Origin of the sequence: Halobacillus sp. SY10, assembly GCF_045401165.1 — a bacterium.
GTDB classification, from domain to species: domain Bacteria; phylum Bacillota; class Bacilli; order Bacillales; family Halobacillaceae; genus Halobacillus; species Halobacillus aidingensis.
In genome coordinates this window covers 4,242,121-4,299,791 of record NZ_CP174345.1, presented here as the reverse complement: position 1 = coordinate 4,299,791, position 57,671 = coordinate 4,242,121, and the positions used below count along the sequence as shown (strand labels likewise).

56 protein-coding genes and 2 tRNA genes (2 of these 58 only partly in view) are annotated in these 57,671 nt (G+C 44.4%); 39 read left to right on the top strand and 19 right to left on the bottom strand.

The features are described 5' to 3' along the window. Positions 1-417, bottom strand: partial view of a DUF3231 family protein gene (locus ACJA3J_RS21495; protein ID WP_406945231.1) — the 5' end (the start) only. The gene continues 570 nt to the left of window position 1, outside the view; the window shows 417 of its 987 coding nt (coding positions 1-417); the start codon lies at positions 415-417; its stop codon lies off the left edge, out of view. Further along, a complete protein-coding gene (locus ACJA3J_RS21490; RefSeq protein ID WP_115894089.1) occupies positions 389-619 on the bottom strand; it encodes a hypothetical protein in 231 nt (76 codons plus the stop codon). The genes ACJA3J_RS21495 and ACJA3J_RS21490 overlap by 29 nt, the downstream gene beginning before the upstream one ends. A 105-nt stretch (positions 620-724) precedes the next feature. Between ACJA3J_RS21490 and ACJA3J_RS21485 the strand changes: the two genes are divergently transcribed. Genes ACJA3J_RS21485 through ACJA3J_RS21475 form a run of 3 tightly spaced genes read left to right on the top strand, consistent with a single transcriptional unit; the run spans position 725 to position 4,417 of the window. After that, positions 725-2,236: a spore germination protein gene (locus ACJA3J_RS21485; RefSeq protein ID WP_406945230.1), complete on the top strand. Its 1,512-nt coding sequence runs from the start codon at positions 725-727 to the stop codon at positions 2,234-2,236. After that, positions 2,229-3,338, top strand: a complete 1,110-nt coding sequence (locus tag ACJA3J_RS21480; RefSeq protein ID WP_406945229.1) for a GerAB/ArcD/ProY family transporter — start codon at positions 2,229-2,231, stop codon at positions 3,336-3,338. Before ACJA3J_RS21485 ends, ACJA3J_RS21480 begins: the two co-directional genes overlap by 8 nt. Then, positions 3,335-4,417, top strand: coding sequence for a Ger(x)C family spore germination protein (locus ACJA3J_RS21475; RefSeq protein WP_406945228.1), 1,083 nt, complete (start codon positions 3,335-3,337; stop codon positions 4,415-4,417). The genes ACJA3J_RS21480 and ACJA3J_RS21475 overlap by 4 nt, the downstream gene beginning before the upstream one ends. A gap of 124 nt (positions 4,418-4,541) precedes the next feature. On the opposite strand, the gene ACJA3J_RS21470 is transcribed toward ACJA3J_RS21475, so the two are convergent. The 4 genes from ACJA3J_RS21470 to ACJA3J_RS21455 all read right to left on the bottom strand — a co-directional run bounded on the left by ACJA3J_RS21470 (position 4,542) and on the right by ACJA3J_RS21455 (position 6,984). After that, positions 4,542-5,045, bottom strand: coding sequence for a hypothetical protein (locus ACJA3J_RS21470; RefSeq protein ID WP_406945227.1), 504 nt, complete (start codon positions 5,043-5,045; stop codon positions 4,542-4,544). Next, positions 5,042-5,515, bottom strand: coding sequence for a hypothetical protein (locus ACJA3J_RS21465; RefSeq protein WP_406945226.1), 474 nt, complete (start codon positions 5,513-5,515; stop codon positions 5,042-5,044). The genes ACJA3J_RS21470 and ACJA3J_RS21465 overlap by 4 nt, the downstream gene beginning before the upstream one ends. Positions 5,516-5,701: 186 nt before the next feature. Then, positions 5,702-6,730: a spore photoproduct lyase gene (gene splB / locus ACJA3J_RS21460; RefSeq protein ID WP_406945225.1), complete on the bottom strand. Its 1,029-nt coding sequence runs from the start codon at positions 6,728-6,730 to the stop codon at positions 5,702-5,704. After that, on the bottom strand, positions 6,724-6,984 hold the full coding sequence (locus tag ACJA3J_RS21455; RefSeq protein WP_160916481.1) for a transcriptional regulator SplA domain-containing protein: 261 nt from the start codon (positions 6,982-6,984) through the stop codon (positions 6,724-6,726). The genes splB and ACJA3J_RS21455 overlap by 7 nt, the downstream gene beginning before the upstream one ends. 169 nt (positions 6,985-7,153) lie before the next feature. Between ACJA3J_RS21455 and ACJA3J_RS21450 the strand changes: the two genes are divergently transcribed. Next, positions 7,154-7,678: a GNAT family N-acetyltransferase gene (locus ACJA3J_RS21450; protein ID WP_406945224.1), complete on the top strand. Its 525-nt coding sequence runs from the start codon at positions 7,154-7,156 to the stop codon at positions 7,676-7,678. 60 nt (positions 7,679-7,738) lie between these two features. Here ACJA3J_RS21450 and ACJA3J_RS21445 read toward each other — a convergent pair whose 3' ends face one another. Next, the gene (locus tag ACJA3J_RS21445; protein WP_406945223.1) at positions 7,739-8,923 is read right to left on the bottom strand and encodes an MFS transporter; all 1,185 of its coding nucleotides are present in this window, start codon (positions 8,921-8,923) and stop codon (positions 7,739-7,741) included. A gap of 1,029 nt (positions 8,924-9,952) precedes the next feature. Here ACJA3J_RS21445 and noc point away from each other — a divergent pair. From noc to ACJA3J_RS21425, 4 genes are all read left to right on the top strand, one after another. After that, the gene (gene noc / locus ACJA3J_RS21440) at positions 9,953-10,819 is read left to right on the top strand and encodes a nucleoid occlusion protein (RefSeq protein WP_089650717.1); all 867 of its coding nucleotides are present in this window, start codon (positions 9,953-9,955) and stop codon (positions 10,817-10,819) included. A 116-nt stretch (positions 10,820-10,935) separates the two neighbouring features. Continuing rightward, positions 10,936-11,709, top strand: coding sequence for a ParA family protein (locus ACJA3J_RS21435; protein ID WP_089650716.1), 774 nt, complete (start codon positions 10,936-10,938; stop codon positions 11,707-11,709). Continuing rightward, on the top strand, positions 11,690-12,538 hold the full coding sequence (locus ACJA3J_RS21430; protein ID WP_406945222.1) for a ParB/RepB/Spo0J family partition protein: 849 nt from the start codon (positions 11,690-11,692) through the stop codon (positions 12,536-12,538). The genes ACJA3J_RS21435 and ACJA3J_RS21430 overlap by 20 nt, the downstream gene beginning before the upstream one ends. Positions 12,539-12,644: 106 nt before the next feature. Next, positions 12,645-13,349 carry a DUF554 domain-containing protein gene (locus ACJA3J_RS21425; protein WP_089650714.1) on the top strand — a complete coding sequence of 235 codons (705 nt, stop codon included), beginning with the start codon at positions 12,645-12,647 and terminating at the stop codon, positions 13,347-13,349. 3 nt (positions 13,350-13,352) lie between these two features. On the opposite strand, the gene yyaC is transcribed toward ACJA3J_RS21425, so the two are convergent. Next, positions 13,353-13,979, bottom strand: a complete 627-nt coding sequence (gene yyaC, locus ACJA3J_RS21420) for a spore protease YyaC (protein WP_406945221.1) — start codon at positions 13,977-13,979, stop codon at positions 13,353-13,355. A gap of 89 nt (positions 13,980-14,068) precedes the next feature. Between yyaC and ACJA3J_RS21415 the strand changes: the two genes are divergently transcribed. From ACJA3J_RS21415 to rpsR, 7 genes are all read left to right on the top strand, one after another. After that, the gene (locus ACJA3J_RS21415; protein WP_406945220.1) at positions 14,069-15,088 is read left to right on the top strand and encodes a hypothetical protein; all 1,020 of its coding nucleotides are present in this window, start codon (positions 14,069-14,071) and stop codon (positions 15,086-15,088) included. A gap of 52 nt (positions 15,089-15,140) precedes the next feature. Further along, positions 15,141-16,067 (top strand): mechanosensitive ion channel family protein, encoded by a 927-nt coding sequence (locus ACJA3J_RS21410; RefSeq protein ID WP_406945219.1) that lies wholly within the window; start codon positions 15,141-15,143, stop codon positions 16,065-16,067. Then, positions 16,067-16,261 (top strand): DUF951 domain-containing protein, encoded by a 195-nt coding sequence (locus tag ACJA3J_RS21405; protein WP_089650710.1) that lies wholly within the window; start codon positions 16,067-16,069, stop codon positions 16,259-16,261. The genes ACJA3J_RS21410 and ACJA3J_RS21405 overlap by 1 nt, the downstream gene beginning before the upstream one ends. Before the next feature lie 519 nt (positions 16,262-16,780). Further along, positions 16,781-17,878 carry a redox-regulated ATPase YchF gene (gene ychF / locus ACJA3J_RS21400; RefSeq protein ID WP_406945218.1) on the top strand — a complete coding sequence of 366 codons (1,098 nt, stop codon included), beginning with the start codon at positions 16,781-16,783 and terminating at the stop codon, positions 17,876-17,878. A gap of 138 nt (positions 17,879-18,016) precedes the next feature. Further along, entirely contained in the window at positions 18,017-18,310 is a 294-nt protein-coding gene (rpsF, locus tag ACJA3J_RS21395; RefSeq protein ID WP_089650708.1) for a 30S ribosomal protein S6, read from the top strand. 12 nt (positions 18,311-18,322) lie between these two features. After that, entirely contained in the window at positions 18,323-18,811 is a 489-nt protein-coding gene (gene ssb / locus ACJA3J_RS21390) for a single-stranded DNA-binding protein (RefSeq protein ID WP_115822995.1), read from the top strand. A 21-nt stretch (positions 18,812-18,832) separates the two neighbouring features. After that, positions 18,833-19,060: a 30S ribosomal protein S18 gene (gene rpsR, locus ACJA3J_RS21385; protein ID WP_089650706.1), complete on the top strand. Its 228-nt coding sequence runs from the start codon at positions 18,833-18,835 to the stop codon at positions 19,058-19,060. Between the two features lie 929 nt (positions 19,061-19,989). Here rpsR and ACJA3J_RS21380 read toward each other — a convergent pair. Continuing rightward, positions 19,990-20,427 (bottom strand): Rrf2 family transcriptional regulator, encoded by a 438-nt coding sequence (locus ACJA3J_RS21380; protein WP_089650705.1) that lies wholly within the window; start codon positions 20,425-20,427, stop codon positions 19,990-19,992. Between the two features lie 183 nt (positions 20,428-20,610). On the opposite strand from ACJA3J_RS21380, the gene hmpA reads away from it, so the two are divergent. Next, positions 20,611-21,831, top strand: coding sequence for an NO-inducible flavohemoprotein (hmpA, locus tag ACJA3J_RS21375; RefSeq protein ID WP_406945217.1), 1,221 nt, complete (start codon positions 20,611-20,613; stop codon positions 21,829-21,831). 178 nt (positions 21,832-22,009) lie between these two features. Here hmpA and ACJA3J_RS21370 read toward each other — a convergent pair whose 3' ends face one another. Then, complete coding sequence (locus ACJA3J_RS21370) at positions 22,010-22,639, bottom strand: YczE/YyaS/YitT family protein (RefSeq protein WP_406945216.1); 630 nt, start codon at positions 22,637-22,639, stop codon at positions 22,010-22,012. Positions 22,640-22,760: 121 nt separating this feature from the next. Beyond that, positions 22,761-24,434 carry a peptide ABC transporter substrate-binding protein gene (locus tag ACJA3J_RS21365; protein WP_406946344.1) on the bottom strand — a complete coding sequence of 558 codons (1,674 nt, stop codon included), beginning with the start codon at positions 24,432-24,434 and terminating at the stop codon, positions 22,761-22,763. 271 nt (positions 24,435-24,705) lie between these two features. Between ACJA3J_RS21365 and ACJA3J_RS21360 the strand changes: the two genes are divergently transcribed. From ACJA3J_RS21360 to ACJA3J_RS21350, 3 genes are all read left to right on the top strand, one after another. After that, the gene (locus ACJA3J_RS21360) at positions 24,706-25,866 is read left to right on the top strand and encodes an alanine--glyoxylate aminotransferase family protein (protein WP_115823000.1); all 1,161 of its coding nucleotides are present in this window, start codon (positions 24,706-24,708) and stop codon (positions 25,864-25,866) included. A gap of 2 nt (positions 25,867-25,868) precedes the next feature. Beyond that, positions 25,869-27,452 (top strand): phosphoglycerate dehydrogenase, encoded by a 1,584-nt coding sequence (gene serA, locus ACJA3J_RS21355; RefSeq protein ID WP_089650701.1) that lies wholly within the window; start codon positions 25,869-25,871, stop codon positions 27,450-27,452. Between the two features lie 211 nt (positions 27,453-27,663). Beyond that, positions 27,664-29,181, top strand: coding sequence for an AbgT family transporter (locus ACJA3J_RS21350; RefSeq protein ID WP_406945215.1), 1,518 nt, complete (start codon positions 27,664-27,666; stop codon positions 29,179-29,181). A 57-nt stretch (positions 29,182-29,238) separates the two neighbouring features. Here ACJA3J_RS21350 and ACJA3J_RS21345 read toward each other — a convergent pair whose 3' ends face one another. Together ACJA3J_RS21345 and ACJA3J_RS21340 are read right to left on the bottom strand one after the other, a co-directional pair. Next, positions 29,239-29,757 (bottom strand): NUDIX domain-containing protein, encoded by a 519-nt coding sequence (locus ACJA3J_RS21345; RefSeq protein ID WP_406945214.1) that lies wholly within the window; start codon positions 29,755-29,757, stop codon positions 29,239-29,241. Beyond that, entirely contained in the window at positions 29,750-30,565 is an 816-nt protein-coding gene (locus tag ACJA3J_RS21340) for a histidinol-phosphatase HisJ family protein (protein WP_406945213.1), read from the bottom strand. The genes ACJA3J_RS21345 and ACJA3J_RS21340 overlap by 8 nt, the downstream gene beginning before the upstream one ends. A 163-nt stretch (positions 30,566-30,728) precedes the next feature. On the opposite strand from ACJA3J_RS21340, the gene ACJA3J_RS21335 reads away from it, so the two are divergent. From ACJA3J_RS21335 to dnaB, 4 genes are all read left to right on the top strand, one after another. Beyond that, entirely contained in the window at positions 30,729-31,673 is a 945-nt protein-coding gene (locus tag ACJA3J_RS21335) for a YybS family protein (protein WP_406945212.1), read from the top strand. Positions 31,674-31,706: 33 nt separating this feature from the next. Next, entirely contained in the window at positions 31,707-33,680 is a 1,974-nt protein-coding gene (locus tag ACJA3J_RS21330; protein ID WP_089650696.1) for a DHH family phosphoesterase, read from the top strand. After that, positions 33,677-34,123 carry a 50S ribosomal protein L9 gene (rplI, locus tag ACJA3J_RS21325; RefSeq protein WP_406945211.1) on the top strand — a complete coding sequence of 149 codons (447 nt, stop codon included), beginning with the start codon at positions 33,677-33,679 and terminating at the stop codon, positions 34,121-34,123. Before ACJA3J_RS21330 ends, rplI begins: the two co-directional genes overlap by 4 nt. A 182-nt stretch (positions 34,124-34,305) precedes the next feature. Next, the gene (gene dnaB, locus ACJA3J_RS21320; RefSeq protein ID WP_089650694.1) at positions 34,306-35,667 is read left to right on the top strand and encodes a replicative DNA helicase; all 1,362 of its coding nucleotides are present in this window, start codon (positions 34,306-34,308) and stop codon (positions 35,665-35,667) included. Positions 35,668-35,789: 122 nt separating this feature from the next. Here the strand turns inward: dnaB and ACJA3J_RS21315 are convergent, their stop codons facing one another. Both ACJA3J_RS21315 and ACJA3J_RS21310 read right to left on the bottom strand, forming a co-directional pair. Then, on the bottom strand, positions 35,790-36,647 hold the full coding sequence (locus ACJA3J_RS21315; protein ID WP_406945210.1) for a Cof-type HAD-IIB family hydrolase: 858 nt from the start codon (positions 36,645-36,647) through the stop codon (positions 35,790-35,792). Continuing rightward, a complete protein-coding gene (locus ACJA3J_RS21310) occupies positions 36,638-37,420 on the bottom strand; it encodes a DeoR/GlpR family DNA-binding transcription regulator (RefSeq protein WP_089650692.1) in 783 nt (260 codons plus the stop codon). The genes ACJA3J_RS21315 and ACJA3J_RS21310 overlap by 10 nt, the downstream gene beginning before the upstream one ends. A 401-nt stretch (positions 37,421-37,821) precedes the next feature. On the opposite strand from ACJA3J_RS21310, the gene ACJA3J_RS21305 reads away from it, so the two are divergent. Both ACJA3J_RS21305 and ACJA3J_RS21300 read left to right on the top strand, forming a co-directional pair. Beyond that, the gene (locus tag ACJA3J_RS21305) at positions 37,822-39,111 is read left to right on the top strand and encodes an adenylosuccinate synthase (RefSeq protein WP_089650691.1); all 1,290 of its coding nucleotides are present in this window, start codon (positions 37,822-37,824) and stop codon (positions 39,109-39,111) included. 119 nt (positions 39,112-39,230) lie between these two features. Continuing rightward, positions 39,231-39,773, top strand: a complete 543-nt coding sequence (locus ACJA3J_RS21300) for a TIGR00730 family Rossman fold protein (RefSeq protein WP_089650690.1) — start codon at positions 39,231-39,233, stop codon at positions 39,771-39,773. A gap of 26 nt (positions 39,774-39,799) precedes the next feature. Here ACJA3J_RS21300 and ACJA3J_RS21295 read toward each other — a convergent pair whose 3' ends face one another. Continuing rightward, positions 39,800-40,282 (bottom strand): hypothetical protein, encoded by a 483-nt coding sequence (locus ACJA3J_RS21295; protein WP_089650689.1) that lies wholly within the window; start codon positions 40,280-40,282, stop codon positions 39,800-39,802. A gap of 125 nt (positions 40,283-40,407) precedes the next feature. On the opposite strand from ACJA3J_RS21295, the gene ACJA3J_RS21290 reads away from it, so the two are divergent. The 9 genes from ACJA3J_RS21290 to ACJA3J_RS21250 all read left to right on the top strand — a co-directional run bounded on the left by ACJA3J_RS21290 (position 40,408) and on the right by ACJA3J_RS21250 (position 49,853). Then, positions 40,408-40,484: transfer RNA gene (locus ACJA3J_RS21290), tRNA-Asp, on the top strand. 272 nt (positions 40,485-40,756) lie between these two features. Then, a tRNA-Phe gene (locus ACJA3J_RS21285) sits at positions 40,757-40,829 on the top strand. 502 nt (positions 40,830-41,331) lie between these two features. Continuing rightward, positions 41,332-42,615, top strand: a complete 1,284-nt coding sequence (locus ACJA3J_RS21280) for a peptidoglycan DD-metalloendopeptidase family protein (protein WP_406945209.1) — start codon at positions 41,332-41,334, stop codon at positions 42,613-42,615. Between the two features lie 273 nt (positions 42,616-42,888). After that, complete coding sequence (yycF, locus tag ACJA3J_RS21275; protein ID WP_089650686.1) at positions 42,889-43,593, top strand: response regulator YycF; 705 nt, start codon at positions 42,889-42,891, stop codon at positions 43,591-43,593. Positions 43,594-43,599: 6 nt separating this feature from the next. Continuing rightward, on the top strand, positions 43,600-45,438 hold the full coding sequence (walK, locus tag ACJA3J_RS21270) for a cell wall metabolism sensor histidine kinase WalK (protein ID WP_089650685.1): 1,839 nt from the start codon (positions 43,600-43,602) through the stop codon (positions 45,436-45,438). After that, positions 45,435-46,808, top strand: coding sequence for a YycH family regulatory protein (locus ACJA3J_RS21265; RefSeq protein WP_406945208.1), 1,374 nt, complete (start codon positions 45,435-45,437; stop codon positions 46,806-46,808). The genes walK and ACJA3J_RS21265 overlap by 4 nt, the downstream gene beginning before the upstream one ends. Before the next feature lie 14 nt (positions 46,809-46,822). Then, positions 46,823-47,737, top strand: a complete 915-nt coding sequence (gene yycI, locus ACJA3J_RS21260; RefSeq protein WP_089650683.1) for a two-component system regulatory protein YycI — start codon at positions 46,823-46,825, stop codon at positions 47,735-47,737. A gap of 14 nt (positions 47,738-47,751) precedes the next feature. After that, a complete protein-coding gene (locus ACJA3J_RS21255) occupies positions 47,752-48,546 on the top strand; it encodes an MBL fold metallo-hydrolase (RefSeq protein WP_089650682.1) in 795 nt (264 codons plus the stop codon). Between the two features lie 80 nt (positions 48,547-48,626). After that, positions 48,627-49,853 (top strand): S1C family serine protease, encoded by a 1,227-nt coding sequence (locus tag ACJA3J_RS21250; RefSeq protein ID WP_089650681.1) that lies wholly within the window; start codon positions 48,627-48,629, stop codon positions 49,851-49,853. Positions 49,854-50,261: 408 nt separating this feature from the next. Here ACJA3J_RS21250 and ACJA3J_RS21245 read toward each other — a convergent pair whose 3' ends face one another. Then, positions 50,262-50,963, bottom strand: coding sequence for a DUF2306 domain-containing protein (locus ACJA3J_RS21245; RefSeq protein ID WP_406945207.1), 702 nt, complete (start codon positions 50,961-50,963; stop codon positions 50,262-50,264). A 108-nt stretch (positions 50,964-51,071) separates the two neighbouring features. Next, positions 51,072-52,412: an alanine/glycine:cation symporter family protein gene (locus ACJA3J_RS21240; protein ID WP_406945206.1), complete on the bottom strand. Its 1,341-nt coding sequence runs from the start codon at positions 52,410-52,412 to the stop codon at positions 51,072-51,074. A gap of 268 nt (positions 52,413-52,680) precedes the next feature. Between ACJA3J_RS21240 and ltaE the strand changes: the two genes are divergently transcribed. Both ltaE and ACJA3J_RS21230 read left to right on the top strand, forming a co-directional pair. Further along, the gene (ltaE, locus tag ACJA3J_RS21235) at positions 52,681-53,703 is read left to right on the top strand and encodes a low-specificity L-threonine aldolase (RefSeq protein WP_406945205.1); all 1,023 of its coding nucleotides are present in this window, start codon (positions 52,681-52,683) and stop codon (positions 53,701-53,703) included. Positions 53,704-53,744: 41 nt separating this feature from the next. Next, positions 53,745-53,930 (top strand): hypothetical protein, encoded by a 186-nt coding sequence (locus ACJA3J_RS21230; protein WP_089650678.1) that lies wholly within the window; start codon positions 53,745-53,747, stop codon positions 53,928-53,930. A gap of 36 nt (positions 53,931-53,966) precedes the next feature. On the opposite strand, the gene ACJA3J_RS21225 is transcribed toward ACJA3J_RS21230, so the two are convergent. Continuing rightward, positions 53,967-55,328 carry an FAD-dependent oxidoreductase gene (locus ACJA3J_RS21225; RefSeq protein WP_406945204.1) on the bottom strand — a complete coding sequence of 454 codons (1,362 nt, stop codon included), beginning with the start codon at positions 55,326-55,328 and terminating at the stop codon, positions 53,967-53,969. A gap of 287 nt (positions 55,329-55,615) precedes the next feature. Between ACJA3J_RS21225 and ACJA3J_RS21220 the strand changes: the two genes are divergently transcribed. From ACJA3J_RS21220 to ACJA3J_RS21210, 3 genes are all read left to right on the top strand, one after another. Next, a complete protein-coding gene (locus ACJA3J_RS21220) occupies positions 55,616-56,725 on the top strand; it encodes an endonuclease (RefSeq protein ID WP_406946343.1) in 1,110 nt (369 codons plus the stop codon). A gap of 175 nt (positions 56,726-56,900) precedes the next feature. Beyond that, entirely contained in the window at positions 56,901-57,368 is a 468-nt protein-coding gene (locus ACJA3J_RS21215) for an NUDIX hydrolase (protein WP_406945203.1), read from the top strand. A gap of 65 nt (positions 57,369-57,433) precedes the next feature. Beyond that, a protein-coding gene (locus tag ACJA3J_RS21210) for a M48 family metallopeptidase (RefSeq protein ID WP_115893870.1) crosses the window boundary here: on the top strand, positions 57,434-57,671 show its beginning. It continues 1,037 nt past the right edge of the window; 238 of the gene's 1,275 nt are visible here — the first part of the coding sequence; it begins with the start codon at positions 57,434-57,436; its stop codon lies off the right edge, out of view.

Genomic DNA, 57,671 nt, shown 5'->3' with positions numbered 1-57,671 from the left:
GATGTTCACACAGCGGTTGTAAAGTTGATCTTGTTTGTTTATCCGTTCAGATAAAAATTCACGGACATCTTCTCTTGATGAGGCCCCTAAAGAGAACCCATCAGAAGTAAGACCTACCTTTCCCATGTGTCCCAGGAAGGTCAACATGAAGGCATCTGTAAACAGCTTTGGAGCATTGGGGTTCAAGTCATCCAAACTGTAACCGTTGGGAACAGGGAGACCCGCTTCCTCAAAGAAATTCCCGCATTCTTCGATCCCTCTATCTGCTAATTCTCTTGCCATCCCTATTAACGGTTGGATTTCTTCATCCCTATGCGTCAATTGGAAATGTTCCAATATGGGGACGGCCATACTGTTCTGCACATATTGTGTCCATAAAAGGCCGATTTCATTGGCTGTCAGTGTTTTTTTGGACATATTGGTTTCCCTCCTGTGATGATGGTGGCGGTTCTAACTTACTTTCTTTCACTTCATCCTTATACAACAAGTAACCAGGTAAACAGACCAGGTTTACAAGGAAAATGTAGATCAATAATTTAGCTAACCAGTCGATGACGAACATGGTAGAGATAAAAACTAATGCAACGATGATCAGTGGAGAAAGATAAGCGTAAATCATGGTTCGTCCTCCTTGTCTCTTTTATACTTTCCGTCCAGGTATAAATTATTACGAAAAGAGGATGATAGGAGAAAGAAGTCAGACTGTGGAATAAAGGAGTTCGTCATGTGGAAATGGAAGCGGAAAGAAAAACAGCAGCCAGAAAAGCAACAGCAGACAAAGAAGCAGAGCGGCTCTCTTTCTGAATTTATTCAAGCGATGCAGCAATCGGAGGATTTTGTCCATTACAAGTTAAGTGGCAGTACGAGGTGCACGATTTCTTATTTAAAAACGATGAGTGACTCGAAAATTTTGAATCGCAGTGTTTTATCGATATTAAATAGTGAATCCTTCCACACCTTACATGACATGCGGGAAAGAATTCCTGTGGAGAACATCCGAGTAACATCAAAACTGGAATTAATTCAAGAAAAAGTGATGTACGGTTACATTATGGTCCAGATTCATGAAAAGGATGAAGAAGTACTTCTGGTGCCTGCGGTCTCCTTAGAATCAAGAGACGTTGGTATTCCAGAAGTGGAATTTAGTGTTGTAGGGCCGAAAGAAGCGTTTGTGGAAACGTTGAATACGAATATCAACCTTATTCGAAAACGGCTGCCACTCCCACAGCTGACAGTCAAAGAAACAAATGTCGGCAAAGTGACAAAAACTCGTGTCGCTGTCGTTTATATTGAAGGGATAGTGAACAAGGATAATGTTGAAACGGTCGAACAGCGGTTGAAAGGGATAGAAATTGATCAACTGACGGATAGTTCCTTCGTCACACAAGTCATTGCTGATAATTCCAATTCCCCTTTCCCGCAGCTACTAGATACGGAAAGGCCCGACCGTGTGGTTTCGAACCTGGTTGAAGGGAAAGTAGCCATTCTCGTTGAAGGGTCTCCCCATGCATTGACATGCCCGACTACGGTCGTCGAATTCTTCGGGGCTTCTGATGACTATTTTCTCCCCTGGCACTTAGCGACCGCTTTTCGTTTAATACGGCTGTTTGCCGTTATCTTTTCCGTTTTAAGTACACCGTTATATGTGGCTGTTCTTACCTATCATCACGAAATGATTCCAGGAGCATTGATGGCAACCATCGTTTCCTCCCGTTCGGATATTCCATTTCCACCGATACTGGAAGTGATTGTCCTGGAATTGACGATTGAATTGTTACGTGAAGCTGGGGCAAGACTTCCGACGAAGATCGGCCAAACAATCGGTATCGTTGGAGGTATCGTCATAGGAACCGCAGCCGTAGACGCGGGACTTACGAGTAATGTGTTATTGATCATCGTAGCTCTTAGTGCCCTGGCTTCGTTTACGACACCTGTCTATCAAATCGGTAATACCATTCGCTTAATACGCTTCCCTTTCATTATCGGCGCACAACTTTGGGGACTTATAGGGGTTTCGATGTGTATGGTCTTTTTCATTGGTCATCTCATTAAATTACAATCGATCGGACGTCCTTTTTTCGAACCGCTTTATCCGCTTAGAATTAAAGATTTGAAGGACGCTTTTATTCGTCTGCCATTCAACAAGCAGACGGAACGACCTGTTCTTACGAGGTCAGAAGATACACAACGGATGAATCCATCACGTGTGAACGCAAAGAGGGATATCGATGAATAAATTGAACAACAGCCAGGGGTTGAATATCCCTGAGAATTACTTAGTGACACCTGCGTATGTCTTCTTTTTAATCCACAGCATGCAGGTGGGGGTCGGGATCCTCGGTTTTGAAAAATATTTAGTCGAGAAAGCCGGGTTTGATGCGTGGATTTCCATATTGATTGCGGGCGGTATTTTGCATGTGATCCTATGGATGATTTATCGTCTCCTTCAAAATGGGGGAGGCGATATTGTAGAAATTCATAAAAGTATCTTTGGCAAATATCTAGGGGGGTTCTTAAGCCTCCTCTTTTGTGCTTATTTTACTCTGCTTGCCTTTACCGTTGTGATTACGTTTATAGAGGTCATTAAAGTATGGGTGTTTCCGGGTATGCATGTATGGGTATTTGCCTTTGTCCTCCTGTTTCTCGTGTACTATCTGGTGAGTGGAGGATTCCGTGTCATTACGGGGATATGTCTGATCAGCGTCATTATCGGACTGCCCATTTTGCTGCTGAAATATTTTCCTGTAGAAGCGGGCCATACAATGAACATCTATCCAGCCGTCAGTCATAGTATTCCAGGTATATTAGGCGCCACCAAGCAAAGTATTCTCAGCTTTTTAGGGTTAGAATTCCTGTTGATTTACTATCCATTCATCAAAAATCCTCAAAAATCTAAGAAATGGGCCCATTACGGTGTGTTCTACACGACGATGGTTTATTTAATCAGTGTCCTGGTGACGTTCGTTTATTATAGTGAAGAGCAATTAAAGCAGGTCGTTTGGGGGACAATATCTGCTTGGAAAATTGTCGAATTTCCTTTTATTGAACGTTTTGAGTTTGTAGGGATCGCCATGTGGTTGTATGTCGTTCTTCCGAATATATGTTTAGGGTTATGGGGAGCGACAAGGATTCCGAAACGAGTGTTTAATGTAAAACAAAAATATATGGTTATCATTTTCTGTATCGCTATCTACTTCCCAACGGTTTTGATAGACGGCAGGCCGATGATTGATGCTGTAAATAACTTGTCAGGACAACTTGGTATGTATGTTTTGATGTATATTCCCGTTTTATTAGTGTTGAAGACGATCTCAGATAAAGTGAGGAAGCGGACATGAAAAAACATTGGAGTCTTCTTATAATGGTGTCTGTTGTCTTTTTGGCCGGATGTATGGCGGATAAAAGTGTCGAAGAGAACGCGATTGTTCAAATTGTCGGATATGATGTGGGAGAGGAAGAACGCATTCGGGGAACTGTATCTATTCCTCAATATGGGAAAAGCGAAGATAAACAGGCAGCATCGGAACTTTACTTGACGGTCGATGCCGATTCGACCAAAGATGTCGAAGTGGAAATTCAAAAACAATCCTCCAAGCCAATTTCCATTGGAAAGCTTGCCGTAACCTTATACAGCAAAGAACTTGCTGAAAAGGGTTTGGATGATATTGTTGATGTCCTTAGCCGAGACCCCCGGCTCAGCAGAAACATGTTTTTAGGTGTTGTTGACGGGTCTGCAAAAAATTTAATAGAGAGTGGATACACGCAGGATGAAACGACCTCGAAGCATCTTCAGGGGCTCATTGAAAATAATACGCTCCATAACTTCCCATCGACAAGCTTACACGATTTCTTATATGCGTATTATGCACAGGGAATGGATCCGTTCCTGCCTTTACTTAAAGAACGTGAGTCATTTGTCGAACTATCTGGTCTCGCTTTTTTTAAAAAAGGTCTGCTTGTCGCTGAAGTTCCGGATTCGAAAATATTTACATTTAAAATGTTAAAAGAGAATTTTATTAAAGGAATGCAGGATCTCCCGTTTGAAGGGGGGACCCTCATGTTGGAAAACATCGGGTCAAACGTCGATTATAGTCTAACAGGACCACTTGATGATCCTAAGTTCACAATCAAAGTGAAATTAAAAGCTGAAGTTAATGAAATGGCAGGCGTTGATCGCAAAGCAACTCCTAAATTAGCGAGAGAAATGGAAGAGAAATTCGTTGAATACTTTAATAAAGAAGCAGACGAACTCATTTCATTATTCAAAGAAAAAAAAGTCGACCCGCTCGGTCTTGGTAACTTTACAAAAACGCGTAAAGGCAATTTTGATCTTACTCAATGGCAGGACAATTACTCTGAACTAGACGTCGATGTTCAGTTTGATGTGAAAATTATCGAATACGGCATCTTCTCCTAGCATGTTAAGAACTTCATCAGGAAAAAGCGGAAGGTCACCCGTTTTAAGGGTGACCTTTTGCGCGCCAAAGGAATAGATAAACACGAGGGAAAGGGTCTGCATTCCATGGAGGTTATTTTTTGTTTTAGATTTTCTTCAGTACCCGGAAGCGTGATCGAATGATTTCAAAATAGAGAGCCGTAAACGTCTGCGTAATTAAGAAAACAGCAAAAGAATAAGAAATTTCATAGCCGTTTTGAAATTCAACAATCCCTAGTTTTGTAAACACCCACTGCATAATAACTCCAACGATGACCCATAAAAGGATATAAAAAATGAATGTTTTTTTACTGACGTTGAATGTGTCATAAAAGTATATGAAAAAGTAACTGAAGGGAGCGAAAATCAAGTAATAGCAAAAATCGAATAACTCATAATGGTCCGTATCATTAAGTTTAAAAAAGTCAAAAAGCCCCCCACCAATGGTGAAATCGAAGAAAACGCCAATGGTAAATCCGAGCAGCATGAATAGCCAAGTGATCTCCCGTTTGAATTTAAAAGGGAGGATGAAGAAGATGGTGTAGGCGATAGCGATGAGAATCATAATAGATATTTCATTTTTATCGAAGGTTTCCCATAGGAAGTTCACGGTTGTTTCACCTCAATGCGTGTGGATTTCCTAATCAGTTTAGACACCCCTATGCTGAAAAGGTGGAGGGACACATAGTAAATGGCATCAAAACCCAGATTCCAATCTTTGTAATCGGAAACATCAAGCACTCTGGATAAAATGGTTAGCAAAACTAAGCAAAGGACAGAAGCAATTAGAATGAGTGCTTTTTTTACCGGAGAGGATGAAGGGTTGTATAAATTCAGTTGAACCATTAAAAGAGTAGGGATGATGATACTTCGAAAAATTAAAAAGCCAGCATAATTAGAAGGATCCTCCGTAATTTTCACATACTTTAACTCTTCATTAATGATCCATGTCCAGTTGATGTTGATTACACTTGTGGTTAAGAATATGAATGTATTCTCTATGAGGGTTAAGCGCTTAGGGATTATGGTGAAGACGCTGATGATCAACCAGGCGCATACGAAAAATACGGTAAAAGCCATACGAATCCTCCTTATTATCTCCCTCTATTGTTTGTGGTCTGCATTGAAATTATTCCATTAGAAAATCACACTTTATCACAAGGTTTATTCAACTATACGGCGGGATTCCTATCGAAATTGAGTCTTCCACCATCGGGAGCTATTCTGGGATTTGGAAAACTCAGAGCGGGGCTCTGAGTTTTTGTTTCACGTGAAATATTCGAGACTGGCTTCAGGAAAGTATTGATTAATATAACCACCTAGTACGTTCTTCATTTCTTCTTGTTCGTCTTTTTGATAGACGTACTTTCCTATTCCATATTTGCCCCACTTATATTTACGCTTTTCTTCATCCATTTCCAGCTTTGTCATCGGATAATTCTTTTGAATAACGCGCTTGGCTGGCTTCGTGAAGCGGTGCTGGATCAATTCAAAGGTTAAATCCTTCGTTGCATAATCCGGCAATTTGTCCTGAAGTTTTTCAAAAAGGATGCGGTACCCTTCCTTCCAGTCTTCGTACAAATAGATCGGTGCAATAATGAATCCAAGTGGGTAGCCAGCTTTTGCGACTTTAGCGGCAGCCTCGATGCGGTCATCCAAACGGGAAGTGCCGGGTTCTAAGTATTTGATGACATAATCTGCGTTCATGCTGAAACGGAACCTTGTCCGTCCGTTGTGTTTGGCATCAAGCAGATGGTCCACGTGTGCGAATTTCGTAACAAAACGAAGTCTGCCGTGTTCAGATTCTCCGAAGTATTCAATGGCCCGTTTTAACGAGTGGGTCAAGTGGTCGATGCCGACGATATCAGACGTACAGGACGCTTCAAAACGGGTCTCTTCCGGAGCGCGCTCCTTCATATATTGTTCAGCCGCATCAAACACTTCTTCGACATTGACATACGTTCGGATGTAAGGCTTGCTTCCCATCGTCGTCTGCAAATAACAATAGTGGCAATGCCCCATACACCCTGTCGCAAGGGGGATGGCATATTCTGCAGAGGGCTTCGATGTATCGAATTTGAGTGTTTTTCTTACGCCGACGACAAGTGTAGATTTGGCGATCCGGTATTTTTGAAAATCATTTTCTCCTGGGAGATTACGGACTTGGTTGTGAGAGGTGGTTTCCCTGATCTCAATTCCCATCTTTTCGAATTTTTCCTTTAGTTCACGCCCCAACGGATATTCGAGGGCTCTTGGTTCAATATAGACAAGTTCTGGGACGAATGGTTTTACCACAGCTCACCCTCCGATTCTACTCCCCCGCCAAAGGCATCATGATAAGCACGTTCCGCTTCCCCTTCGGATGCATAAATCGCGATGTTTTCATCCAGCGGAAAATAGGTTTCATATAAAAATAAGGCCAATTCCCCTGGTTGTTCAGGATTGTTTACGACAGCAGCTTCTTGCACATTGGCAACATCATACGTGTGTGGATTCCTGTAAATCACGTAAACGATGTCTCCTGCTTTGTAGTTTTGTTGTAGATCCATCCAATCACCTGCTTCTCATATTTTTGGCTTCCACCTGTCAGTCCTATCTTTTATCTAATCGTGCTCATTTTTCCACAAATGTCGACTTTTATTACGACTTCGCTTGTAAAAAAGGATTATCCAGTATGGAACTAGAAGTAAAGTCAATATCACAGGAGGAGGGTGGAACATGAATCTGCATACAGAGAGACTTTGTTTGAGGCCGTACACGAATGATTTAGCGGAACGAGTGGTCGAATTAGCAGGAGATGAAGCCGTGGCGGCGACAACTTTCGTTCCCCATCCTTACACGTTTGAAGTGGCTGAGGATTGGATTGCCCTTCATAAGGATTGGATAGAAAAAGGGACCGCATATCCATTGGCAATGATATTAAAAGAGTCCAATGAGCTTGTCGGCACAATGACTTTAAGGGTCGATAAAAAACACCACAAAGGGGAACTCGCTTACTGGGTTGGGAAACCCTATTGGAACCTGGGGTATGCGACAGAAGCGGCGATTCGGGTCGTGGACTTCGGATTTGAAGAATTAGAGTTGAACCGGATCTGGTCGGCAGCAATCACTTCCAATCCAGGATCGACAAAAGTCATGCAAAAAGCCGGTCTGAGCTATGAGGGAACGTTAAAGCAGGACGTCTATCATTGGGGAGAATATAAAGATATTGATATGTATGGAAGAATTAAAAATGATGGATAGATTTCATGTGAAACAAATCCCGGCCGATTGTATCGGACGGGATTTTTATTTTTTCAAAAGTTATGTCGAAGCTTGACGAACAGGAATCAGTGTTCCTATCAATGCGATCCCTGCACAAACAAGGAACATAGGCATGAAACCGAAGGGTGCAATTCCGCTGACGGTTGTAAAAATCACCAAGTCAAACACAGAATCCAGGATGGAAAGCAAAGAAATGGTCGTTGCTCTCACATTCGAAGGGATAATGTCGTTGGCCAGCTGTGAATAAACGGGATAGCGAATGGCACTCACAAGTTTCAAAAGGATGATAGCTAAAAGAACAGTCCAGAGATGAGTGTGTAGTAAAGCAGCTGCTGTAAGGGATAGGACGGCAAGGATCCCTGTGATGAACAGGAGCTGTACTCGTGTCACCCGTTTTGTCATCCAACCAATCGATCGTGCCGCAACAAAACCAATGAGAGCGGTCACCGCGTAGACGATCCCAATTCCGTAAACAGGGAGCCCAGCATCTACCAACAGTTTTTGATCAAATTTCTCAAAGATGGCAACGGCTGGAATAAAAACAAGAGAGATGTTTATGAACATCCAAAGTACTTGTGGCGTTTTGCGGATGGCCTGATATCCTTCTATCACTTGTTTCACCATTGGCGTCCGCACCCCGCCTTGGTTCGGAGGGTTCTTAATAAACAAGAGAAAAATGAATTGAATCAACATGAAGAAAACACCGAGCATAAGTAGAAGTCGGAATTGGTTTTCATTCAAATCTTTAGCTAAGAAAGCCCCGATGATTACAACGAATATGGAGACGATAAAACGTGCCGATCCAATCTGCCCCATCGCCCTGTCCATGAGATTCTCTTCATTACTTTCTTTTAGGGATTCATAGATAAGTGCTTCATCTGCCCCACTGAAAAACGTAGCAGCGAAGCCCGTAAGAAAGCTGCTTGCGAAAAACACCCATGGATCGAAGGCGAAAATTAATAAACCGTGGGCAAGAATGCTGAGAACGGAACCGATAAGAAAAGCCCGTTTAGCACCAAACCGGTCGGCGATGACCCCTGTAGGAAGTTCTCCAAGGAGAACTCCTATACTGAAAAAGGTCATGATGAGAAGGATCCTCGTCTCATCAAGGCCTCTCGCAAAATAAAATAGTGTAAGGACGGGCTGTATGAAGCGGAAATTTCCAAAGATTTCTGCCCAAAATAAAAGTTGAATGTTATAGGATGCCAACGTATTCTTTTTCAATATGTTTCCTCCTGCAATGTAAAATCCGATGCAAGCAGGAGGTCAAGCGTAAATGAAAATTAAAAAGCTCTCCCCCCTGCTGATTGAGTGAAACGTTCTGTGGAATTTTTCTGCATATCAATATCCTCCTAAAAATTAGTCCAATTCTATATATTATTCATCCCCGCCCTATATTCCTCCCTAACTTCCCACACTATAGCTCCCTATTGTGGAAGACTCAGTTTCGAGATGTTTTCGGGGTTCGTTGCTAAGTTTAGCTTCGTGGTTGGTTGGGAAGCTACTCGCTTTCCTGTGGGGGAGCGCCGAGCTTCCTCGGACTGCGTCCTGAGGGATCTCGCCTATCTCCTTCTCCCCCCCTTCTCTCCTAAGCATGCATAAAGCGCTCTGTATCAAGCTTTTACGTTGTGAATGCCAGGTGTGGAGAGGGTTATATTATCCACTTCCCTCAATCATACAAGCTGATTTTTCCAGAAGTGGTTTCGAAAATCTTCCATGGCAAAGGGGCGGAGGGGAATGGGGAGACTCCTACTTTAAGTGTGCAGGCGCCTCGATCAGCGCCGAAACCGGATATAGAAGAGGAAAAAAGTGCTTGGTGAGACCCCGCAGAGAGAAGCTCGAGGAGGCTCACCGCGCTCCCGCGGAAAGCGAGCTATTCCCCGCAGCCCTATCCCCTCAACAAAAGTCTCGAAACTGAGTCTTCAAGAATCCTGCCATATTGTTTAAGAAGTTTTAGGATTTAGAAAATCTATCGACTATATTTGTCAGGAAAAGTCATGAAATAGAGACGGTTAAATGGCGGAAAACCACGTTTCTTATTAGGAAAATGTGCGTTTTCGACAAAGCCGACGAGCAATTCTTCAATCTTGAACATACTTTTCATAGATTAAATGTGATAAAATAAATAGAGAAATGAAAAACGGCATACGTACGCGCAGCAGCTGAGTAGCCTGCGGCGCTTTTTATGTTTCAAAATATAGGGTATATACAATAAACAGCGTATGCTCGATCGTATAAAGGTGGTGTCTGATCGTGTTACATCCTTTTGGTCGTTTGTTCGGGCTAGGGGACAAACCGGATTCGGATAATGACAACAATGAAGAAGAAGGCTACAACCCCGACGAGGTTGTACAAGTTCCAGTCGAACGCGTGCAGCCCAACCGTTACCAACCTCGAGCGATATTCAACAACGAGAAGATTAGCGAACTCGCCCAGACGATACATACGCATGGGATGATTCAGCCGATCGTTCTCCGTCGGTTAAATGAAGAAGATTATGAGTTGATCGCCGGTGAACGTAGGTGGCGTGCCGTCCAGTCTCTGGGCTGGGAAACGGTCCCTGCGATTATCCGCGAGATGAATGATTCACAAACGGCCTCTGTCGCTCTTATTGAAAACTTACAGCGGGAAGAATTGACCGTTATTGAAGAAGCTGTCGCGTATGCGAAGCTTTTGGAACTGCATCAGATTACGCAGGAAGCCCTGGCGCAACGGCTGGGAAAAAGTCAATCGACCATTGCGAATAAATTGCGTCTTTTGAAATTACCAGAGTCTGTCCAGCAGGCCGTGATGGATAAGAAGATTACGGAACGGCATGCACGCGCTCTGATTGCTTTGAAAGAAGAGGAACAACAGGAAAAGATATTGGCAGAAATCATTGAAAAGCAGTTGAATGTGAAGCAGACCGAAGAGCGGATTGCTAAATTGAATGACCCTGCACCAAAGAAAAAGAAGCCGAAGATGAAAGGCGTCAATAAGGATATGCGTATTGCGATGAATACGATTCGCCAATCTTTGACAATGGTGACCGATACAGGAATCGACTTAGAAACGGACGAAGAAGATCACGACGATTATTACCAGATTACAATTAAGATTCCTAAAGGGAAGAAAAAATAATAGCCTGAACGACCCATCTTGCCTTATGTGGAGATGGGGCTTTTTTTAAGTCATTTTACCTAATGCTTTCAATAAAATGGTAGAATGATAAAAAAGATAGTGAGGCAGGTGACATCATGGGAAAAGTGATTTCAATCGCCAATCAGAAAGGCGGGGTCGGCAAAACAACAACGGCCGTCAATTTAAGTGCATGTCTTGCGCATTTGAATTATAAAGCCCTTTTGGTGGATATTGATCCCCAAGGGAATGCGACCAGTGGAATTGGTGTGGAAAAAGGAGATATGGATCGGTGCGTCTATGACGTCCTCGTTGATGATGTGAAAGCGGCTGATGTCAAGACGAGTACGATTGTAAGTAACCTTGACACCATTCCTGCAACGATTCAATTGGCTGGAGCGGAAATAGAATTGGTCCCGATTATTTCCCGGGAAGTAAAGTTAAAAAAAGCATTGGATGAAATCAAAAGTGATTATGATTATATTATTATCGACTGCCCCCCTTCTCTCGGACTTTTAACCTTGAATGCTTTAACCGCCTCTGATTCCGTTTTAATTCCTGTACAATGTGAATATTACGCCCTGGAAGGCTTGAGCCAACTTTTAAATACAGTACGTCTCGTCCAGAAGCATATGAACAATGATTTGATGATTGAAGGTGTACTAATGACGATGCTTGATGCGCGCACAAATCTCGGCATCCAAGTTATAGAGGAAGTGAAGAAATACTTTCGTGATCGTGTTTACCGATCGATTATCCCTCGGAATGTGCGTTTAAGCGAAGCGCCCAGTCACGGCAGACCAGCGATTCTTTATGATGCCAAATCACGAGGCGCGGAAGTATATTTAGATTTAGCAAAGGAAGTGATTGTGAATGGCGAAAGGGTTAGGTAGCAAAGGCCAAGAGGCTTTAGGCGCTTTTTTCAACAACCAGACATCGACAGAAGAGATTCAACACGTAGCGATTAAAGACTGTCGTCCAAACCCTTATCAACCCCGCAAACAGTTTGAACAAGAAGCATTGGAAGAGTTGAAACAGTCCATTGCAGAACACGGTATCTTGCAACCTTTGATCGTCAGGAAGAGCATCAAAGGCTATGAAATTGTTGTCGGGGAGCGTCGTTTTCGTGCAGCTCAAAAAGCCGGTCTTACTCATGTGCCTGCTATTTCCAGGGAAATGACGGATGAACAAATGATGGAGATTGCTTTGCTTGAGAATTTACAGAGAGAAGACCTCTCCCCTATCGAAGAAGCAAAGTCTTACGAACAACTGATTGAAGATCTTGGTGTCACCCAGGATGAGCTATCCAAACGCTTAGGGAAAAGCCGTTCTCATATCGCCAACCTTATCCGCCTCTTAGCTTTGCCTAAAGCGGTGACAGATAAAATCAATGAAGGCGCCCTTTCCATGGGGCATGGACGTGCTTTGTTAGGTGTGAAGGAACAAGATTTACAACTGGAATTGGTGAAGAAAATTGAAGCAGAAGCCCTCAATGTTCGTCAGGTGGAAAGGTTGATTCATGACATGACGAACCGGCCTTCGAAAAAGAAAGACAAGAAACCTCGGGATATTTTTTTGCAGGAACGTGAGGAGAATTTGAAAGAACGCCTGGGGACAGGAGTGAAAATCCATAAAGGAAAACGGAAAGGGAAAATTGAAATCGAGTTCACGAACAATGAAGATTTAGAACGGATTATCGATTTGTTTGCAGATAAAGAGTGAAAGCTGGAGATGTGAGAGATCTCTGGTTCTTTCTTTTTTATGAAACAATTCATTTTTGTTCCCCTTGGAGAATTCAAGAAAAAGAAAAGGTAATGGAGAGAGTGCGATGGTTTTATTTGGAGCATTAGTTAACGGTTTGTGTATATTCGTCGGTACATTGTTAGGTCTTTTTTTTACTAAAATTCCGGAGCGGTTCAAAGAAACGGTCATGAGCGGTGTGGGGCTTGTCGTTCTTTTAATCGGTCTCCAAATGGCGCTGGAAACGGAAAACATCGTCATTGTTCTGCTCAGTTTGCTTTCTGGTGCGGTCATCGGTGAAGCGATCCATCTGGAAGACAAGCTTGAATACATCGGTCGCTGGATTGAAAGGAAATTTACAAAGCCCAACCAAACTTCAAGCGTTGCTCAAGGTTTTATTACCGCTTCGCTCATTTTCGTCATCGGTGCTCTCGCCGTCATCGGTGCGCTTGACAGCGGACTGCGTAATGATCATGAAGTGCTGATTACAAAAGCCATTATTGATGGTTTCGTTTCTTTGGTATTGACCTCCACGCTTGGCATCGGCGTGATTTTTTCCATTATTCCTGTCGTTCTTTATGAAGGATCCATTGCCCTTTTAGCGACACAAATCAATAACTGGATCCCCCAACATATGCTTGACCTATTTATAATTGAAATGACGGCCACAGGCGGATTGATGATCGTAGCGATCGGCCTGAATTTGTTGAAATTGACCAAAATACGTGTCGCGAATTTACTCCCAGCCTTATTAACGGTCGGCATCATTTTAACGATATCCGAGTGGTTTTAAGCGTCACTGAATGCTCTTTTTAAAGTTTGTAGAAGAGGTTGTAAAGGTGTGGAAAGGCTTCGTTTCCATATGAACCTGCTTTCTTTTCGCTTCTGTCAATTGGATGGCTGCCGCTACTTTTGCTGCCATCTGCATCACGACATGCAGTCTTGTATTCTGTAAGACCACATGCTCCATAAACCCACTGACATTGACCATTCCGCTAATGTGTAGTTGACCTACAGGCGGAAGGTCTTTTTTTAATGCCGAGCCCGGGTTTAACGAACCTTTTCCAAGCACGACAGATCCGACTGATGACGATTTTCCAAGGCATGCATCAATCGCAAGAATATAAGGACTCGGATGGTTTCCCCTGATTTCAGCTAATCGCTCCTTCAGATTCAACGCATGCAAAGGGTCCTCAAGTGTTCCATATATATGGAACGTTTTTAATGCATGGTCATGGAGCATCGAACCGACCAAAGGCCCGAAGGAATCTCCTGTGGATCTGTCGGTGCCAATACAGGCGATTACGATATCTTTGGAAGGTGGAAGCCATTCTTGCAAGTAAGTGCTCAACAAATCGCTCATGGCTGGATCGTCGGTGTTTACGCGTTTTTCTTCTTTTGAAAACTTGTCCTTGAAATTCATAGCTTCTCCTCCAGACACATAGTAGTAACAGTATATAAGGTTGTCCGCGGTTCTATACGTGACAAATACATAGATGTGGAGGAACGGTCATGTTAAAAGCAGGGTTCAAGTGGATGTTCTTAATCATAGGGACAATGATTGGTGCCGGATATGCTTCTGGAAGAGAACTTTGGCAGTTTTTTGGACATGATAGCAGCTTGGCGATTCTCTTGTTCTCTCTCATGTTTATCTTTTCTTGTAAAGCCATACTGGATATCAGTTTCAAAAAACAGACCGGGCACTATTTACCTGTTCTACGGGCAGTTGTCGGTAAACACCTGACCGGCGTCTATGACTGGATGATTATCATTTATCTTTTTACAACGACCGTCATCATGCTGGCAGGAAGCGGCGCAACGTGGCAGGCATTCAATTTTTCCTATCGAATTGGTGTCCTGGCGATTGTCATTCCTCTGATTCTTTTGTTCATTTGGGATGTGAAAGGGATCGTCATCGTGAACAGCTTTGTTCTTCCGCTGCTCATATCGGGGCTTCTGTTCGTTTTGATTTTGTTTATCAGGGATCAGCAGCTGTCTCTTTTTGGACATGTTCATGAGATGAGCAACTGGATGTCCGCTTTTCCATTTACGGCGTTGAATATCCTTCCACTGATCGCTGTCCTCGGGGCCATCGGTAACCAGGTTCGAAACAAAGGGGAAATCTGGATTGCAAGTATTGGTAGCGGGGTTATTCTTGGGGCGGTTTCTTACCTTTATAACAACAGCCTGATCCAAATCTCGGAAGATATCATTTTATATGAAATCCCCCTTTTCGCGATTTTAAAACATTATCCGTATGAAATGATGATCTTCATGTCGGTCATGCTGTGGATCGCGATCTTTACAACAGCAGCCTCGGGGACGCTTGGACTTGTGACGAGATTCAGGGAATATGTGAGACAACCCCTCTGGATTCTTGCAATGGCTGTCATCGCTGTGATGCTTCCTTTTACATCATTCGGATTCTCAACACTCATTGAATACTTGTATCCGTTATACGGCATCCTGAACCTGTATGTTTTAGTTTCTCTTCTTTTATACCCGATTCTTTCCCGATTCAAAATTCGCTAGAAACCTGTTAAAATAGATGTCATATTCATAGACGGAAACAGGAGGGAAAGCGGTGACCGATGCTAAACAGGCGGTAGATGATGCAAAAACAAGATGGGACGAGATCGTCGACTATGTGACAGGTCCGGATCTATGGATTACCGTTGGATTTGGTGCGCTGAGGATTGTTCTCATTTTGTTGGTCTCCTTTTTGATCATTCGAATTGGAAGGAGAATCATCACCCAGTTTTTTGCTAACAAAAGGCGCGGACCTTTTCGGATTACCGAAAGAAGAGAAGCCACGCTGAATAAATTGGTTTTGAACACAATGTCTTATGTTGTGTACTTTATGGCCTTCATCATGATTCTTGAAACGTTCAATTTTGAAGTCGGCGCTTTACTTGCCGGGGCTGGTGTGGCAGGTCTTGCCATCGGTTTCGGGGCGCAGAACCTTGTCCGTGATATCATTTCTGGTTTCTTCATCATCTTTGAAGATCAGTTCTCTGTCGGGGATTATATTCAGACTTCTGGCGTTGAGGGTTTTGTTGAGGAAGTCGGTCTCCGAACGACGAAAGTGAAGGCATGGACAGGCGAGGTTCATATCCTTCCTAACGGGAATGTCACTCAGGTGACGAACTTTTCCATCCATAACAGTATTGCAGTTGTTGATGTAAGTATTGCTTATGAGGAAGACATCGAAGCCGCTGAAAAAGTGATTCAGGAATTATTGAAAGAAATGCCGGAACGCTATGAATCGATGCTGAATGTCCCTGAACTGCTTGGCGTGCAGACACTCGGAGCGTCGGATGTCGTCATGCGTATCATTTGTGAAGTGAATCCGATGGAGCACTGGGCAATGGCCCGGGTGATCCGCAAAGAAGTGAAGAACAGACTGGATGCGGAAGGAATCGAGATTCCATTCCCTCGTATGGTGATGTATTCACGTGACGAAGAGCCGAACGAACCCGTCGATTACGGAGAAAAAGGAGGATTTTCCTGATGGCTGATAAATCCTATGAGTTGAATGATATTGTTCAGATGAAAAAACCTCACCCCTGCGGAGAAAATCGTTGGAAGATCATCCGTATGGGTGCGGACATCCGAATTAAATGTGAGGGTTGCGGCCACAGCGTGCTCGTTCCTCGCAAAAAATTCGAAACAAAGATGAAAAAGGTTCTTGAAACAAGCGAATGATCCTCTCCCCTTCTGTATTCAGAGGGGGCTTTTTATGCGAATTCATGTGAAATTATGAACATAAAGTCTGGTGCATGTTTCTGATTTGTCGGTGCCAGGCACCTGATTTTCGTCTTTAGTGCCTGGCACCAAAATGATATGGCACCAAAATGATAGTAGGCATGGATATGTGGCACAACTAACGTGTAATTGTGAAATTTTAAACAGGAAACCTGGTACTCACGGAACACTTGTTGGTACCAGGTACAAAACGAGAGAATTGCGTACCCGGTACCCTTTCATTAGTTTTTCATACGTGGTACTCATTTGTACAAAAATATTTGCAAATCCAAATAAAAAGATCGTTCTTCCTATCTTTTTCAATAATTATTGAATTTGTTACTGTAGAAATAGGAGTTTTTTAGGAGAAACAACCGAAGCTTTCCCGTTTTTGCATAGGTTGTTATTTTCAAGTACAGAATCTATAATTAAGTGGACTAACATGCATGTATGTAAATCCTTAAGGAGTGAAAGTCTCATATGGCACTAACAGCAGGAATCGTAGGTTTACCGAACGTGGGGAAATCTACGTTATTTAACGCAATTACACAAGCAGGCGCTTTGTCTGCCAACTATCCGTTCGCCACAATTGATCCGAACGTCGGGATCGTGGAAGTCCCGGATAGTCGTCTAGAGAAGTTGACTGAGCTTGTGAACCCTAAGAAAACTGTACCGACAGCTTTTGAATTCACGGATATCGCAGGAATCGTCAAAGGTGCGAGTAAAGGGGAAGGACTAGGAAACCAGTTCTTGTCTCATATTCGTCAAGTGGATGCGATTTGTCACGTTGTACGAGCATTTGAAGATGAAAATATCACCCACGTATCCGGTCAGGTCGATCCGATTACGGATATTGAAACCATCAACCTTGAACTGATTTTGGCGGACCTTGAAACCGTGTCGAAGCGCATGGATCGTGTCGCAAAAATGGCACGTCAAAAGGACAAGGAAGCAGTGGCTGAGTATGCAGTACTTGAAAAACTGAAAGATGCATTGGAAGAAGAAACCCCTGCCCGTGCCGTCGAATTCAGCAGCGATCAAGAAAAGATTGTCAAAGGCCTTCATCTATTGACTTCAAAGCCTATCCTCTATGTGGCGAATGTAAGTGAAGATGAAATCGGTGAAGCAGATAACGATCGAGTGAAACAAATTCGCGAATTTGCAGCAAAAGAAAACGCGGAAGTTATCGTGGTTTGTGCAAAAATCGAATCTGAAATCGCTGAGCTTGATAACGAAGAAAAAGAAGAATTTCTTGAAGATCTCGGGATTGAAGAATCCGGTCTTGACCAACTAATCAAAGCAACTTATAACTTGCTTGGGCTGGCGACTTACTTTACGGCTGGCGAGCAGGAAGTCCGTGCGTGGACATTCAAAGAAGGCATGACCGCTCCACAGGCAGCCGGTATCATTCACACAGACTTCGAACGTGGTTTCATTCGTGCGGAGACGGTCTCATATGAAGATCTCGTTGATGCAGGATCCATGGCTGTAGCCCGCGATCGTGGTCGTGTCCGTTTAGAAGGTAAAGAATATTTAGTGAAAGATGGCGACGTTATCCATTTCCGTTTCAACGTATAAGCGAGGATCCTTCCGTTAAAAGGTTGTAAATCTTGGACAACTTTGATACAATACTAAATTGTGAGTAATTCAATGAAGATTACTCCTTGCTCCTTTGATAGAAAAGGAGCCGTCAAGTCCATAAGGAGGTGAAAACGGATGAGTAGAAAATACGAAATCATGTATATCATCCGCCCAGACATCGAGGAGGAAGCGAAAACATCTGTCAAAGATCGTTTCAGCAAAATCCTAACAGATAACGGTGCGGAGATTGAAGAAGTTAAAGAAGTTGGCAAGCGTCGTCTTGCTTACGAAATTAACGACTACCGTGATGGGATCTATGTAACAGTTGATTTCACAGGTACACGTGATGCAATCAACGAATTCGACCGTCAAGCGAAGTTCACGGATGATATTATCCGCCACATCGCTGTACGCGAAGATGACAAATAAGGAGTGGTTCTGATGTTAAATCGTGTCGTATTAGCCGGCAGATTGACGAAGGATCCTGATTTACGCTATACGCCAAACGGAGTAGCTGTCGCCAACTTTACAATCGCCGTAAACCGTCCTTTTTCCAACAACTCAGGAGATCGCGATGCCGATTTCATCAACTGTGTCGTTTGGAGAAGAGCGGCTGAGAACTTGGCTAACTTTATGAGTAAAGGTAGTCTTGTCGGTGTTGACGGACGCCTACAGTCCCGCAGCTTCGATAACCAAGAAGGTAAGCGTGTATTTGTAACAGAAGTTGTTGCAGATAGCGTGCAGTTCCTAGAGTCCAAAGGTGCTTCCCAAGGCGGGGGTAACCGTGGAGGTTCAGGATTCCAACCAAATCAGAATCAACAACCATCAGGAAACAACTTCGGTTCTAATAACAACAACCAACGAAATGATGACCCATTCGCAGATAATGGGGAACCAATCGATATATCAGATGATGATTTACCATTCTAAATAGGAAGGAGTGAATGCTACATGGCACGTCGTGGACGCGGAAAACGTAAAAAGGTGTGTTTCTTCACAGCTAACGGAATCACACACATCGACTTTAAAGATGTTGATTTGTTGAAACGTTTCGTCTCTGACCGTGGAAAAATTCTTCCTCGTCGAGTAACTGGAACTTCTGCAAAGTATCAGCGTAAATTGACAAAAGCGATCAAACGCGCTCGTACAATGGCCCTACTTCCTTACTCTACAGAGTAAGAGTAGCGTCATAAACCCCTTGATGACTCACCAGAGCCATCAAGGGGTTTTTTATCGTTATCTTTATTCATGTAAATGGCAGGATTCTTGAAGACTCAGTTTCGAGATGTTTTTTGAGTGGATGGGGCTGCGGGGAATGACTCGCTTTCCGCGGGGCCCCACACGAAGTGGGGTCGTTCGATGTTGGCACAGGACGTGCCGAACTTAATCGAACTTCCTCTATTCTTTTGAGCCTCCTCGAGCTTCGCTCTGTGGGGTCTCACCAAGCACTTTTTTCCCCTTAGCTATCCGGTTCCGGCGCCTAGCGGCTAGTGAGACTTCCCTCGCTTCTGTACGATAAGTCAACATCGAATCACTCCGTTCTTCGTGTTTCCTTTATCTCCGCCAGCTCAGTCCAGTCCATACGCCGCTGATCGAGGCGCCTGCACACTTAAAGTAGGAGTCTCGCCATTCCCCTCCGCCCCTTTGCCATGGAAGATTTTCGAAACCACTTCTGGAAAAATCCGCTTGTATGATTGAGGGAAGTGGATAATATAACCCTCTCCACACCTGGCATTCACAACGTAAAAGCTTGATACAGAGCGCTTTATGCATGCTTAGGAGAGAAGAGTGGGAGAAACCCCTTCTCGGTATAGGGGTTCGTTTCTTCCTTACATGGAATGGGGTTGTTGGGAAGCTGCGAGACTCCCGTGGGAGAAGGAGATAGGCGAGATCCCGCAAGGCGATAGCCTGAGGAAGCTCGGCGCTCCCCCTCAGGAAAGCGAGTAGCTTCCCAACAACCTCTGACTCCTAATACGGCAAATGAACTCCGGTTATCTCGAAACTGAGTCTTCCACAATAGGGAGCTATTACGCAATAAACACTTTTTCAGCTACATAAAAAACACGGCTGTTCCTCTGAATTCAGAGAGTCAGCCGTGTTTTGTTATTCTATTTCAGCCCCATTAAGGCTCTCAGCTCTTGTTTGTTCGTCAGCAAGTCTTCCAGTGTGTATTTATCTAAGACGGTTAGAAAGGCTCGTAAGGCTTCGTGAAGGACGCCTTTCAGCTTACATGCCGGGGTGATGACGCAGTAGTTGGTGGCGCAGTCAAAGCATTCGAGCAAGTGGAAGTCGTCTTCCATGGCGCGGACAACGCTTCCTATATTGATGTCTGCTGGTTCCTTCGCCAGACGGATGCCGCCAGAACGTCCCCGGAGAGTTTCGATCAGCTCTAGTTTATTCAACTCGTGGATGATTTTTCCTAAATGGTTTTCGGAGATGTGAAAAACCTCGGAAATCTCCTTTTTATTCGCAAGTTCGCCATCTCGTTTCGATGCAGTGAAAATCAGGACTCTCAAAGCGTAATCGGTGTATTTCTTGAGACGCATCTATTTTAACCCTCATTCTTGTTTTTTTATTATCTTATCATAAACTGCCCTGGCTGTCTTAATTAAGCAATGTTTTGTTTTCTGTCACAAAAGATGTATTTTAAATATTGCTTTTGCGAGGAAGGACTCCTTATAATAAAGATGTATATAAAATACATCAATTAATAAAAGGGGTTTTTAAGTATGTCTACGAAGGCGACTGAAATTCTCGATCAACAGACGATAAAGACGATTAAATCAACCGTTCCTGTATTAGCAGAACATGGAGAAGCGATTACGCGTCACTTTTACAAACGGATGTTTGAAGATCATCCAGAGTTGAAAAATATTTTTAACCAGACCCACCAGCGGGTCGGGGATCAGCCAAAGGCGCTTGCCAATACGGTTTATGCGGCTGCCCAATACATTGATCAACTCGAGGTCATTGTTCCGCGTGTTAAACAAATTGCAGAAAAGCACCGTAGTTTAAATGTGAAACCTGAACATTACCCGATCGTAGGAGAATACTTGTTAAAAGCCATTAAAGAGGTCCTTGGGGATGCAGCCACCGATGACATTATTGAGGCATGGGGGAAAGCTTACGGAGTCATTGCTGATGCTTTTATTGGAGTGGAAAAAGAGTTGTACCAGGAAGCAGAACAGCAAAAAGGCGGCTGGATCGGGTACCGCTTATTTGATGTGGTGGATAAGGTTAAAGAGAGTGAGGAAATCACTTCTTTCTATTTGGAACCAAAAGACGGAAAAGCATTACCTACTTACAAACCCGGCCAATATTTAACCATCAAGGCAGAAATCCCAGGAGAAACCTATACGCACCTTAGACAGTACAGTCTTTCTGATGCCCCGGGAAAATCATACTACAGAATTAGTGTTAAAAAAGAACGAGGACTCTTGAATCACCCTGACGGTATGGTTTCTTCCTGGTTGCATGATCAGGTTGAAGCTGGGGATTCCATTCCTGTCAGTGCCCCAGCGGGAGACTTTTATCTAGATACCCATACCGAACGTCCACTTGTTTTGATTAGTGGTGGTGTAGGGCTCACACCTTTGATGAGCATGTGGAAGTACGCACAGAAAGCTCAGCCGAATCGTCAGGTTCATTTCATCCATGCTGCAAGAAACGGACGTGTGCACGCTTTTAAAGAGGAAATTGAAGAGTCAAAACCAGGTACGGCCCACCTCATATATGAAAAGCCTGAGGAGAATGACTTGTTGAAAGGACTGCACAAATCAGAAGGTTATATTACACTTGATTGGTTGAAGACAATTGCTCCTGAAGAAGCAGAATTTTATTTTTGCGGACCGGAAGGGTTCATGAAGGCTGTTTATGGCATGCTGAATCGTTGGGGAATTCCTGAAGATCGTATTCATTATGAATTTTTTGGACCTCAAGGAGAGTTATAAAAAAGAGACGGAATCACAATTTGATTCCGTCTCTTTTTGTTTGGATACATGATTCTGAAGGGCTACACTCACATTGTTCCTACTTTCGTGACATAAGCAAGCCGCCACTGAAAGGAAAATTCACCTTCATCCAGATGAGTTAATCATGCATTCTCTTGTCTCTAGTCGTCTGAGTTTTTTATGAACAGGAAGGGGCAACGGGCTGCAGGCGCTGATCAAATTTATTGATTTGCGCCATGAAACCTTGAATGACTGGTCCGCTGAACAGGGTGATCAGTACAGTGCCAATGCCAATCGCCCCGCTGAAGAGAAAGGCGAGAATAACTAGGAGAATACTGATGAGCGCCCTTGAGATGGACACGTTCCAGCCCGTGAGTTTACTGACAACGAGCATCATCCGGTCGAATGGGTTCGGGGCGAAGTCTGCTTGAAGGTTAAGCGCAATACCGAAACCTGCAATGACCATTCCAGCAACCAAGCAGATCATCTGCGTCCAAAACACATCTGGATGGATCGTATCGCGGATGGTAAAGACCCAAAAATCGATGCCGATTCCAGTTAAAAGAGATGTCGCCAAAGCAAGGAGCTCTGGTCGTCTTTTTTCAGCAATAGCATTGAATACGATCATACTGAAACCGACGACGATCTCCCAACTTCCGATCGTCAGACCGAACGTCCGGTGCAGACCGACGAGAAGGGCATCAAATGGAGACGTACCTTGTGCAGACTGGATGGTCAAGGCGATGCCAAGTGTCATGATGATAATGCCTACCGTATAATACATCGTCCTCATATAGATGCGCTTCATGTCCATCCGCCCCTTTCGTTTTTTCATACCTTAAGAGACTATATCGCGAATAGACGGGAAATTTCAAGACTATGAATGTAAAAAAACGACAGGGAAAAGTCCCTGTCGTTTTTAGATTCGTTTACTCTTCTACATAAGCCCATTTAAATTCAAATTCCGGGCCTGTTGCTGTGGTGAAGACACCTTTGATCGAAGGACGGAAAAGTTGAGCTTTTGCATCCTGATAGATTGGTGCTACCGCTTGATCTTCTTCTAGAAGCAGTCTTTCAGCTTCCAAGAATGTTTCATAACGTTTTTCAGGCTCTTGGGCATACTCGCCGTTCGCCTTTTCAATCAACGCGTCATACTCTTCGCTGGAGTAGCCCATGTTGTTGTTCTGACCATCTGTAAGGTACATGTTCAAGTAAGTGTTCGGGTCAACATAGTCTGGACCCCATGTAGCAGCTTCCATTTCGAATTCGCCTTCGTTGTCACGGCGGACACGTTCTTTAAATGGTACTTCCATCAAGTTGATGGTTACGCCTTCAAGGTTTTCTTCCAGTTGGTTCTTATAGTAGGCAAGAACGTCTTTGGAAGTCCCTGTATCATCACCAAGGAGTTCAATTTCAACAGAATCGGTACCTAGTGCTTCCAGGCCTTTCTGCCAATGTTCTTTTGCTTTTTCTACATTATGTTCAACCAATGGACCTTGTGCTTCACGGAAGTCTTGGTCACTGTCCGGCATAGAAACAAAGTTGGATGGAACATAGCCTTCTGCTGGTACAGATCCATCGTTCAAAATGACGTCAACGAGTGACTGACGGTCAATCGCATAGGAAATCGCTTTACGAATGTCTGCATTCGCAAGAGCTTCGTTATTCTCCTGGTTGAACTTGAAGAAGTATAAGTATGGTTTTTCTGCAACATTGAAAGCGTCGCTCGTGCGGTACTGGTCCACGAATTCAGCGTTCAATTCCGTCTGGTCGATTTCACCAGTATCATAAAGGTTGACACCAGTAGAAACTTCTTTAATTACTTTTGCATTAATCGTTTCTAATTGAACGGTGTCTGCATCCCAGTACGTATCACTTTTCTCAACGGTCCAGCCTTCGCCGTGATTCCACTCCGTCATTTGGAATGGCCCGTTAGAAATTGTATATTCAGCTTCTGTAGCAAATTTGTCGCCCTGTTCTTCTACATACTTCTGGTTCAACGGCATGAATGTAATGAATACCGTCATAGATTTGAAGTATGGAACAGGCTTTTCAAGTTCGACGACAAGGGTCTTGTCATCTTCAGCTGTAGCGCCCAGCTCTTCAAGTTCTGCTTCACCATCACTGATGGCTTGGGCATTTTTAATGATGCCTCCAAGGAAGTAAGGGCCGTACTCAGAGCCAACCTCTGGGTCGACAGCTCTTCTCCATGCATATACGAAGTCGTGTGCTGTGACAGGGTCACCGTTGGACCATTCCGCATCACGCAATTTAAATGTCCATGTCAGGCCGTCTTCACTCACTTCGGAGCTTTCTGCCATTCCATCTACAAGCTGGCTGTTCTCATCCAGGCGGTATAGCCCTTCATAAGTTTCCCCAGCCCACTGGAAACCGACCGAATCGGTGATTAGAGATGGATCCATGCTAGGGATCTCACTTTTCGCTGTTACGGTAATTTCTTGATTTCCGGAAGCTTCTCCCTCGTCTGACTGTTCAGTTGTTTCTTCAGATGTTTCATCCGTGTTTTCTTCACCTGTGTCTGTTGATGTTTCGCTGTCTCCCCCGCTACAAGCTGCAAGAAACAGTGCGAACATCAGTGCCATTAACACCAATAGATGCTTTCTCAAAGTGAATTCCCCCTATTTTTAATTTTCTAAAAATAATTACTTTTTGAATTATACAGATAAAAAAGAAAAAAATCAAAGTTCTTTATTCGATAAAAATAAGAAAAAAATGTCGTTGAACAGAATATTCTAATTTAATTGACAATGGTTCTTTCTTTGATAGGATTAGAGAATATCATTGCTTTTCTAAAGCATAAAAGGATCTATGGAGAAAAGTGAATCACTGAATATAGAGGAGGTTGAAAGAAGTATGAAACGTGAATGGGATTTGTTGCACACCCCTGGTCCAACGCCAATTCCACCGAGTGTAGAACGGAGCATGAATCAACCGATGATCGGCCACCGTGGTGGGAAGGCCAAAGATTTGATCAATGCTATTGCTCCTAAACTGAAGCCGGTGTTCGGTACATCTGGAGAGGTGCTGGTCGTTACAGGGAGCGGGACGTCTTCTTTGGAAGCATCTGTTGTAAACACGACCAAGCCCGGGGACAAAGCAATTGTCGTAGTCGCTGGAGCATTCGGAGATCGTTTTGCTCAGATTTGTGAGACATATGAATTGGATGTGGTACGCGTTGAGGTCCCATGGGGAAAAGCAGTCGAGATCTCCCAAGTGGAAGAAGCACTTCAAGAACATCCCGATACGAAGGCCGTATTTCTTACACACTGTGAAACATCGACAGGGGTCATGCATCCGGTGGAAAAAATCGCTGAGCGTGTAAAATCTATAAGTTCAGCTCTTGTCATCGTCGATGGGGTTTCTTCTATTGGAGGCGCCGAAGTGAAGATGGATCAGTCTGGAATCGATATCTTAGTTTCAGGTTCACAAAAAGCGATGATGCTTCCTGCGGGGCTCGCGTTTTTGGCTGTCGGAGCTCAGGCCTGGTCAGTCATTGATGAAAATCCGCGTCCTCGTTTTTACTTAGATTTACGGAAATACCGTCAACAACTTGAAGGAGGGCAGACTCCTTTTACACCTGCTCTTTCCCTTCTTTTCGGTCTCCAGCAGGTCCTTGGATTGTTGGAAGAGGAAGGCTTAGATCGGGTTTTTGAACGTCACCAAACGATGAAAGAAATGACACGGGACGCTTGCCGTGCCTTGAACCTACCTCTGTTGGTCTCTGACGAAGATGCTTCATCGACCGTCACATCGATCCGACCAGAATCTTTTGAGGCAGAACAACTCCGAAAAGTGGCGAATGAAGAGTTCGGCCTTATTTTAGCTGGCGGACAGAAGCATATGAAGGGTGAAATTTTCAGGATTGGACACATGGGATACTGTCGTCCTGCTAATGTTCTTCAATATATAGGAATTCTTGAAATTGTCTTGAAACGTTTAGGTCATGAATTCGAACCTGGAGCGGGTGTCGCAGCTGCGCAAGCCGTTTATTTGGAACGTACAAGGGAGGAATAGAGATGCACCGCGTATTGATTAGTGATCCACTGAGTGAAGATGGAATCAGACCTCTATTAGAGGCGGAAGATATCGAAACCGTCATGAATCCGAACTTATCTCATGAGCAGTTGTTGGAGGAAATCGGTTCGGCAGAAGCACTTATCGTAAGAAGCCAGACGCAAGTGACAAGAGAAGTCATTGAACATGCCCCTCATTTGAAGATTATCGGTCGTGCGGGAGTGGGAGTCGATAACATCGATCTCGATGCGGCCACGGAAAACGGCGTCATTGTCGTGAATGCCCCAGATGGGAATACGATCTCGACAGCCGAACACACGATGGCGATGCTCATGTCGTTAGCTCGGAACATTCCGCAAGCTTATCATCAGCTCCAACAAAAGCGGTGGGAACGTAAAAAATTCGTCGGCGTTGAGTTGAAAGATAAAGTGCTCGGCATTGTCGGGTTCGGGCGCATCGGTCGCGAAGTCGCCCAGCGCGCCAAAGGTCACCGCATGAAAGTGGTCGCCTTCGATCCGTTTCTGAATGAAGAAAAAGCAGAAAAAGCAGGTGTCACACATGGGACATTAGAGGAAGTTCTCAAACAGGCAGACTTCCTGACTGTTCATACCCCTCTGATTGACAAAACGAAGCATCTGATTAATGAAGAGGCCATTGCCATGATGAAGACGGGAGCCCGTATATTGAATTGTGCCCGTGGAGGGATTGTAGAAGAAAATGCGCTTTATGAAGCGATCCAATCTGGGAAAATCGCCGGGGCAGCGCTTGATGTCTTTGAAGAAGAACCTGCGACGGAGCATCCGTTGTTATCCTTGCCGGAAGTGATTGCCACCCCTCACCTCGGTGCAAGTACGATCGAAGCCCAGGAAAACGTCGCGACAGACGTCAGCTACGATGTGCTGGAACTATTGCGCGGAGGAACGGTGAGAAACCCGGTCAATCTACCTTCTGTGTCATCAGAAATGATGGAGAAGCTCTCCCCTTACTTCAAGCTCTCTGAACGTTTAGGCGCCTTTTTATCAAAAGTGGTGGAAGGTACGCTTGAGCGTGTGAACGTGTATTATAGTGGCGATTTGCTTGAGGTTGATACAATGCCTCTTACAAGGATTGCCGTCAAAGGGATATTGAAACGTCATATCGGAGAACGTGTGAATGATGTGAATGCGTTCAAGACAGCTTCTGATAAAGGGATTACGGTAAATGAGCAGAAGTCGACCCAAACGAAAGGATTCACGAACTTGATCACCGTCGAAATCGAGACCGATCAGGAAAAACGCAGCCTTGCCGGTACGCTGCTGAACGGTTTAGGCGCACGTATCGTGCAGTTTGATCAGTATTCCATCGACGTTGTTCCAGAGGGACACCTTGTCGTGATCCGCCACACCGACCAGCCAGGCGCGATCGGCCGCGTGGGAAGCTTACTTGCCGAACATGAAATCAACATTGCAACCATGCAGGTTGGACGTACGAATGAAGGTGGAGAAGCCGTCATGGTGCTCACGGTAGACAAACCTGTGGATGGGGAGTGTAACGAAAAGCTTGCTCAAATTGAAGATATCAAGCAAGTGCAGTGTTTGACGATTTAATTGTATCCATTTATGGGTAGCTGATCCGAAGATAATTGCTATTATTTAATAAATAAAAAGACAAACCTCGACAGGTTTGTCTTTTTATTATGGAAAAAGTGATTCCATTTTATAGTTTTGTAAAATCTAGTACAAAAGCTTTGACTTTGAGACTTTCTCTTGTTAAATTTAATTCCGACTTAATTCATCGACTTTGTAGGGAGGGTATATAATGGAGGAAAACAGAGCAGAGATTTCATCTGGTCGTAGGTTTTTATTTCGTATTTTAGATGGCATCGAATGGCTGGGGAATAAGCTTCCATCACCATTGTTGCTGTTTGCTATATTAGCATTTATCGTAGTGATTATTTCTGGAATTTTTGCCGGTGTATCTGTCACAAATCCAACGACAGGGGAAGCCGTAGAGGTGAAAAATCTTTTTAGTCTGAGTGGATTGGATTATCTATTTAACAGCGCGGTCGATAACTTTATTGGGTTTCCGCCGCTTGGAGCCGTTCTTGTGACCATGCTCGGCATTGGTCTTGCTGAACAAACGGGTTTAATTAATGCTTCTTTGAAAGGAATTGTGTTTTCCTTTCCTCAAAAATTGTTGACGGCCGCTTTAGTTTTCGCCGGAGTCATGTCCAGTGTAGCGGTCAACGCCGGTTACGTTGTACTTCCACCACTTGGAGCCGTCCTTTTCTTAGGACTTGGGCGACACCCGCTTGCTGGACTTGCGGCCGCCTTTGCAGGTGTGTCTGGTGGGTTTGGTGCCAATTTAGCTCTCACGTCTACCGATGCCATCCTTCAGGAGTTGACTGCTGAAGCGACACGTACGATTGACCCTGCTTATGCAGAAACGATTACGGTCACAATGAATTACTTCTTCGCAGCCGTGTCTGTCGTTCTGATCACTCTTATTGGTACGCTCGTAACTGAAAAAATCGTAGAACCCAGACTTGGTAAGTATGAAGGTGAGCAGGATGGGGAAATCGATGAGTTGACCACTCTTGAGAAAAAAGGGATGCGTCTTGCTGGGATCGGTTTTCTGATTACGTTTGCTCTCATGGCTTACTTGTCTTTTGGTCCTTTGCGTGGAGACGGGGCCTATATTGAATCTCCGTTTTTCAGTGCATTGGTATTCGTCATTTTCCTATTATTCTTGGTCCCGGGTTTGATTTATGGAATCGTTACAAAAGAGATTTCTAATGATAAGGACCTTACCAAACTGCTTGGAAAAACAATGGCAAGCATGAGCGGTTATATTGCCCTTGCGTTTACGGCGGGACAGTTTATCGCGTATTTCCGTGAAACGAATTTAGGGACTGTCATCGCTTTTCGCGGGGCAGACTTTTTGAATTCTACAGGGTTTGATGGGATTGGACTCATCTTAACGTTTATTGGATTGACGATGGTCGTCAACTTCTTCATTGGAAGTTCTTCAGCTAAATGGACAATTTTGGCCCCTGTGTTCGTTCCGATCATGATGAACCTTGGCTATTCTCCGGAGTTTACGACATTGCTCTATCGTATCGCAGACTCTGTGACGAACATGATTACCCCGTTGCTTCTATACTTCCCGGTCATCATCGCGTTCGCTCAGCGCTATGATAAGAAGCTAGGGATTGGAACACTCATTTCCATGATGATTCCTTATTCCGTTGCGTTCTTACTTGGCTGGTTGCTACTGTTGCTCGTTTGGGTGCTATTAGGAATCCCTGTAGGACCTGGTGCACCAATTCAATATTAATGAAAAAAAGCTCAGCGTCGGTGTGACGTTGAGCTTTTTTCGTTTATCTTTCGGATATCAGGAAGTTTGCACGTTATTCAGTAATTGAACTAAAACATAATTCTCTCGCTCGATCCATGGATTTTTTTTCGTTTGATCCAGTATTTTTCTGTTTTGGGCAAGGGCTTCCTCGACGCTTATCCATACGGGTGTGAAGTCCTGGTCTTCCTCATAGGGATCCAGCTGTTGTCCGCCCTTCTCTCCCCACCACTCACAAAAATAATAACGGGAGGTCATTTCAAATATGGCTTCCGGGTCATACACGTCAAGGTGGCTTTCCACAACCTCACCGGCAAATTGCCTCACCTGGCAGTTCCTAAAGCCTGTTTCTTCCTGGATTTCTCTGATGAGAGCTTCCTCATCTTTTTCTCCATCATTAACGCCCCCACCAGGCAATTTGTAATCCCCGAGGTTCGACTTCACCATCAGAATTCTTTCTTCTTGAAAAAGAATGCCTCTGACTGCGGTTCGCTTGTTTGTTTTGTACCCCTCATTTTTTTCGAGCCCAAACCGCTTCTTAAAAATGAAGTCAGCCAATGGGATGCACCTGGCGTTTGCGGTTGGAGAATGTATGGACTTCTGTATAACCAACGGATTTTGCAAGATCGATCGCTTCTTCATAACGGTACCCGATATGGTCCGGCTTGTGGGCATCCGAGCAGAGAACGATTCCAACACCTTCATCTTTACACATTTGTAAAAGCGTCGGATCTGGATAGAGTTCTCCAACTGGTTTGCGCAAGCCTGCCGTACTGATTTCAATGCATGTATCTGTTTTCGCTAGAGCTTTTGCTGCGCGTTTATATTGTTCTTTCAAAAATTCTTTGTCATCCGGCCGGTAACCGAACACTTTGATGACATCAATATGTCCGACAAAATCAAAAAGTCCTGACTCTGCAAGGGTGACGACACGGTCAAAGTATTGCTGATAGACGTCTTTTAAATCTCGTTTTTCATATTCATCCCGGTAAATCGCAAGATCGATGCCCCATTCATTGATCCAGTGTACTGAACCGATCACGTAATCGAAAGGATGGGAAGAAATGAAGGCTTCCATCTCTTTTTCTTTTCCCGGCATGTAATCCATTTCAATGCCCATCTTGATCGGGAGTTCTGCTTTGGCTGCTTCATCAAACATCTTTTGGTAGGTTTCAAAGTCAAGTGTACGACGGTTTTCCACCCATGGGTTGGAGAGAATGTCGCGTGTTTCCTGAAAAAAATATGCATGTTCAGATATGCCTAATTCTTCGATTCCTTCTTCTTTCGCTTTTGTTATGTAGGTTCGTAGATAGTCGACATCAAGGTTTCCGGTTTCCGCCATATGGACGTGGTAATCGGTGCGCATGTGCGGCCCTCCTCTATCGAATTTTATTCATCATAACAAACATTAGAAAAAATCACCAAGAAGAAGCGGATGGAAGCATTTGATACGAGAAGTATGAGGGGTTGATATGTTAAAATAGGGAGGTTAAGACAAGCGCGATAGAAATAGAGGTGCTTTATCAATCATGAATGACACAAAGAGGTTGACGGAAGGGGCTTTAATGACCGGCCTATATCTGCTATTGTTATTGGTAATCATTTTTGTGCCGGTTATGGGACCACTACTATTAATGATCCTGCCTGTTCCATTTGTTTATTATAGTTATCGTTATGGTGGAAAAGCAGGGGGCCTCATGTTTGTGGCCGCCACCATTTTCACACTATTATTTGCGACCGTATTTACCGTTTTCACCTTGCTGGCCGGAATTGGCGGGATTTTCTTAGGTATCGCTTTGCATCACAAACGTTCATCCTATGAAGCTCTTGCTATTGGCTCTGTTGGGTTTGTCATCGGTCTTCTCGGAATTCTCTTAATCACGCAGCTCTTTCTTGGAGTCAATTTAATGGAAGAACTGAAAAATGGGATGAACCAGGGCTACGGCACTTTCGAGAGAATTTTCTCAGGGCTTCTTGATGGAGAAGAGGTAGAGACGGATTTGGCTGAGATCGGGCAATTGATTGATTTTATCCCGGATATTGTCCCAAGTATATTGGCGATGAGTGGTGTCATGATGGCTTTCGTCAGCCAATGGACGACCTATAAACTGATCAATCGCATCGAAAATCAGTCCATGGGATTCACGGATTTTAAGAACTTCAAGCTGCCTACATCAATATTATGGTATTACTTTGTTGCAATGATCTTGAATTATGTCACGATGGATGGCAATAATCTGATTTATTTAGCTGCCGTGAATGTATTTATTCTGACGGGAGCACTGATCGTCCTGCAGGGATTCTCTTTCGTCTTTTTCTATGCATGGAAGAAAAAGTGGTCAAAAGCTATACCGATTCTTGTGGTTGTATTTTCCATACTTCTTCCACAAATCATCATGTACCTTGTGAGAATAATCGGTATAATTGATATAGGATTTCCGATGAGGGAACGTGTGGAAGAAAAGAAAGAATGATCGCTCTCAAGAAGATGGTAGGAGCTGAATGCAATGCCGAATTTTTTTAAAAAACCAACAATGAGCGGACACTTGTGGATCATTTATTTGATCTCCCTCCTTCTGCTTGGCTTCATCTGGTACTATCAATGGATGCTGGGACTAATGATGACGCTCTTTTTAGCTGCGTCCATTTTTTACAGTGTCCGTACTGAACAGAACATGATCAATGAGACAGAAGAATATATATCGACCTTATCCTACAGGGTGAAAAAAGTGGGCGAAGAAGCCTTACTGGAAATGCCCATCGGAATCGTTCTCTATAGTGAAAACTATATGATCGAGTGGGCGAATCCTTATATGAACAAGTTCACAGAAGAGGATACGATTGTTGGCGAATCGTTAAAACGACTTTCCGATCACTTGATTCCATGTGTGAAAGATGAGGAAGATGAAGTTTGGATCACGATTGCCGGTTATAAATTCCAGACGATCATCAAAAGGGATGAACGTCTGCTTTACTTGTTCGACCGGACACAGCAGACGGAAATCCACAACCGTTATGAAAATGAACAGACGGTTCTTTCCATTATTTTCCTTGATAACTATGAAGAAATTACTCAGGGGATGGATGACACCGCCAAAAGCCATATCAACTCGCAAGTGACTTCGATTTTAAACAAGTGGGCGGGAGACTATGGCATTTACTTGAAGCGGACTTCTCAAGAGCGCTTCATGGCGGTCATGAACCAGAAAATTCTTTATACTTTGGAAAAAGCGAAGTTTGAAATCCTTGATGATGTACGTGAATTGATTACAGATCAGAACGTTCCACTGACGTTAAGTTTCGGAATCGGTGTCGGTCCGGTCAGTCTTCCGGAGCTTGGCGAACTAGCTCAATCGAGTCTTGATCTTGCCCTTGGCCGAGGCGGAGACCAGGTCGCCATCAAAGATGATTCAGGAAAAGTCCGTTTCTATGGCGGAAAGACAAATCCGATGGAAAAACGGACACGGGTACGCGCCCGCGTCATCTCCCATGCCATGAAAGAACTTGTTCAGGCAAGTGAGAAGGTCTTGATCATGGGACACAAATCCCCGGATATGGACTCTGTCGGCGCGTCGATCGGTATCTTGAAAATTGCCCAGGCAAACGACAAGAAAGCTGCCATCGTCCTTGATCCGGATGATATCGACACCGGCGTTCAACGGATGGTCGAGGAAATCGAGAAAGACGAAGACCTCTGGCATTACTTCATCCCACCTGAGGATGCTTTAGAAATGGTGACAAATGAGACGTTACTTGTTGTTGTGGATACGCACAAGCCTTCCATGGTCATTGAGGAGAAGCTGCTTTCCAAAACGGAGCATGTCGTCGTGATTGATCACCATAGACGTGCAGAAGAATTCATAGCCGACCCGACACTTGTTTATATGGAACCATACGCATCATCGACGGCAGAACTAGTCACTGAGCTGCTTGAATACCAGCCGAAAAAACTGAAACTGTCGATGCTCGAATCGACTGCCCTGCTCGCAGGGATTATTGTCGACACAAAAAGCTTCACGCTCCGTACAGGGTCACGGACATTCGATGCTGCCTCATACTTGAGGTCCAAGGGAGCGGATACCGTACAAGTCCAGAAGTTCATGAAAGAAGATCTCGATGTCTATATCCGCAGAAGTAAGCTGATTGAACGGGCCTCTGTTTACAGAGATGGAATTGCGATTTCCACCGGGGACCGTGGAGAAACTTACGGACCTGTTATCATTGCACAGGCCGCGGATACGCTACTGACCATGAGCGGCATTGTTTCCTCGTTCGTTATTTCTGAGCGAAGTGATGGACGGATCGGCATCAGTGCCCGTTCTCTCGGGGATATCAATGTTCAGGTCATCATGGAGAGGATGAACGGTGGCGGGCATTTGACGAACGCAGCCACACAACTTGAAGATACAACGATTGAAGATGCAAAAGCATTGTTGCAAGATATTATTGATGAATATTTTGAAGGGGGAGACACAGAATGAAAGTAATTTTCAAAGCGGATGTCAAAGGAAAAGGCAAAAAAGGCGAAATCAAAGAAGTAAACGATGGATACGCGCGCAACTACCTTCTAAAAAACAATTTGGCGGTAGAAGCGACGAAGGGGAACGTTCAGGCGCAAAAAGCTAAAGATGCCAAAGCCGAACAGCAAGCACAGGAAGAAGTCGAGGAAGCGAAACGTTTGAAAGAAACGCTTGCGGATCTCGAAGTGAAGCTTGTGGCGAAATCCGGAGATAACGGCCGCTTATTTGGTTCCATTACAAGTAAGCAGATCGCCGAGCAACTGAAGAAATCCCATAATATTAAAATCGATAAACGTAAAATCGAGCTTGATGATCCGATCCGGGCATTGGGCTACACGAACGTCCCTGTGAAACTTCACCCAGAAGTAACAGGTACGATCAAAGTCCATGTCGAGGAAAAGTAAGTCTTGAACGATCAAGCGCCCAATCCATTCTACTGGAGCTATTGGGCGCTTCTGTTTTGTATTTCTGGCTCACATCCCTCTTTTTCATAATGAAAAGGAAGGATGTATAAAATAACCGTACAACGTGCGGTTGTTTGTGACGGACGGGCCATCCGTGCTTTAGATTCAGAGGAGGAACAACAGTGAGTGAAATGTGGAACGATCGTACCCCGCCCCATAATATAGAAGCTGAACAGGCGGTACTCGGTGCGGTCTTTTTAGAACCTGAAGCAATGTCGACAGCTGCTGAGTATCTTCTTCCTGAAGATTTCTATCGGGCGAGCCACCAGCGAATTTTCGAAGTGATGCTTTCGCTCTCAGATAAAGGAGAGCCGATCGATCTCGTCACCGTAACGGCAGCTCTTTCCAACAACCAGGTGCTCGAGGAAGTTGGAGGGGTTTCTTATTTGACGGATATCGCAAACTCCGTACCGACTGCTGCGAATATCCAGTATTACACAAGCATTGTGAGTGAAAAATCGACCCTTAGAAGTTTGATCCGTACGGCTACGAATATCGTAACGACCGGCTATTCAGAAGAAGAGGACTTAGAGGATGTATTAAACGCCGCAGAAAAAGACATTCTCGAGGTTTCCCAAAGGAAAAATTCCAGTGCTTTCAAAAGTATCAAAGACGTACTGATTGACGTTTATGACAACATTGAACAGCTGCACCACAATGACGGAAGTACGACTGGAATTCCGACAGGGTATCGCGATCTTGATCATATCACCTCTGGCTTCCAACGGAATGATTTGATTATCATCGCCGCCCGTCCGTCTATGGGTAAGACCGCGTTTGCTTTGAACATTGCGCAGAACGTAGCGGTCCATACCGATGAGAATGTCGCGATTTTCAGTTTGGAGATGGGGGCCGACCAGCTCGTCTCCCGTATGATTTGTGCGGAAGGAAACATCGATGCTCAGCGTCTCCGTACAGGGCAGATGGAAACAGAGGATTGGAACAAGCTGACGATGGCGATGGGAAGTCTATCCAACGCCGGTATTTATATTGATGATACACCAGGTATCCGCGTCAGCGAAATCCGTTCCAAGTGCCGTCGTCTCAAACAGGAACACGGACTTGGTATGATTCTGATCGACTATTTGCAGTTGATCCAGGGAAGCGCCAACTCAAAAGAAAACCGTCAGCAGGAAGTATCAGAAATTTCCCGTTCTTTAAAAGGATTGGCTCGTGAGCTTAATGTTCCATTGATCGCTCTGTCTCAGCTCTCCCGTGGAGTCGAATCAAGGCAGGACAAGCGACCGATGATGTCTGACTTGCGTGAATCCGGTTCGATTGAGCAGGATGCCGATATCGTAGGATTCCTTTATCGTGATGATTACTACGACCAGGAATCCGAAAACCAGAACATCATTGAAATCATCCTGGCCAAGCAACGTAATGGTCCGGTGGGAACAGTCTCCCTTGCCTTTGTGAAAGAATACAACAAGTTCGTCGATTTGGATCATCGGTATTCCGATGCTGATGTACCACCGGCATAAGAAGGAAGACGCCCGAGACTTAAAGCCTCGGGCGTCTTTTTTATGATTAGCTTCAAAGAAGCCATCTATATCATCATCCCCATCACGCCTCCCGAAAAGTCACGCTGGGGGAATGGATGATCCTAAAGGGTCAGGAAGTGGTCGATCGCATGAGCGACACCGTCTTCGTCATTCGTTTTCGTAAGGTAGCAGCAGGCCTCTTTCACTTCATCTTTGGCATTCCCCATGGCGGCGCTGTACCCTGCTATGTTCATCATAGATAAATCATTGAAGCTGTCTCCAATGACCGCCGTTCTTTCTATAGATCGGTTCAGTTGGTTAGTCAACTGCCGGACGGCATTTCCTTTAGAAGCAAGCCTGTGTTCCAGTTCAAAGTTATGATTGGCAGAACTTACAAGAGTCAAGTCAGGGTGGTCTTCGAATCTCTCCCATCCTTTTTGGAGTTTTTCTTCTTCAAAGGAGAAGGCGAGAATGTTGTACACGTTCCTATGCTTATCGACGATTTCTTTATAGGAGTCTACATGCAAAAATCCGGACTGACTAAACTGTTTTTCAGCTGCCTTTTCCAGCCTGGTCAGATCGGTTTTCGGGTTTGCACTCTGAATCCGGTCGAGCTCAATGTTCATAAGCTCCCTGCCATTTTGCGGGGTTAAAATTGCTTCATCATCAATCGCTTCATAGTAGAATCCTTCTTTTTCAAGCCACCCCAAAATTTCAGAGACATCATCTTTTTCCATCGGTGTGGATGAAAAAAGCTTACCGTCCGGACGATGGATCGTCGCCCCATTGGCGGCGATCACCCATGTGTGAAGGTCCAGGCCGGAGAACAGGTTACGGACATCGAATGCTGCCCTTCCTGTTGCTATGACCACCTCAACGCCCTTCGACTGGGCACGCTGAATAGCCTGAATATTATTCTTGCTGATTTCATTCGTGGAATTTAACAGTGTTCCGTCTAAATCAATGGCAATCATGTCCATAAATCAGATCCCTCCTCTTCCGTAACAATCAAGTCTACATGATGATCTTGTAATTTTTGTTGAAATTCTTCATCAGGAAGTTGGTCTGTAATGATGACATCCACGTCTTCAAGTTCTGCGAAAGTAAAGAACTCGGTCACACCAAATTTCGTATGGTCCGCAAGAACAACGACTTGTTCTGCCTGTTTGATCATGTTTCGTTTGACCATCCCGTCTTCTTCGTGGGCAATCGAGAGCCCCGAAGCAGATATTCCCACCACTCCGATAAACGCTTGATCCACATGATAGCTTTTTAATCGTTCGATAACGGAAGCTCCGTAAAGAAATTGGTGCTCCTTTTGGAGAAAACCACCAAGCAATTGGATGGACACGCTTTCAACATTCGATAAAATTTCCGCTTGGTGAATCGAATTGGTAATCACTGTGATGTCCATAGGCCTGATTTGATTCGCACATGCCTGAACCGTCGTAGATGTATCTAAAATAATCTTTTCTCCTGGACGGATAAAAGAAGCCGCTTTACTACCGATCTGTTGTTTTTCGAAGGAAACGGTTTTTAAACGGTGAGAATAATTTTGAATGGTCGTATGTGCCCTCGGCAGGATTGCTCCCCCGCGTGTACGTACGATCGCTTTCCGTTCTTCCAACTTTACTAAATCCCGTCTTGCTGTGTCTCTTGATATATCAAACATCTCACACATTTGATCAATGGAAATCCGGCGATTTTCTTTTAAAAATTGCAAGATTCCAATTAGACGTTCTTCCTGATACATCGAATCCTCCTTCCGCTTTTGCTCTTATAAGTGATTATAAGTAATTACTTAATGGAAATCAATCAAAAATAAGTTATTTTAAGTTTATTTGTAAATGTTAGTTAATCTGCTGCTTTTATGATAAAAATAAATTATTCAATATAATGGAAGGTTGTTGTAGGCTTATTTTCGAGACATTTCCTGAGGGGGATCGAGGGCGGAGAGTTGCACGGTCTCTGTTCCAATTCCTCAAAAACTCTCAAAAAATCATCAGAATGGAGTCCTTGAGGTCCAGAAGTTATAATCGAACAATAATATTGTAATTATAATTTAATGTTCGGTTTTAGCGTTGACTTACAAGGTCTGAATTGGTAAACTGACGATGGATAACATATTTAACAAATTTTTGGCGGAGGTGCCTTATGTCTTCTGTAGTTGTAGTCGGAACCCAGTGGGGGGACGAAGGAAAAGGCAAGATAACTGATTTTCTATCACAAAATGCCGAAGTTGTCGCTCGTTATCAGGGCGGAAATAATGCTGGTCATACAATAAAATTTGATGGAGTAACATATAAGCTTCACTTGATTCCTTCAGGGATCTTTTTTGAAGATAAAACGTGCGTGCTTGGAAATGGAATGGTGATTGATCCGAAAGCGCTGCTTGAAGAATTGAAATACTTACATGACAAAGGGGTCTCTACAGACAACCTGCGGATCAGCAACCGTGCTCATGTGATTCTTCCATATCACTTGAAATTAGATGCACTTCAAGAAGAAGAGAAGGGTGCGAATAAGATCGGAACGACCAAAAAGGGAATCGGCCCTGCCTACATGGACAAAGCGGCTCGTACAGGTATCCGTATCGCTGATTTACTTGATAAAGAAAGCTTCCGTGAAAAGCTCGAGCAGAACCTTGCTGAGAAGAACCGTCTTTTTGAAAAAGTATATGAAACAAAAACGTTTGCGGTGGAAGATATTCTGGATGAATACTATAAATATGGTCAACAGATCGCATCCTATGTATGCGATACATCTGTCGTATTGAATGATGGATTGGATGAAGGTCGTCGCGTTCTTTTTGAAGGTGCTCAGGGAGTTATGCTCGACATCGACCAGGGGACGTATCCTTTCGTTACCTCTTCTAACCCAATCGCGGGGGGAGTAACCATAGGTTCTGGTGTGGGACCATCAAAAATCAAACACGTTGTCGGTGTTTCGAAAGCTTATACGACGCGTGTCGGAGATGGACCTTTCCCGACAGAGCTTGAAAATGAAGTCGGAGATCAAATCCGTGAAGTGGGTCGAGAATACGGTACTACCACGGGACGCCCAAGACGTGTCGGTTGGTTTGATAGTGTCGTTGTCCGTCATGCCCGTCGTGTAAGTGGAATCACCGACCTTTCCTTGAATTCCATTGATGTACTGACAGGGATTGAAACATTGAAAATATGTACGGCTTACAAGTACAAAGGTGAAATCATGGAAGAGTTCCCGGCAAGTTTGAAAGTTCTTGCCGAATGTGAGCCGGTTTACGAAGAAATGCCAGGCTGGACGGAAGATATCACAGGCGCTGAAACCCTGAGTGACCTTCCGGAGAACGCACGCCATTACATTGAGCGTGTGTCTCAGTTGACAGGAATCCCGTTGTCTATTTTCTCTGTTGGTCCTGACCGTGCACAAACGAACGTTGTCCGCAGCGTATATAGTGAATAATATGGAAGCCTGGCTTACTCAGCCGGGCTTTTTTTTACAAAAGCATGGAAGGATAAGAATCGAAAAAGTGTAAGTCAGGGTAAACTTTACATAGATGAACAAGAGGAGGAGTGTTTCACGTGAAACGCATTTGTGTTTTCGCTGGGTCCAGTGCAGGGAATGATCCAGTTTTCATAGAGAAAACGAAAGCTTTAGGAAAAAGACTGGCCGCAAATAACATTGAGCTGGTTTATGGTGGTGCTAAAAGTGGATTGATGGGTGTGTTAGCCGACCAGGTGCTGGACGGCGGAGGAAAAGTGACAGGCATTATGCCGAGCCATCTTTTTGAAAAAGAAATCGTTCACCCCTACGTAACAGAAATGATCGAGGTAGGGACAATGCATGAAAGAAAAGCGAAGATGAGTGAGCTGGCTGACGGATTCATTGCCCTTCCGGGAGGGTTCGGTACGTTTGAAGAGCTTTTTGAAACGGTCAGTTGGGCTCAAATCGGCCTTCATACAAAACCTCTCGCACTATACAACATCGCGGAATACTACACACCGCTTGTTCAGCTCATCGAACACGCAATAAAAGCAGGATTTGTACCTGAAGATAACCGTGAACTTTTTATAGATGCCGACGATCCTTCTTCTTTATTGAATCAAATGGAGCAGAAAAAATAAAAGACGTGCCTATTCAAGCACGTCTTTTATACTTGGATCGTTTTAAAGAAAATGAGTCCAAAAAAACGATACGTCAATTTAATACTTTCAATCGAGGATTCTTCGGTGATGCTTAATCCGTAGATCGTCGTTGGTGAGGTATCAGGTGACGCAGCCATTGCTTTGGAGGCTAGTGGCGATGTGTCCGGGGCGAGTGGAATGGTTTCATATTCATTGATGGCATACGCATCTTCCACAAGCGCGTAAGTATCGGTAATTATGAATCCTTTTTCAGAATCACTGATCTGCATCTTGATGTTTGTAGGCTGTTGGTTGTTATTGATGGACACATCAGTGATTTGGATGCTACCCAGCAAACTTTTGTTTCCGAGTGCAACAATGACGGTTTGCTTATCTTCTGTTGTACCGATCGAACCATGGGTGAGCGGCGGATTCAATTTTAAGAAACCAATAATTGAGACAAATAAAAGGATAAGAACGAAAACAACGTAGCGGAAAATCTTTTTCAAACAAACCCTCCTTTCTTTTTGATAACAGAATTCAGGGAGAAAATCTATATTTCTAGTAAAATTACTATTGCTTACGTTTATTCTGTATGGTACGATAGTTATCGTTGCGGTGAACAAGCCGTATTGGTCCGGTAGTTCAGTTGGTTAGAATGCCTGCCTGTCACGCAGGAGGTCGCGGGTTCGAGTCCCGTCCGGACCGCCACTTTCATTATATCATTTGAAGTAGTCGAATACACACGTAATGTGATGTGCTCACTAGGTTATATCGTCGAAAGATAATGAAAAAATACCCATGGCTCGGTAGCTCAGTCGGTAGAGAAGCCGTAAACTTCAGCGAATCGCCTCCCATGTAGGCTTTGCGAGGAGCGTATACTTCACCGAAATCACTTGCAACGTGACGAGCATAAACATCTTCGAATAATCTTCGAAACAAGATGTGGAGCGAAAGCAGGATTAGAATTTAATATTTATTATGGCTCGGTAGCTCAGTCGGTAGAGCAACGGACTGAAAATCCGTGTGTCGGCGGTTCGATTCCGTCCCGAGCCACTCCATAAAAAGCTTACGGAAGTATTTCCGTAAGCTTTTTTTGTATGGAAAATCATTCTTATATCTTAATAATCTTATTCAACTATATGGCAGTATTCTTGAAGACTTAGTTTCGAGATGTTTCGGGGTTCGTTGCCTGGTTGAGCGTCAGGGGTGGCTGGGAAGCTACTCGCTTTCCTGTGGGGGAGTGGCAAGCTTCCTCGGACTTCGTCCTGTGGGATCTCGCCTATCTCCTTTCTCCCACGGGAGTCTCGCAGCTTCCCAACCACCCCATCCACTCAACAAAAGTCTCGAAACTGAGTCTTCCACATAGGAAGCTTATATGGAATAGAGGGAATTTACTAAAATGAATAGTTTAATATGAAAAAATGACTATCCTTTCGTAATTTTGGTAAGAATATTATATCTTTTTTACATATTTAAATATCTATTTCTTATAAATATTCCGTGTGATAGATTAATTTAGGAATAGTTTAGACGGTGCATCAGGAGGATCATTATCATGTGGAAGAAATTAGCTGTCACAGCGATTTCCGTCGTAAGTGTCGGTGTAGGAACGGCCTACGCCGAGAGTTCACTGCCGACGGTCTATCACGTTTATATAGATGAACAACATGTGGGGACGGTAGAAAGTCAAGCAGAGGTCAAATCGGAATTACGCGAGCGTATGGAAGAGGCGGAAGAAAATCATGAAGGATTGAACCTTTCCTATATGGAAGAAGTCTCATTCAAGGAGCAGAAAGTTTTGTCTGTGAAAGACGAATCCTCGAATGTTTTGGATTCGCTTCAAAATGAATTGACCCTTGCCGCAGACGTTGTACGCCTTCACATCAATGGGGAGCCTGTCGCTCACCTTCCAAGTGAAGAGAAGGCAGAAAAAGTCCTTGAAACCGTAAAAGAGGAATACGTTGAAGAAGAAGAACTTGAGAATTTAGAAAAAGGTACTCCAGAGCTGCCGGACCTCGGTGAAACGAAGGTGATGGATGTCGGCTTATCGGCTCCTGTCACAATGAAAGAAGATCAGGTCATGCTCTCGCAGGTTCATACAGTCGAAGAAGCCGTGTCCAGGGTGGAAGAAGGACGTCCTTACCCAAGCAGTCATTCGGAAACGACATCATTTATGGGGATGATGGCTAAATCACAGAAGCCGCTTGTGGATGTAGTAATCACCGAGAAAGAACGAAAGGAAGAACAGGTTCCTCATAAAGTACAAATGAAAAAGACGGATGAACTTTTTAAAGGTGAATCCGAAGTGAAGCAAGAAGGGGAAGATGGAAAGAGAGAGCTTTTGATTGAACGAGCGTACCGAAATGGTGAAAAAATAAAAGAAAAGACGGTTGAAAGAGAGGTCGTCAAAGAACCTGTGACGAAGATCGTCCTTCAAGGAACAAAGAAAGTCCCTTCTAAAGGTACAGGTGATTTCACATGGCCGGCTGTGGGCGGAGAAATCACCAGTAAGCAGGGAGAACGATGGGGGCGATACCATAAAGGGATTGACATTGCCGGTGTTTCCGATAAAACGATTAAAGCTGCTGATAACGGCAAAGTGGTCGAAGCTGGCTATCGAAATAGTTTCGGAAATAAAGTGGTGATCGATCATGGGAATGGATACGAGACGACCTATGCTCACCTCTCCTCAATTGATGTCAAAAAAGGGGAGACCGTTAAAAAAGGTGAAAAGCTCGGTGTTATGGGAACGACAGGACGTTCCACAGGGGTACATCTACATTTTGAAATCCATAAAGAAGGTTCACTCGAAAACCCTCTTTCTCACGTGTCCCCCTGACCCTAACCGCTATGATTCAATCATAGCGGTTTTTTCTTTATCAAATCGCCCTAGGAAAGTGAACCATTTATCTCATTCCCCCTAAGCCACGTATCAAAACTGGTGATGGTTGATTGGAGCAAAATTTAGTAAGAGGATTAAGAAATAGGCATGATAAAAGTATAGGTGAAACGGCTGATTTCGAGAGAGGTTTATGGTGAAATAAGACATTTACCATTAAATAAGTTAAAATAAGAGAAAGAAAAGATGACGAGGAAAAGGATGTGACGGAATATGGCACAGAAAATTTTAGTGGTCGATGACGAGAAACCCATTGCGGATATATTGAAATTTAACTTAGAAAAAGAAGGTTATGAAGTCGTATGTGCATATGACGGAGATGAGGCGGTTGCGAAAGCAGATGCAGAAGAGCCGGAATTGATTCTCCTTGATATTATGCTGCCGAACAAAGACGGTAATGAAGTCTGCCGTGAAGTGAGGAAGCGTCATAATATGCCGATCATTATGTTGACGGCAAAAGATGCAGAGATTGATAAAGTACTTGGACTGGAAATGGGTGCAGATGACTATGTGACCAAGCCTTTCAGCAACCGCGAATTGATTGCCCGCGTGAAAGCGAACTTGCGTCGTCAACAGCAGGAGCCTGAAGACAGTGCACAGCAGACGAAGGATATTGAAATCGGCCGTCTGGCGATTCACCCGGATGCTTATACGGTGACTCGTGACGGGAATCATATTGAATTGACTCATCGTGAGTTTGAACTTCTTCACTATCTTGCTCGTCATATCGGACAAGTCATGACTCGTGAACATTTGCTTGAAACCGTTTGGGGCTATGACTATTATGGGGACGTCCGTACCGTCGATGTAACGGTAAGACGTTTGCGGGAAAAAATTGAAGAGAATCCTAGTAACCCAATGTGGATTGTTACCCGTCGTGGGGTTGGGTATTATTTGAGAAACCCAGAACAGGATTAAGCCTTTATGAAAGAAGTAGGTTTCTTTCAGTCTGTTAGGCTGAAGCTGATTCTTGTATACATTTTGTTATTGTTATTGGGCATCCAAGTCATTGGTGTCTATTTTGTCGATCGATTGGAAGAGCAGTTGGAAACCAACTTTACGAATTCCATTGAAGGACAGCTGAATTCTTTAACCTACAGTTTGCAAAATGCGTTCAATACAGAGCGGGGAGAAGATTCGCTGCCTTTGAATAATGATCTACAAAGCCTTATTAATGATTTTAGTGATGATAACACCGATATTGGAAAACTCTGGGTTGTAGACAACAACCAAAAGGTGCTTGCGGCTACGACGACGAGCGACCAGTCTCCCATCGGTAAAAAAGTGACGGACACCGCCATTACGAAGGTGTTCTTGTTTGGGGAGGCCACAGAACCTAAACCTTGGCGGGAAGAAGGGACCAACAACCGGCTGTTCCGTGGTACAAACCCGATTACGGATGAGTCCGGAGAAGAGATTGTCGGGGCTCTTTATTATGAAGTTTATATGAACGATATTTATGAACAACTTGGGGAAATCATCAGTATTTTCGCCAAAGGGACGGTCTTAGCTATTACGGTTACGGCTTTGCTCGGGATTTTGGTGGCGAGGACCATCACGAAACCTCTGACAGAAATGAAACGACAGGCACAAGTTATGGCGACAGGGGATTTCTCCCAGAAGGTCGATGTAAAAGGAAATGACGAAATCGGACAGTTAGGCCATACCTTTAATGATTTGAATGATAAATTGAAGCTGGCTACTGCGACGACAGAAGGCGAGCGCCGGAAGTTGAGCTCTGTGCTTTCCAATATGTCGGATGGTGTCATTGCGACAGACCGGCTCGGTGCCATCACACTAATGAATGCACCAGCCTCGAGACTAATTGGACAGACATTTGAGGAGGTCCAGGGACAATCCCTTGTGGATGTTCTTGACTTGAACGATCAAGTTGAAAATATCTCAGAGGTGGAAGAAGCAGGGTCTATGATCATTGATTTAAGCAGTGAAGATAACCACCTTCTGCTTAAAGCCAACTTTTCTGTGGTTGAAGATGAAAACCATGACATGAATGGTTTCATCACGGTCATTAGTGATGTGACCGAGCAGCAGCGTGTGGAAAAAGAAAGAAGAGAGTTTGTTTCAAATGTCTCACACGAACTACGTACCCCGTTGACGACGATGCGGAGTTATATAGAAGCATTGAACGATGGGGCATGGCAGGATCCGGATATCGCACCAAGATTCCTCGATGTGACCCAAAATGAGACGGACCGTATGATTCGTTTAGTGAACGATCTTTTACAGTTAACGAAAATGGATCATAAAGAAACAAGCCTGATGAAAGATCGTGTTGAGTTCGTCAGCTTTTTTGACCATGTGATCGATCGTTTTGAAATGAATAAGAATGAAAAAGTAGAGTTTGTCCGCAACTTGTCCAACAAAAACATGTATGTGTGGATGGACAAGGATAAAATCACACAAGTACTGGATAACATCATCTCCAATGCCATTAAATATTCTCCGGAGGGTGGGAGCATACGGTTTAGCGCCCATTCCACGAAGAAACAGCTGCGGGTAAGCATTACCGATGAAGGGATTGGAATGCCTCCAGACACCGTTGATAAAATCTTTGATCGTTTTTATCGTGTCGATAAATCCCGTGCGAGAGAAATGGGAGGAACCGGACTGGGCCTTGCTATTGCCCGGGAAATGATTGAAGCTCATCATGGAAAAATATGGGCGGAAAGTCGTGAAGGTAAGGGCACGACTGTCCACTTTACTTTACCGCTCATGAGTCAGAAGCGGAGGGGACAGTCATGAAAAAAGAAACCATGAAGTCTGTCACTTTGGTGATTCTCATCGCCTTCAGCTTAGTGTTGACAGTAGCTCTTTGGACGTATCAGCCCGTAAATGAAACGTTGGAAGAGGATGTGTTCATTGAAGATACGAAATTAGAAGAAATAGGATCAGAACGGGCTATTCCGAACCTGGTTCCTCCTGATAAGGTCGTTTTTCATGAGCAAAATTCATTTTTTACATTCAAAGATAATATTGATCGAACAGCTTTTTACCAAAAACAAATGCAGCAGTGGAACTTATCCAACCTTGATACGAGTCCAAGAACGATCAATGTCGATAACCATAGCGAAATTGTGGAAATCATTTTTCCTGCGCATCTGCCTATACAGGTGATCAGTGATATCTTTCAAGTGAACGAGAGTATTCCAATGGAGGGGCTGCAAGCCAACTTCAATCGGATATTCCTATTGCGTCATTCCCAAGAGGGAAGTGCTGCTTCAAGTGCTTCATATGATTTGTGGTTCGTAAATAGTGATGCTGAAGGAAGCGAAATTACACTTCAGGCAGATATCAGTGCAGCTTCTGGAGAACGTGCCATACAGGAAGTCGACAATAAAGATGAATTGGTGGAAATGTCGCGTGTGGCAGATGTCCTGCAGATCGACCCCGAAGATGGAACGAATGCTTCTCACATTTACGTACCTAAAAATCCTGTCAGTATATCAGAATATGTGCTGCAAACAGGAGCTGTAAATGTAAAACCGATTCAGAATGATATTTTTCCTTCGAATACGCGAGTGTTCAAGTCACGGACGAATAGCGGGGAAAATATCACCAAAACATTCCAGCGAAGATTGACGCAGTATGATAAGAGAATGGAATATGATTTGACGATTCCCAACTCAGCAAACCAGAAGAACTTGACGGAATATGAATTGTTTGTCCAAAGTATGGAGGATATCAATAGTCATTTGGGGTGGACGGATGACTATCGTCTGAACTCGATTTTGAGTGGTCGGGATGAAGTTCGTTACCGCCTTTACTTTAATGACCGGCCTGTGCTGGAGAACGTCGATACTTATAAGTTGGCGAGCATCCAGTTAAGTTATCAGCAAGGACAGATTCAGGAATATGACCGCCCGCTCGTCCAATACAGCAGCATCAACGAAAGCCAAACGAACCTCTTGTCCGGTGAGGAAGTCCTTTTGGATCTCCAACAAGAAGGTGAGTTGGAAACGTCCAGAATCAGGGATTTAGAGATTATGTACACGCTTGAAGAACAAAGGAGCGAGTTGGTGTACAGCTTGATTCCTGAGTGGTATATGTTGACAAACAGCGGTTGGACGAAAGTATATCCAGAAGAAAGGTCCCAAAATGCAGAGGTTTCGTGACGAGGAGGTAAAATATGCAGTGGGGTCAAATTAAAACATTATTTATCATCAGTTTCTTAATCCTCGACCTTTTCCTGCTGCAGCAATTGTTAAGCAAGCAAGCGGAGGATGAAGTGGGGCAGATTTCCACCGTTGCTGAAAGTATTGAAACCGAACTGGAAGCGAACGACATTTCCATTTCGGAGGATGCGATCCCGGAGGAATTGCCAGAAGCTACACCGATTGAATCGGAAAGTGTGCATACGTTTCCTGATGATGTGATGAGTCAGATTGAAGATATGGATGAGAGTGATAAAGAGGTTGAGCTCAAAGAAGACGGTCAGGTATTGCAAGTCACTTTTGATGAGCCGATAGAAGTGACGGAAGATACGATCCAGAGCGTTGTCGCTGATGTCGTCCCTTTTGCTTCCCGTTATTCCTACTGGGGTTGGAATGAAGAGGCGGGTGCGGCTCTCTTTTTCCAGGCAAAAAACAATAAGACGGTTTATTTTAACAATAACGGATATTTGCTGGTGAATATCGTTGATGGTGAAATGACTGGATATGTCGCAACCTTACTATCCTTTGAAGATGGGGAATACTCAGGGCCCTCCGATGACACGGAAATCACCATCGAACCTTTAAGTGCCATTCGTATTTTGTTGAATAACGGTCTTATTGAGTCGGGAGATGAAATTACATCGATGGATATTGGCTATCATACGAGTTACAGTCTGCCTGCGGGGGAAGAAAATGAGACGCAAGTGTTCGCATCAACATGGAAAGTGACGGTCAACGGAGACCGCAATCATTTTCTCTACACCTTGGACGGGACAATCATTGAATATATCAACGAAGAATCATTTATCTCAGATGTTAAAAGTGAGTATGGCTTAAAAAGTGCGGAAGAAGAGCAAACGGCAGCAAATGAAAATAGAGAAACCAATTAGATGGAGTGTATGGAATGAGCATGAGATTTAGTGTACTTGCTTCAGGCAGTACGGGGAACGCATTCTATATTGAATCGGGAGATGAGAGAATATTAGTGGATGCTGGCTTGAGTGGTAAGAAAATGGAAGGTTTGCTTGATCAAGTGAACATCGACCCACAATCCTTATCACGAATCCTTGTCACTCATGAGCATAGTGATCACATCAAAGGTCTTGGCATCATGGCAAGACGCTACAACCTTCCTATCTACGCAAATGAAAAAACTTGGAATGCGATGGAAGGGCAAATCGGCAAACTTCCCATCGATCAGAAATTCCACTTTTCTATGGAGGAGACGAAGACATTCGGGGGTCTGGATGTAGAATCCTTTGCCGTTTCTCATGACGCGGCAGATCCTATGTTTTATACGTTCCATAAGGACGGGAAGAAGATCGCCCTCGTTACCGATCTTGGCTATGTATCTGAACGGATAAAAAAGACAGTCGAAGGTGCTGACGCCTACATTTTCGAATCGAATCATGATGTGAGCATGCTTCGAATGGGACGCTACCCATGGAATGTGAAACGACGCATATTAGGGGATTCCGGACACGTTTCCAATGAGGATTGTGCCCTGGCCCTCACCGATATCATTACGGACCAGACGAAAAGAATCTACCTTGCGCATTTGAGTCTGGATAACAATATGAAAGACCTTGCCCATATGTCTGTTAAAAATGTTTTAGAAGAGCGCGGATTTGAAGTGGGCCGCCACATTGAATTGCATGATACGGACCCACAGGAAGCCACACCAATCTTTGAGGTTTAAAAGGTTTTAAATGGTAAAGAATAAGGAAACAGTACCTTAGAAATTTACGGAGAGCGTAAGAAAGGTAAGGTGAAAGAGGCGTGGGTTATTATGATGATCATTCCCCTACCCGTCAGCAGAAACAGCAGCGCAGACGGTGGGTGATGCCGACGATTGTCGGAGGTATTTTAGGAGCTGTTCTTGTCTTATTGGCTTTGCCTGCTTTGGTACAAACCGAGCTGCTTCCCTATGATATGACCATCCCTGAGGATGAAAGTGGACTAGTTGAAGATGATCAGGAGCTGACAGGTGGAACGACTAAAAATGTCGAGCTTGATGTAAATACGCAAATCACCGATGTGGTTGAAAAAGTAACTCCTTCCGTTGTCGGAGTGGTCAACTTGCAGACACGCCAGGATTTTTGGCAGCAGGAAGGTGACTCCGCCCAACAGGCAGGAGTAGGATCCGGTGTTATTTATAAAAAGGAAGACGGAACCGCTTATGTCGTGACGAACAACCACGTCATTGAAGGGGCAAGTGAAATTGAAGTCGTCCTTGCTGATGAAACAAGGGTCAAAGCCCAACTGATCGGAGGAGATTTATTTACCGATCTGGCCGTTTTGAAAATGCCGGCCGATCAAGTCGAACAAGTCGCTGAGCTCGGCACTTCAGAGAACTTGAAGGTGGGTGAACCGGCCATCGCTATCGGCAATCCGCTTGGTCTCAGTTTCGCAGGCTCAGTCACTCAAGGAATCATCAGTGGTAAGGAGCGGGCGATTCCTCAGGACTTCAATGGAGATGGGATGGAGGACTGGCAGGCAGAAGTCATTCAGACGGATGCAGCCATAAACCCTGGAAACAGTGGTGGTGCACTTATTAACATTGATGGTCAATTGATTGGAATTAACTCGATGAAAATTGCTCAGTCTGCCGTCGAAGGCATCGGTTTTGCTATACCGATTGATTCAGCCAAGCCAATCATTGATGAATTGGAACAATACGGCCAGGTGAATCGTCCGTACATTGGTATTGAAGCCTATGGGCTGAATGAGGTACCGACGTCTGAATGGAGCAATACGTTGAACCTCCCACAAGATGTAGACGGTGGATTGTATATTCGCAGCATTCGCCAAATGTCTCCAGCTGCTAAAGCAGGTCTTGAGCCATTGGATGTCATCACCGCCCTTGATGGAGAATCCGTACGGGACATCATCGACTTACGTAAGTACTTGTACAATGAAAAAGACCCGGGGGATGAGATGGAAATCACGTATTATCGAGATGGTGAGCAAGCGACAACCACTCTGACGCTGGGATCTCAAGAGTAACCCACACAAAAAGAGTATCCAATCATGGATACTCTTTTTCACTGTCAAATTTCGCTATAATTCTACGAAATTCACTCCAATGTTATCCACAGGGTGTGAATAGTATTCTGGATAAGTGTCATATATGGTAGTAGAAAATATGTTCGCCACCATATAGATTTGCTGCTTGTGTATATGTGGATAATTTCCGTGGATAACCTGTTTATATTCAGGGGAAACCTGTGAATATCAGAAAATTTACAAGGTTTGTGCATAAGTCTGTGGACAATTGTGGGTAACTATTTTCGTTAGTCTATATTTTCCACATGTGTATAAATGTAAACAGGGTTCTCCCCAACATTTCTTATTGTTTTTCATTGTTTGATCCCATCAAAAATTGTCTAATGGTAACGATAATCGAGAATTCTTTTAAGCGCTCTGTTTCTTCACTTTCTGAATCTTGAATTTCTTGCGGTAGTACCAATTGAACACGTAAATCAATGGGGTCAAAACGATGGTGGGCAGCAACCACAACCAGATGCTGGTGATGGATATATTCAACAGACGTGGAGCACCAAAGACGGTAAAGGCGGTAAGAGTCGCAATCGAACAGCCAATTAAATTTCCGTAGTGCTCAAAATACCAGTGCATTTTATTTTGGGGTGGGGTCAGCCAGTAATACAATTGTCCCCCGCCAAGAATGATCCCTAAGATGGGGAAGTATCGAAGCAATGGAAAGTCGTACATCCATCCGACCACCATAGTGATGGCTGACATTAGGATAAGCAAACATGAAATTCCCAGGTCGTAAACGTTGCGGTGTTTTTCTGTTCGTCGTTTAAAGCGCAGCACGCGGATGCCCATCCATGCCGTTGCCGCACTTAATGTAGCGATGAAAAGCAGAAAAAAGGAAAAAGCTCGGGCTTCTGGTACCGTATAATCGAAAAATATGCGATAAATTCCCATATAGAGAGCTGTTACTGCTACGGTGTACATGGCCGTGACGTAAACCCAGCCGACTTTTCTGTGGATGTTTCCGCCTTTTTTCGTTACAAGGGGAATCCAAAAGACGGCGAGAGCGCTGAATCCGGCGATAATATGGATGGTAAGCATGATTGAAAATAATAACATAGCGATCGCTCCTTTCAAGACCTCCTCCTATATATACGCTTTCCTGAAGCTCCTCCCCTCCTTTTTTACTAGATGTTTACAAAAAAAGACCGGCTGTCGCCGGTCTTTTTAGTCAAGTTGATCTTGTTGCCATGTTTTCTTAATGATTTTAGTTAAAGCAAGAATGGCAATCAAGTTCGGCAGTACCATAAGCGCATTGAACGTGTCGGCCATCTGCCACACAAAATCCACTTGGACAAGCGAACCTGCCACAATGAAAATCAACACTATGCCACGGTATAAAGGAACTCCTTTTTCACCGAACAAAAACTTCACGTTCACTTCCCCGAAATAAGCCCATCCGAGGATCGTTGTGAAGGCAAAGAATAAGAGGCAGATGGCGATGAATGGAATGCCGAATTCTCCGAGTCCGCGTGCAAACCCTTCTTGTGTAATCGCACTTCCCTGAAGGTCTGTTTGATGGGCATCTGTAGTCAAAATAACCATGGCGGTCAGAGTACAGATGATGACGGTATCGATGAAAACGCCGACCATGGCGACGAGCCCTTGATGGGAAGGGCGCTTGACGTTTGCGATCGCATGGGCATGTGGAGTCGATCCCATGCCGGCTTCATTTGAAAAGAGCCCGCGTGCAATTCCGTAGCGAATCGCTTCTTTGATTGTGGCACCGAGGACACCACCGCCAGCTGCCTCAGGACTGATCGCGGCTTGGACGATAAGCTGCAGTGTCGGAAGGACCTGGTCCCAGAAGTTCACCATAATGATGAGGCTTCCAATGATATAGAGCAAGGCCATGACAGGGACGACATTTCCTGCAAAGGACGAAATCCGAGTAATGCCTCCGAATAGAATGAGACCGATGAAAAAGGCGACGGCAACTCCTAAGCCGAGGTTAATCGTTGTGGAACTTGATCCCATCGCTTCGTTCATCGCGGTCGTAATCGCATTGGACTGGACCATATTTCCGACAAATCCAAGAGCGATGATGATGGCAATGGCGAAGAATCCGGCGAGCCACTTGCTGCCAAGCCCGTCCCGGATGTAATACGCAGGACCGCCGTGGACCTGGTCTCCTTTTTTCACTTTATAAAGCTGAGCGAGAACGGCTTCTGCGAAAATCGTTGCCATCCCGAAGAAGGAGCTGATCCACATCCAGAAAATCGCCCCGGGACCGCCAGCTGCGATGGCGGTGGCGACACCAGCGAGGTTTCCTGTCCCGACTTGGGCGGATATTGAGGTCGCAAGCGCCTTGAAGGAGTGGATGCCTTCTGTTTTTTCTTTTTTGAAAAGGGGTGCGAACGTCTGCTTGAATCCTTGTCCAAGGGAGCGGACCTGAATGAAGCGCAGTTGAAATGTCAGCCATACGCCGGTCCCAAGCAGGAAAATCAGCATGGCTGGTCCCCATAAAAAGCTATTAATCTCTATGAATACGTTGGTTAGTTGTTCCATAGGTAAGATCCTTTCTTTCTTTAACATATGACCATGAAAAAGAGTATCTCACTTGCAAGCGTTTTAGTACAAGAGGAAAAGTTATTAAGGAATTCGACAGCATAAATTTAGTATTCGACAAAACTATTTAAGAATTCGACAGCGTAAATTTAGTATTCGACAAAACTACTTGAGAATTCGACAACGATATTTAAGTATCCGCCACCACCGCTATTGCTTTCCAAACGCTGAAGAATTTACGTACAATAGAAAAAAAGGAGGGGTACTTATGATTGATTTAAGAAGTGATACCGTAACCAAACCGACGATGGCGATGCGTCAGGCAGCGTTTGAAGCAGATGTTGGGGATGATGTGTATGAAGAAGATCCTACTGTGAAAAAGCTTGAAGACAAGGCGGCGGAAATGCTCGGGAAAGAGGCGGCATTGTTTGTGACCAGTGGAACACAGGGAAACCAGATTGCCGTTTTGACCCACTGCAGCCCTGGGGATGAAGTGCTTCTGGAAGCGAACGCCCACCTTTTTCTATATGAAGGTGCGTCGATGTCGGCACTTGCTGGGGTGCAGCCACGGACGATTCAAGGGACACGTGGGGTGATGGACCCTGAAGATGTGAAGGCCGCGATTCGGCTGGACGACATTCATTTTCCGGAAACGAGCTTGATCTGCCTCGAGAACACCCATAACAAAGCGGGTGGCGTTGTCGTGCCGCTTGAAAATATGCAGGCGATTTATGAAGTGGCGAGAGAAGAAGGGATACCCGTCCATCTCGATGGTGCACGCTTGTTCAATGCATCTGTCGCCTCTGGAATCTCATTGCACCGGTACGCTGATCAAACCGATACGGTGCAGGTGTGTTTGTCGAAAGGATTGGGAGCACCGGTCGGATCGATCATTGCCGGTTCCTATGATTTTATTAAGAAAGCGCGAAAATGGAGAAAGCGTCTCGGCGGCGGGTTGCGCCAAGTCGGGATGGTTGCTGCACCTGCGTATGTGGCCTTGACCGAGATGGTGGACCGGCTAGGGGAGGACCACGCGCATGCAAGGCAGCTGGCGAACGGCCTTCAGCATGTAGTAGGGGTGAAGATTGAAAAAGTGGAAACGAATATCGTGCTCGTTCATGTGGATGGACTGGGAGAGACAGCCGAATCCTTTTTACATAAGCTCGAAGGAGACGGCATTCTTGCGGTGCCCTTCGGCCCGACTACAGTCAGGTTTGTCACAAATTATGATGTGAGTGAAAGAGACATAGACCAGGTCATTGATGTGATCATTTCCCGTTATCAGTATTAGGATTATCTTTTCATGAATAGGGTATAGATAGGCAATAACCCATGGAGGTGGCGTTCATAGCGGACATCCGAGCAAATCAAGTCAGACGAGGTCCGTCGATCAATGACGAAAAATTTGCTGACATGTTGTTCAAGGATTCTTTTGTTGATGGCATTCCGCTGGATGAGCTTGGCAAGGATTTGAGAAGGATGAAACGATATAGAAAAGAATTGGATAAGCGAAAATAGTCAAACCCCCATGGATGAATCCATGGGGGCCATTTATTATACAAGTTCAGGTAGTCGTTGTGGCTCCTGGGACTGTGCTTCAAGACCAGCTTTGTTCAGGAAGTTCCACGGTTGGTTGAAGTGTGGCTGGAAAAAGAAATCCGTGTACGCTAGTTCGTCGATCGTCATGCCTGTTTGAATGCACACGCTCATCGTGTTGATGGATTGTGTCACGTCTGCTTTGGAAATGATTTGTGCACCAAGGATGCGGCGGGAATCCGGGTTGATCGTTACTTTAAGCATCACTTTTTCTGCTGTCGGCATAAACGCTGGGCGATGAGTGTCTTCGATTGTGATGTTTTTCACATGAATGCCTAAAAGTTGAGCAGATGTTTCCGTAAGTCCAGTGGAAGCCATGTTTAGATCGAAAATGTGAAGTCCGGATGTGCCTTGTGTTCCGACGTGTTTCATCGTCGGTTCGATTAAATTGCGGGCGGCTAATGTCCCCATACGGACGGCATTCGTTGCAAGTGGAATATACATGTGTCCGCCTGTCGGATTGTAAGGAACGGCACAACAGTCACCCGCAGCGAAAATATCAGGGTCGCTCGTTTGCATATATTCATTGACTTTAATCGCGCCGTTATCAAGCATATCGACTTTTCCTTTTAATAAATCCGTGTTTGGGCGGAAGCCGACGCAAAGGATGACAAGGTCCGTTTCGTACGTTCCACTGTTTGTTGTGACGGTAGAAACAGATCCGTTGGTTCCTTCAAAATGCTGGACTGTTTCGTTCATAGCTAGCTCAATGCCGCGTGCTTTGAAATCATTTTCAACCATAGTGGTGAACTCTTCATCTAAATATTTATTCAAGATTCGACCTGCACCATCGATGAGTGTCACGTCTTTGCCTGCTTTTTCAAAAGCTTCAACAAGCTCGACCCCGATATAGCCGGCGCCGACGACCGTCACCTTCTGCGCGTCTTTCGCACGCTCGATGATGGTGTTTGCCTGATGGTAGTTTTTCGCAAGCAAGATGTTATCAAGCCCAATGCCTTCGATGGGAGGGGTGACCGGCCAGGAACCTGTCGTCATGATGAGCTTATCGTACGTGTCGTGAATTTTTTCACCTGTGACAAGGTTTGTAGCTTCAATCGTTCTTCTGACTGTATCAATGTGTTCCACGTCATGCTGCATCTTCATCGTCACACCAAGGTTTTGCAGCTCTTCAGGGGAAGAATAAAACAGCCCCTGCGGATCATTGACGACTCCACCGACGTATAACGCTAAACCACAAGATAAAAAGGATACATTATCATTTCGTTCATAAACCGTAATGTCTGCTTCAGGGTAAAGTTTCGCCATATTTGTAACCGCAGCGGTACCTGCGTGAGTGCTTCCAATAACAGCAATTTTCATGGTAGATCCTCCTTGAAAGTGCATGTGAAATATTTCACATGTTCAATATGTTTTTATTATAAAACGGTTCATTTAGAAAAACAACCCTTTTGTTCAGTATTTCACAAAATAATTTTCCTTTTTTTGTTGTACCAGGTCATACATATTTTGGAATTATTATATACGCAGCGTAAAAGGCCTGTGAGGTTTGTATTAATTTTGTGGTTAGCTGAAGGAAATTACGAACCGGCATGGAAGAGGTAGGCGAAGGTCTCATTTCTATCAAGGGAGTGTTTGATTTGAAAAGGATGGTTGTTTTCGTTTTTAGTCTTGTCTTTATTTTATCTGCCCATGGTGTTCAGGCTGCTGGAACGATAACCGTAGGCGATGCTTTGTACACACCGAATGGAACAGATGTAGCGGTAGAAGGGTATATTGTAGGGGTTCCTGTAGGCATTGATACGGTTGAGCAGAGCAATTTCACGAGTGATTATGCTCTAGCAGTAGCGGATGATGCTTCCGAAACTCAGGTGGACGACATGATTTTTGTGAAGTTGGATTCAGAATATCGTAGTGAATACGGCCTGCAAAACAACCCGGGGCTGATGGGGACGAAAATTAGAATAGATGGTACGAGGGATGATTATTTCGCTCACCAGGGAATTGAATATGTGACATCGTTATCCAAAGTTTCTACGGATGATGGCGGAAGCGGTGATGACGATGGAAGTACCTACACAGGCAGCTACTATCAAGATGCGGAAGGTTTGTCCGGTTATGCATTGAAACAATCGCTGCATGAGATCATTGATGACCATACCGAGCTTTCTTATTCCAACGTCTGGGATGCGCTGCGTCATACAGATGAAGATCCATCAAACTCGAACAATGTATTGCTTTTATACTCCGGAAAGTCCTACAGCAAGTATGACAACGGTGGTTATGTCGATGACTGGAACCGTGAGCACGTATGGGCGAAGTCACATGGGGATTTCGGAACGTCGATGGGTGCAGGTACAGATATCCACCATCTTCGTCCTACAGATGTAACAGTCAATTCGGCTCGCGGGAATCTGGATTTTGATGAAGGGGGATCTGCTTTTTACGAAGCGCCAGGCACTTATTATGACGGAGATTCCTGGGAACCTCGCGACGCGGTAAAAGGGGACGTCGCCCGAATGATTTTCTATATGGCCGTCCGTTACGAAGGGGATCAGGGAGAATTGGATTTAGAAATTGCCGATTATGTAGGGACGAGCGGTCCATACTTAGGAAGGCTTTCCGTGCTGAAGGAATGGCATGCGCAGGACCCCGTTGACGACTTTGAACGAAACCGAAATGAAGTCATTTTTAATGATTACCAGGGAAATCGAAATCCATTCATCGACCACCCAGAATATGTTGAACAGATATGGTAAAAGGATCAAGGCAAAAACCGGACCACCATCATGGTCCGGTTTTTTTGTTGTTCTTTTTACTAATATATGTATGACCTGGTACAACAATATTTGGATATGTTAATCAATTGATGCAGGAGTTTGGTTTTTGGGTGTGGTAGTTTATAGGGTATGAGAATTTTCAGGAGGGGATTGGATGGCGAGGGATGTTCGGTTTAAGGTGGATGGGCAGTGGTTCAACTATAGAGCGGCAGGGATATTGATAGAAAACGATCATGTGCTTTTACATAAACAGGTGAATGATTCGTATTGGGCGCTGCCAGGTGGAGGCATTGAACTGGGAGAAGCTTCTGAAGATACGATTATGCGGGAGATGAAAGAGGAGCTTGGCTATGCCGTAGAGGTGGAACGAACCGTTTGGATGGTGGAGACGTTTTTTGAACACCGAGGGGATGATATGCATGAGGTGGCTTTCTATTATTTATTAAACACAAAGGAACCCACATTTAGAGAAGGACCTTTCCAAGGACTTGAAGGGGAGCGGCTGATCTATCAATGGATCCCCTTAGAAGATATGGAGAAAATCGAAGTACGACCACCTTTTCTCAGAAAAGCATTAACGAATGTTCCATGTGAAACATCGCATCTCGTTGTGAAAGGGTAAGAGGGTTCTAGTCATTCACATAGGCTCGTACAATGGTACGAGTCCTATTTTTCGGAGGTGGGGAAGTGAAGAAAAAGTTCATCACTTGGACGCTCGTGTTGTATGCCATTTATGGTCTTTTGTTAGGCCTTTATTTCTTTCAGTGGACAGATGTCGGAGTTCCGCCAGCTTATGAAGGAACGGCTGCGGACCCCGCGACGTTCATGACGGAAAAGGAGCTGGAGCTGAGCCAGGAGTATTCGCGGTATCAGAACTTTTTATCTTTTCTTGGGGAGCCGCTCGAGTGGATCATCTATCTTGGTG

Coding starts and splice junctions, on each gene's coding strand:
- ACJA3J_RS21490 (WP_115894089.1), bottom strand. CDS start 619: ATGATTTACGCTTATCTTTCTCCACTGATCATCGTTGCATTAGTTTTT.
- ACJA3J_RS21485 (WP_406945230.1), top strand. CDS start 725: ATGTGGAAATGGAAGCGGAAAGAAAAACAGCAGCCAGAAAAGCAACAG.
- ACJA3J_RS21480 (WP_406945229.1), top strand. CDS start 2,229: ATGAATAAATTGAACAACAGCCAGGGGTTGAATATCCCTGAGAATTAC.
- ACJA3J_RS21475 (WP_406945228.1), top strand. CDS start 3,335: ATGAAAAAACATTGGAGTCTTCTTATAATGGTGTCTGTTGTCTTTTTG.
- ACJA3J_RS21465 (WP_406945226.1), bottom strand. CDS start 5,515: ATGGCTTTTACCGTATTTTTCGTATGCGCCTGGTTGATCATCAGCGTC.
- ACJA3J_RS21455 (WP_160916481.1), bottom strand. CDS start 6,984: ATGGATCTACAACAAAACTACAAAGCAGGAGACATCGTTTACGTGATT.
- ACJA3J_RS21450 (WP_406945224.1), top strand. CDS start 7,154: ATGAATCTGCATACAGAGAGACTTTGTTTGAGGCCGTACACGAATGAT.
- ACJA3J_RS21435 (WP_089650716.1), top strand. CDS start 10,936: ATGGGAAAAGTGATTTCAATCGCCAATCAGAAAGGCGGGGTCGGCAAA.
- ACJA3J_RS21430 (WP_406945222.1), top strand. CDS start 11,690: ATGGCGAAAGGGTTAGGTAGCAAAGGCCAAGAGGCTTTAGGCGCTTTT.
- ACJA3J_RS21425 (WP_089650714.1), top strand. CDS start 12,645: ATGGTTTTATTTGGAGCATTAGTTAACGGTTTGTGTATATTCGTCGGT.
- yyaC (WP_406945221.1), bottom strand. CDS start 13,979: ATGAATTTCAAGGACAAGTTTTCAAAAGAAGAAAAACGCGTAAACACC.
- ACJA3J_RS21415 (WP_406945220.1), top strand. CDS start 14,069: ATGTTAAAAGCAGGGTTCAAGTGGATGTTCTTAATCATAGGGACAATG.
- ACJA3J_RS21405 (WP_089650710.1), top strand. CDS start 16,067: ATGGCTGATAAATCCTATGAGTTGAATGATATTGTTCAGATGAAAAAA.
- ychF (WP_406945218.1), top strand. CDS start 16,781: ATGGCACTAACAGCAGGAATCGTAGGTTTACCGAACGTGGGGAAATCT.
- rpsF (WP_089650708.1), top strand. CDS start 18,017: ATGAGTAGAAAATACGAAATCATGTATATCATCCGCCCAGACATCGAG.
- ssb (WP_115822995.1), top strand. CDS start 18,323: ATGTTAAATCGTGTCGTATTAGCCGGCAGATTGACGAAGGATCCTGAT.
- rpsR (WP_089650706.1), top strand. CDS start 18,833: ATGGCACGTCGTGGACGCGGAAAACGTAAAAAGGTGTGTTTCTTCACA.
- ACJA3J_RS21380 (WP_089650705.1), bottom strand. CDS start 20,427: ATGCGTCTCAAGAAATACACCGATTACGCTTTGAGAGTCCTGATTTTC.
- hmpA (WP_406945217.1), top strand. CDS start 20,611: ATGTCTACGAAGGCGACTGAAATTCTCGATCAACAGACGATAAAGACG.
- ACJA3J_RS21370 (WP_406945216.1), bottom strand. CDS start 22,639: ATGAAGCGCATCTATATGAGGACGATGTATTATACGGTAGGCATTATC.
- ACJA3J_RS21365 (WP_406946344.1), bottom strand. CDS start 24,434: ATGGCACTGATGTTCGCACTGTTTCTTGCAGCTTGTAGCGGGGGAGAC.
- ACJA3J_RS21360 (WP_115823000.1), top strand. CDS start 24,706: ATGAAACGTGAATGGGATTTGTTGCACACCCCTGGTCCAACGCCAATT.
- serA (WP_089650701.1), top strand. CDS start 25,869: ATGCACCGCGTATTGATTAGTGATCCACTGAGTGAAGATGGAATCAGA.
- ACJA3J_RS21350 (WP_406945215.1), top strand. CDS start 27,664: ATGGAGGAAAACAGAGCAGAGATTTCATCTGGTCGTAGGTTTTTATTT.
- ACJA3J_RS21340 (WP_406945213.1), bottom strand. CDS start 30,565: ATGCGCACCGATTACCACGTCCATATGGCGGAAACCGGAAACCTTGAT.
- ACJA3J_RS21335 (WP_406945212.1), top strand. CDS start 30,729: ATGAATGACACAAAGAGGTTGACGGAAGGGGCTTTAATGACCGGCCTA.
- ACJA3J_RS21330 (WP_089650696.1), top strand. CDS start 31,707: ATGCCGAATTTTTTTAAAAAACCAACAATGAGCGGACACTTGTGGATC.
- rplI (WP_406945211.1), top strand. CDS start 33,677: ATGAAAGTAATTTTCAAAGCGGATGTCAAAGGAAAAGGCAAAAAAGGC.
- ACJA3J_RS21315 (WP_406945210.1), bottom strand. CDS start 36,647: ATGGACATGATTGCCATTGATTTAGACGGAACACTGTTAAATTCCACG.
- ACJA3J_RS21310 (WP_089650692.1), bottom strand. CDS start 37,420: ATGTATCAGGAAGAACGTCTAATTGGAATCTTGCAATTTTTAAAAGAA.
- ACJA3J_RS21305 (WP_089650691.1), top strand. CDS start 37,822: ATGTCTTCTGTAGTTGTAGTCGGAACCCAGTGGGGGGACGAAGGAAAA.
- ACJA3J_RS21280 (WP_406945209.1), top strand. CDS start 41,332: ATGTGGAAGAAATTAGCTGTCACAGCGATTTCCGTCGTAAGTGTCGGT.
- yycF (WP_089650686.1), top strand. CDS start 42,889: ATGGCACAGAAAATTTTAGTGGTCGATGACGAGAAACCCATTGCGGAT.
- walK (WP_089650685.1), top strand. CDS start 43,600: ATGAAAGAAGTAGGTTTCTTTCAGTCTGTTAGGCTGAAGCTGATTCTT.
- ACJA3J_RS21265 (WP_406945208.1), top strand. CDS start 45,435: ATGAAAAAAGAAACCATGAAGTCTGTCACTTTGGTGATTCTCATCGCC.
- yycI (WP_089650683.1), top strand. CDS start 46,823: ATGCAGTGGGGTCAAATTAAAACATTATTTATCATCAGTTTCTTAATC.
- ACJA3J_RS21255 (WP_089650682.1), top strand. CDS start 47,752: ATGAGCATGAGATTTAGTGTACTTGCTTCAGGCAGTACGGGGAACGCA.
- ACJA3J_RS21245 (WP_406945207.1), bottom strand. CDS start 50,963: ATGTTATTATTTTCAATCATGCTTACCATCCATATTATCGCCGGATTC.
- ACJA3J_RS21240 (WP_406945206.1), bottom strand. CDS start 52,412: ATGGAACAACTAACCAACGTATTCATAGAGATTAATAGCTTTTTATGG.
- ltaE (WP_406945205.1), top strand. CDS start 52,681: ATGATTGATTTAAGAAGTGATACCGTAACCAAACCGACGATGGCGATG.
- ACJA3J_RS21230 (WP_089650678.1), top strand. CDS start 53,745: ATGGAGGTGGCGTTCATAGCGGACATCCGAGCAAATCAAGTCAGACGA.
- ACJA3J_RS21225 (WP_406945204.1), bottom strand. CDS start 55,328: ATGAAAATTGCTGTTATTGGAAGCACTCACGCAGGTACCGCTGCGGTT.
- ACJA3J_RS21220 (WP_406946343.1), top strand. CDS start 55,616: ATGGTTGTTTTCGTTTTTAGTCTTGTCTTTATTTTATCTGCCCATGGT.
- ACJA3J_RS21215 (WP_406945203.1), top strand. CDS start 56,901: ATGGCGAGGGATGTTCGGTTTAAGGTGGATGGGCAGTGGTTCAACTAT.